Here is a 56465-nt window from a genome sequence, read left to right as displayed (position 1 = left end):
GCGGTCGGATCGCCGACCCCGATCTGGGCCGCGAGCAGGAACGCGCCGAACAGTGTGCATACCGAACCCGCGACATAGGCCAGTACCTGGACGCGGCCCACCGGGATGCCCAGCTTGTGTGCGGCGTGCTCGTTCGAACCCGTGCCCCGCAGGTACAGGCCCGGCATGGTCCGCCGCGACGCGAGTTCAAGGCCGAGCAGGAGTACCACGCCCACGAGCACCGGCCAGGGGACCGGGCCGATCCCTGCCTTCAGCAGCGCGGTAACCGAGTCGGCGATCGAGCCGCCGGGTACGTCGCGCATGACCAGCGACAGCCCCTGCAGCGCCATGTACGTCACCAGCGTCGCCACCACGGGGGCGGCCGCCGCGAACCGGACGAGTATTCCGTTCGCCCCGCCGACGGCGACGGCGAGCAGGGTCATCAGTCCGATCCCCACGATCCACCAGACGACCGCGTAGTCGTCGCTGACGTAGAACGACGCCACCACGACGAGGGCGCCGCTGAGCGGACCGACGGAGAGGTCGATCCCGCCGGTCAACATCACGATCAACTGCCCGGCGGACAGGAAAAGGAGGGGCGCGAGCAGCTCCAGCATGCTGCCGATGTTGAAGCTGGAGAGAAACCGCTCGTTCTGCGTGGCGCCGACGAGCCCGAGGGCGAGCACGGCCGCGAGGAGAAAGACGCTCGGCCCCTGCTCGCCGCTGAGAAACCGGCGCCACCGGCTCCCCCGGGCCCGGCCGCCGGACGTGGCCTGCTCCACGTGTTTCGTGACCGTACCGGTCAGCGACGCCGCCGTGATGGCGTCGTCGGATATGTCGTCACCCACGAGTTCGGCCACGACCCGGCCGGCGCGGAAGACCAGGACCCGGTCGCACAGACCGGCGAGTTCCACGTTGTCCGAGCTGAGCACCACGACGGGTACTCCCTCGTCGGCGGTCTGCCGGAGCCGGTGGTAGATGTCGGAGCGGACGCCTACGTCGATGCCCTGGGTGGGCTCGTCGCAGAGCAGGACCCTGGGGTCGGAGAGCAGCGACCGGCCCAGGACCACCTTCTGCTGGTTACCACCGGAGAGCGTCTCGACCGCCACGTCAGGCGAGGCGAGCCGCACGCCCAGGTCTGCGATCTCCCGTCGGACGATCCGTTCCTCGGACTGCGGGGCGATGACACCGGCGCGGGACGTCCGGTGGGTCGCGGCGACGGCCAGGTTCTCCCGGACGGAGTGGATGGTGGCCACCCCTTCGATGTGGCGTTCCTGGGGCATGAGCACGATGCCCGATGCGCGGGCACGGCGTGGGCTCGACACGTCGACCGGGCGATCGTCGACCGCCACCTGGCCGCTGCTGCGCGTCGCGCCGCCGAGGGCCCTGATGAACTCCCGTTGGCCATTGCCCTCGACGCCGGCCAGGCCCACGATCTCGTGCCGCGCCACGTCCACGCTCACACCGGCGAACCGGTCGGACGTCAGGTCCCGTACCCGGAGTACGGGTTCACCCAGCTGGCCGGCGCGGTCGGGGAACAGCGCCGTGACCTCGCGCCCGGCGACTCGGGTGATGATTTCCTGCTCGCTGACGTCGGACCGGTTGAATGTGCCGCGGATCTGGCCGTCCCGCAGCACGGTGATGCGGTCGGCCAGCGCGAACACGTCGGGCAGCCGGTGGCTGATGTACACGACCGCGACACCACGGGCCGCAAGCCCACGGATGCCGTCGAACAGTCGGTTGGTCTCGGCGGCCATGAACGGTTCGGTGGGTTCGTCGAAGATGACGACCTCCGGATCGCAGGCGAGCGCGCCGCAGATCTCGACCGCCTGTTTCTCGGCGAGAGTCAGGGTGCGGACCGACGAGGTGGGGTCGATCGGCATTCCCATCGCCGCCAGCTTGTCCCTCGCCCACCGGGTGGCCTCGGCGAACCTGGGCCGCTTCGCCTCCGGGACCGACAGCATGAGGTTCTCGGTCACCGTCAGGTCGGCCAGCAGCGCTGGATGCTGGAAGGCGATCGCCAAGCCCTGCCTACGCGCGGCGGTCGGCGAGACTTCGGCTATCGGCCGCCCGCCGATCTCGACGCTGCCGGTGTCCGGCTTCAGCGCCCCGGATGCGATCGCCATCAGGGTGGATTTCCCCGCGCCGTTGCCACCGACGAGCGCGTGGATCTCGCCTGCGTGGACCTCGAAGTCGACCCGGTCGAGGGCAAGGACGCCAGGGAAGCGTTTTGTCACACCACGCATCACGAGGCGGGCGTTGGATCCAGCCATGGTTGGTGTCCCTTCGGATGCTTGGCCGTTGGCCGGCGTGCCGGCCAACGGCCAAGCATGGGTCAGTTGTAGATGCTCTTGAGCTGTTCGGGGCCAAGCTCCGCGGAGAGGATGGCGTTGCTGGGCAGGGCCGGGTCGCACTTGGGCTGCTTGGCCTTGTCGAAGCTGTCCTCGTAGATCGGGATGTTGATGATTTCGGGCTCGTCGTCGGTGATCCCCTGCTTCGCCGCGACCGCCTTGCGCAGGGCGAGTCGGACGATCCAGGTCCGGCTGGAGACAGTCACGATGTTGTAGTCCGGCTGTTGCGCACTACGCTTCTTCCACTCGCAGGCGAAGCCGTTGAGGTCGTTGGCCGTCCAGAGGGGCAGCTTCCGGTTGGCCGCCGCAAAGGCACGGAGGCCGCCGAGGGACCCGTCACCGGAGTCCGAGATGATCGCGTCGATCTTCGGGTATTTGGTCAGGAGGCCGGCGACGACCCGCTGGGTCTGCGCGGGGTTCCAGTTCGTGTCGATCGGCTTGCCCGGCTCGTTCAGCAACTTGGCATTCCGGCAGGCGGGGTTGGCGGCGAACTCCTCCTCCACACCCTTGATCTCGGTGGTGCTCTGGGTGTTGCCAGGCGTACCGCCGAGGAACAGCACGTTTCCGCCGGCGTCGCCCAGGTGCTCGCAGGTCCACCGCGCCCAGGTATGACCGTCGTTGATGGTGTTGTGGCCGACGAAGGTGGTGTAGTCCTTGCCGGGGGTGCCGCCCGGGTTGGCGGTCCACGGGACGACGGCGACACCGGCTTTGAAAGCCTCCCGCAGGGTGGGCAGCAACGCCTCTCCGGCGTCGGGGAAGACGACGATGGCATCGGCGCCCTGGGCGACGAGGGCCTTGATGTCGCTGATCGCCTTCTGCGGGTTGTTCTGGGCGTCGGAGTACGGCATGACGGTGAGGTTCGGACACTTGCGTGCCTCATCCTCGAACTCCGCCCGTGCCGTCTTGCGCCAGGCGTTGTCGCCCGTCCCGTCGGCCAGCGCAACCTTCAACGGCTTGCTGCCGCAGAACTCCTGGATCGACTTCAGCTGGTTGACCTCGCCGACCCGGGTCTGGTCGCTGTAGACGGCCTCGACGTTCGCGGCGTTCGGCGAGTCGTTCTTCTTGGCGGCGCAGCCGGTGACGGCGAGCATCGCCGTGATCACCACCGCTCCGGCCGCCGGTGCGCGGCGTTGTTTGTCGATCACTGTTCCTCCAGTTCGGGGGCTACGAGGGGGGAAGAAACGGGGCTATCTGGGGGTGGAAGGGTTCACCGGGCCCTGGGCACGCCGAGCCGGCGTAGGACCCCGGCCAGTGGAAGTCGGCGCAGGACGACGGCCACCGCGAGTACGACCGCCTGGACGAGCAGTTGGATCGAGGTGGTGGCACCGGCGGCCAGGACGACCTGGTTGAGCTGGGTCAGGAACAGCGCGGCGACGCCGGTGGCGAGGGCGTTGCTCATGCCGCCGGTCAGTACGCTCCCGCCGAGGACCACGGCGGCGATGGACGACAGCTGGTAGGTGTTGCCGAGCAGGATGTCGGGCGTCCGCAGGTATCCCGCGAGAAGCAGCCCGGCCGCGGCGTACAGAGCCCCGGCTACGGCATAGGCGGAGACCTGGTACGCCCCGGTCCGGATGCCCAGCAGTCGCGCGGCTGCGGAGTTGGCGCCCGCCGCCATGAACCGGCGACCCAGCACCGACCGGCGGCGCAGCCACTGGGTGACCGCGACCAGCACCACCGCGATGATCAGGAGGTTTGGCACCCCCCACACCGAGCCGGTCGCGAAGCCGCTGAGACTCGCATCCGCCGAACCGGGGAATCCGCCGGACACCTGCAGGACCACGCCGATGAGGATCGCGTTCATGGCCAGGGTCACCACGAACGCCGCGATCCCGAACCGCACCACGGCGATGCCGGTGACGAGTCCACCGGCCGCGCCCACGAGGAGCCCGAGGGCAGCCGCGATCGGGACCGGGATGCCGGCGAGCTCCGGCACCTTGGTGACGAACACCGCGGCCAGGGCCATCGCGCCGGGCACCGATAGGTCGATGCCGCCCTGACTGACGACGAAGGCCTGCCCGAGCGCGGCGACCGCCAGGACCGCCGCGAAGGGAAACATCGAGTTCAGCGCGGAACCGGAGAGGCTGCCCGGCGCGATCAACGGGCTGGCCGCGAAGAGCAGGGCGGTCATCACCCACACCGGCGTGAACGGTCCCCGGGGCAGCCGTACCCGTGACGCAGGGATCTGCCTGGATTGCTGTTCAGGTTCGCTTACGTCGAGGGACATCCCGCATGTCCTTTCTGTCAGACCAGGCGCGGGTGGTCATACGGCGGTGTAGCCGCCATCGACCGGAATGTCGGCACCGGTGATGAAGCTCGACCCGGAGCCGAGCAGGAACACGATCACTGCGGCGACCTCGGAGACGTCCGCGATCCGGTGCAGCGGATGGGAGTCGACGAGCTGCCGTTCGGCAGCGATCGGATCGGGTTGTGCCGCAAGGTACGTCCGAAGCTGGTCCGTACGGACCGAGCCTGGGCTCACCACGTTGCAGCGGATGTTGTGGCCGGCGTAGTCGGCGGCGATCTGGCGGGTCAGTTGGCCCACCGCCCCCTTTGAGGCGCAGTACGCCGGCTGGTTGGGCAGGCCGACTCTCCCCGAGATCGACGAGAGGTTGACGATCGAGCCGCCCAGCCCTCGACCGACCATGGCTCGGACGACGTGTTTGCAGGTGAGGAAGGTGCCGGTCGCGTTCACGGTGAGCACCCGCGTCCAATCCGCGAGCGTGGTCTCGGTGAGCGGCGTGGAGATCATCGTGGCGGCACAGTTGACCAGGCCGTCGATCCTGCCCCAGGCGTCGAGTGCCGCGCAGACGGTGGCGTGGACCGCGTCCTCGTCGGTGACGTCGGCTACGTGGGCCAACGCCTGCCGCCCCTCGGAGCGCAGCTGCGCCGCCAGCCGTTCGATCGCCTCCGCTCGGTGGTCGACCAGCAGAACGGCGTCGCCCGCGGCGGCGACGGCACGTGCCACGGCGGCACCGATACCACCGCTCGCACCGGTGACCATGACGGCGTTCCCCATGATCAGTTCCTTTGGCTCGTAGGGTCAGCGGGTTGCCGGACGGCCCGGCCGGACGACGGGGCGCCGGACTGCCCTCGGTCCCACCTCGGATGCGTCCACCGTTTGGTGGAGGCGGGATCTCCGACCGTTGTTCGACGGGCTGCACATCGCTTGCCGTTGGCACGCGGGTTTGTGCCGCCGATTATGGAGATGAGCTGCACGAACAGCTCTAAGCTGGGGACGAGGCTGACATGCTGCATGCAGCATGTCAAGGCTTGACGGGCGACTTCCGCGATTGGCATGCTGCATGCAGCGTGCCGGTGACGGCGGTTCGGAGCAGAGGCGGTGAGTGCTGGAAATGCCCAGGACGAAGGAAACGGTCAGGGTCGCGGTCGCCCAACTGCCATCAGCTAAGGGAAACCCGGATGCGAACGTCGAACGGACGGCCGCAACCATCAGACGCGCCGGCGCGGAGGGCGACCACCTGGTGGTGTTCCCGGAGTGCACACTCAGCGGATACATGTTCGATTCGCCGGAGGAGGCCCGGCGTGCCGCCATCGGCATCGGCGATCCCCGGATCGGGCACCTCGTCCAGGCATGCCGGGAAGCATCGACCATCGCCGTGGTCGGCTTCCTCGAAACCGACGGCACCCTGCTGTACAACTCGGCGGTGACGCTGGGCCCGCACGGAGTGCTCGGGATCTACCGCAAGCAGCATCTGCCGTACCTCGGCGCCGACCGGTTCGTGACGCCCGGTCGCGGCGACACCCCGCCCGTGGTGCAGACGGCGGCCGGAAAGATCGGCACGATGATCTGCTTCGACCTGCGCTTCCCCGAGGCGGCTCGGGTGCTCGCCCTGCAAGGCGCGGACATCATCGCGGTGCCGACCAACTGGCCGCGGAACGCGGCCATGCTCTCCGACCACGTCACCCGGGTCAGGGCCCTGGAGAACCTCGTCTACCTCGCCGTCGCCGACCGCGCCGACGAGGAGAACGGCACTCCCTTCCACGGCCGGAGTCAGGTGGTCTCGCCGGCCGGGCAGGTTCTGATCGACGCCGGCACGGACGAAGGACTCTTCGGCGCCGAGGTGGAGCTCGCCCAGGCCCGTAACAAGAAGCTGGTGATCGTCCCCGGCGAGTACGAACTTGAGATCTTCACCGGACGCAGACCGGACCGGTACACCGAGATCACCCGTCCGGTCCGGGCCGAGCGGGACGCGGACCTCGACTGAGGCCGGACGAAGACATGCGACCAGAGAAGGAGGGCGGCCGTGTGCGGGCCTGAGTTCATCACCGAGGCGACCCGGCAGAAGATCGCGGCCTACGCCGCCGAATTCCGGAAGGTGACCAGGAGTCCCTTCGGCGCCGACGACGAGATCGGCATGCTCAACCTGTTGTCGGCCGAATCCGCCCGCGAGGTCATGCGGCGTGCCGACGGCGGCGCCGCGATCGACCTGTCAGTGGACATGTTCGTGGGCATGCCCTCCTGGATCAAAGCCGGCGACCCACCCTTCCAGCAATGGATGACCCACACCCCCGCCGGCACGGTCCTCGACGACCTGACCGGCGTCGGCCAGGTCCAGAACGAACTGATCTCCTATTCCGGCGACGCCGTGTCGATGTACACCCACACCGGGACGCATATCGACACGCTCAACCACTTCGGCTACAACGGCGAGATCTGGAACGGGTTCTCCGCGGCGCAGCACCTGAGTTCCCGGCACTGGACCAGATGCGGAGCCGACAGGATCCCCCCGATCATCGGTCGCGGCGTGCTCTTCGATGTGGCCGCGCTGCATGGTGTCGACATGCTGCCGGACAACTACGGCATTGGCGCCGACGACCTACGTGACGCACTGAGACGACAGCGGACCACCTTCATGCCCGGAGACATCGCACTGGTCCGGACCGGGCGAATGACCCAGTGGCCCGATCCACGACGCTACATCGACAACAGCCCTGGGCTGAACCTCGACGGCGCGCGGTTCCTCGCCCTGGCCGGGGCAGCAGTGATCGGCGGCGACAACTCCGCTCTCGAACAGATGCCAGCCAACGATCCGGAGAACTGGCAGGTGGTCCACACCTACCTGCTCGGTGAGGCCGGTGTGCCCATCATGGAGATCGTCGACTGTGAGCACCTCGCCGCGGAGTCCATCTACGAGTTCGCCTTCGTCGGCGCCTGCCTGAAGATCCGCGGCGCCACCGGCGCGCCGATGCGCCCCCTTGCCCTGCCACTGATCCGCTGAGCAACACGATCAGCCGGATTCCACCGTCATCATTTCAAGTAAGGCGACCTTGTCATGCCCAACGAAGAGTTCACCTCTGCGGTCGACCGCAGCCGGACCGCCTACGGAGACGACGGTTTCAGCCGGTTCCTGCGGCGAGCGTTCCTGGCTTCCCGCGGGTACGACGACATCGACCTCGACCGGCCCGTGGTCGGGATCGCGGTGACCACCTCCGACTACAACACCTGCCACCGGGACATGCCGGCCCTGCTGGCGGCCGTACGGCGGGGAATCCTCGAGGCCGGCGGTCTCCCGATGGACTTCCCCACCATCTCCCTCGGCGAGATCCTCACGTCCCCCACCTCCATGCTGTTCCGGAATCTGATGGCGATGGACACCGAGGAGATGATCCGCGCTCTGCCGATGGACGCCGCCGTTCTGCTCGGCGGCTGCGACAAGACCGTCCCGGCCCAGCTCATGGCCGCCGCGTCGTCGGACAAGCCGGTCATGCTCGAAGTGGTCGGACCGATGATGACGGGCAGCTGGCGCGGGCAGCGGATGGGCGCCTGCACCGACTGCCGCCGGCTGTGGGGAGAGCATCGGGCGGGAAACCTGACGTCCGCGGACGTGACCGAGGCGCGAGGCGAGCTGGTCACGACAGCTGGCACCTGTGCCGTCATGGGCACGGCCTCCTCGATGGCCTGCATGGCGGAAACGCTCGGCATGATGCTGCCCGGTGGAGCCAGCCCGGGGGCGTCGACCGGCGAGCGGCTTCGTCACGGGGTCGCCACCGGACGACGCGCCGTCGAACTGGCCCGCCAGGGGACACCCGCGCCGCGGCAGGTCCTCACCAGGGACGCGTTCGAGAACGCCGTGAAGGTTCTCGCCGCGCTCGGCGGCTCCACCAACGTCCTGGTGCACATGATCGCCGTGGCCCGCCGCGCCGGGGTGGACCTGTCCCTCGCCGACTTCGACACCATCGGCGCCAAGGTGCCGCTGCTGGTCGACTGCAAGCCGTCGGGCGCGAACTACATGGAGGACTTCCACCGCGCCGGCGGGCTTCCCGCCCTGCTCAAAGAGTTGGCACCGCACCTGGAAACGTCGACGGTCGGGGTCAGCGGACATTCCCTGGCCGACCTGCTCACCGAGACCAACCCCCGTGCCGACTGGCAGCACGTCATCCGACCGCTCGACGACCCCCTCGGGCCGCCCGGCGCTCTGGCGGTACTGACCGGATCACTCGCCCCGAACGGCGCAGTGATCAAAACCTCGGCGGCGAGCCCGTCCCTGATGCAGCACACCGGCCCGGCCTTCGTCGTCGACGCCGACCAGGACATCGCCTCGATCCTCGACGACCCCGAACTCGACATCACTCCCGACCACATTCTCGTGCTGCGCTTCGCCGGACCGATCGCCGCTGGAATGCCGGAGGCCGGGGCACTGCCGATCCCGGCCAAACTGGCGCGCAACGGAGTACGCGACATGGTCAGGATCTCCGACGCGAGGATGAGCGGCACCTCGTACGGGACGGTTGTTCTGCACTGCGACCCCGAGGCCGCCGCCGGCGGACCGCTCGCCGCCGTCCGAAACGGCGACCTCATCCGACTCGACATCCCAGCACGACGACTCGACCTGCTGGTGGACGAAGCGGAGGTCCAGCGGCGCCTGACCGGTTTCACTCCCCCTCCGCTGCCGGAACGTGGCTGGCGACGGCTCTACGCGACAACGGTCCTGCCCCCTAGCCAGGGCGCTGACCTTTCATTCTTGTAGGCTCCGGGCGAGAAAGCGGGGAACGATGGGACCGGCGACATACCTGCGGACAACGGGCCGCAAGGCTGTTGCACGCCGTGCCGGCGGAAAGGGTGGGCGGGCGTGAAGCCACTGTCCGAGGATGTCTCACTGACCGAACGGGTCTTCGAGCAGATCCGGGCTGCGATCATCTCCGGGGAACTGGCACCTGGTTCGTTGTACTCCGTGGTGGAGATCGCGAGTCAACTGGGGGTGTCGCGCACACCGGTACGCGAGGCGCTGTTGCAGTTCGCGGCCAACGGCATGGTCAGGTTCGAGCGCAGTCGTGGCGTACGAATCCTCGAACTCTCGGTCAAGGACATCGAGGAGATCTACTCGCTACGGCTGCTGCTCGAGGCACCGTCGGCCTATCGGGCGGCGACCGAGATGAGCGACCGCGATCGCGCCGCCCTCAAGAAGGCGTTCGACGGTATGCGGAAGGCGTGTGACGCGGGCGACGAAGGGCTCTTCCAAAGACACGACCTGGTGTTCCACGAGACGATCGTCCGGGCGGCGGGCAACGAACGGGTCGTCCAGGTCGTGGCGAACACTCGCTCCCAAATGCACGCGCTGGGCCTGTCGACGACGAAGACCCGCACCCTCGCGGACATCCTGGCCGTCCACGAAAAGATCTATACCAATATCATGGCTCGCAATCCGGCTGGCGCCAGCGACGCGGTCCAGGACCATCTGATCGGTACGTTGCAGATGCTGGTGCAGCAGTCGACCGACGACCCGACGGCGGTCGAGAACTACCAGCCACCCGTCAAACCGCTGAGGATGACCCCCTAGTCCGCGATCCCGAACGTGCACCGGGTCTGAGCGGTCAGGCGGTTTGGTACGCGGTGATGATGCTCGTACGGGGCTCGGGCTCCACGGTCACAGTTGCAGGGCGGCGCTGAGCGCGGCCAGGTACGCCCCGGCCATGACCGCGAGCATAGGTCAACCGAGGAGCGGAGCCGCCCGACCGCCGGCCGGGGGCGGCTTCCTTGGGCGTGGGATCGTGGGATCGTCCCGGACCGTGGGTGGGACAGTCGGGTGGTCAGCTCGTCGGGGCCGCCGGGAGGCGGACGACGAAGCGGCACCCTTTGGCGACGTTGTGCGCGTGCACCCGCCCGCCGTGCGCCTCGACCAGACCACGCACGATCGCCAGGCCCAGCCCGCCGCCGGTAGGCCCGCCACGGTCGGCGCCGGCCGGCGCGGGGGTGCGGGCCCGTTCCCCGCGGAACGCCACGTCGAACAGCCGGGGCAGGTCCGCCTCGGGAATCCCGCCGCAGGTGTCGGAGACAGCAAGCCACACATCTTTCTCGTCACGGCCGGCGTCGATCCGCACCGTGCCGTCCGGCGGCGTGTACCGCACGGAGTTGACCAGCAGGTTCGTGACGACGCGGGCGAGTTCAGCCTCGGCCGCCCGGACGGTCGGCCAGCCGGTCTCCGGGGCGAGTACCCGCACCCGCCGGTCGGCGGCCAGCGGCGCGGTGGCGGCGATCGCGTCCGAGACGATGTCGCCGAGCGGCACCGGGGACAGCACGGGCCGCAGCGCACCGGCGTTGATCCGCGACAGCTCGAACAGGTCGTCGACCAGGCGGGTCATCCGATCCGTCTCGACCCGAATCCGGTGGTGGTACTCGGCCACCGTCGCCGGATCGTCGACCACCTTGTCCTCGAGTGCCTCCGCCATCGCCCGCAGGCCCGCGAGCGGGGTGCGCAGGTCGTGGGAGACCCACGCGACCAACTCGCGCCGGCCGGCCTCCAGCTGCCGTTCCCGCTGTCGGGCCTGGTCGGCCCACACCGCCGCCTGCGCCAGCCGCCGCGCGAACGCCACCCCGACGGCCAGGGTGACCGCCGCGGACGCCGCAACCGTGACGAGCACGATCTGCAGGTCGTGTGCGGACAGGAACATGGCCTCTGCGACCGCCGTGACGCCCACGGCCACCGATACGACCGTGACGGCCAGCAGCACCGCCACGTGGGCGAGGATCGACCGGTGGCGCATCAGACGCAGCGCACCGATGCCGAGCGCACCGACGGCCCCTCCGGCGATCGACGCGTAGAGACCGATGAGCAGAAGATCCTTCACCGGTCCGGCCCCTGTCGCTCGTACCGGTAGCCGACACTCCACACGGTGACGATGCGCCGCGGCTCAGCGGGGCGTTGCTCTATCTTCTCCCGCAGCCGCCTGACATGGACGGTCACGGTGGACTGGTCGCCGAACCGCCAGCCCCACACGCGGTCCAGCAGTTCGGCGCGTGACCAGGCCCGCCCGGGGTTCCGCAGCAGGAACGCGAGCAGGTCGAACTCCCGCAGGGTGAGCGCCAGGTGATCGTCGCCGAGCCGGGCGACCCGCCGTTCGGTGTCCGCCGTCAGGTCGCCGTCGCGCAGCACCACCGGGACCCCCGCGTCGCGTGGCGCCGCGCGTCTCAGCACGGAGCGGATGCGCAGCACCAGCTCCCGCGGGGAGAACGGCTTCGTCACGTAGTCGTCCGCGCCGACCTCGAGCCCCGCGACCCGATCGGCCTCGTCACCGAGCGCGGTCAGCATGACGACAGGCAGGTCCGGCATCCGGGCACGCAGCCGCTTGCACACCTCGATGCCGTCGAGACCCGGCATCATCAGGTCGAGGACGACCAGGTCGGGTCGCTCGGCCGCGACCGCGGCGAGCGCGTCGGCCCCGTCGAAGGACAGCCGGACCCGGCAGCCGTCCTGCTCGAGGTAACGCCGCACGACATCGCTCACCGTTCGATCGTCGTCGACGACGAGCACGTGATGCCCCATGGGCGCCACGCTACCCATCGACGGCCCGCTGCGGACGCCCGCGACCGGCCGGCGGGACGGCCGTAAGCAAACGGAAAGACCTTTCCGCGCCGTGTGGGCTTACCGTCATCGACATGGTCAGAAGACGTTGGCTGTTGTCCGTTCTCGCCGTCGTGGTCGTCGCCGGACTCGGGGTCGGTCTGTTTCTGTTCCAGCCGTGGCGGCTGGCGACGGACCGCGAGGTACGCGAGGCGCTGCCCACGGTGGCGGAGTCGCAGCCGACCGGCTCGGCAGAGCCCCAACCCACCGGCCCGACGACGCCGCCGCCCACCGGCTCGGCGGAGCCCGCGGACGTGATCCTCGCCGCCGGCGACTTCATCACCCACAAGCACGACACGACCGGTCGGGCGCAGTTGATCCGCCTCGCCGACGGCCGTCGTCAGCTCCTCCTGCGCGGACTGGACACGTCCGACGGCCCCGACCTGCGGGTCTGGCTCACCGATCGGGAGGTCCGGCCCGGGCGCGCGGGTTCTCACGTGTTCGACGACGGCCGCTGGCTCGAACTGGGCCGGCTCAAGGGCAACATCGGCGACCAGGCGTACGACATCCCGGCGTCGGTCGACCTGGACGGGCTGCGCAGCGTGTCGATCTGGTGCAAACGGTTCGCGGTGTCCTTCGGCGCCGCACCGCTCGCCGCACCGGACGCCTGAGCAGCGCCGACCTGGTCATCGCCCTCCTGCGCGCCTTGATGTGTCGACCATGATCGAGACCACTGCCCGGACGGCCCGCAATCGGCGCAACAACAGCACATTCGTCAGTCCGTCAGATGCCTGCTGCCCACCCGCCGGGGTTCCGGGGTGAGGCGGTGGGCGCTACGGGGTGATCAAGGTCCACGCGCTGATCGCGCCCAGCAGCATCAGGACGGGCACGACCAGCAGCAGCTCGGCCGCCGACCCGGTGCGGAACCGCAGTGGCGCCCACATACCCACCGCCGCCCACCGACAGCCCCGGATCCGGATCGGCCACAACAGCGGCACCCGGCTGAAGGTCAACGCGTCGCCGAGGGAGTGCACCAGGCAGCCCAGCCCCAGCGGCAGGCCAACCCACCACCATCCGCCGCCCGGGCCGGGCAGCGCGGCGGCCATCAACCCGACCACCAGGCCGGTCAGCGCCGCCCCCCACGCCCCGCGGGTGCGCCTGCGCACCGCCCCGCGCATCGCCAGCGCCGCTGCCAGCCCCGCGACGGCCGCCGCGGCGACGTCTCCGCCCACCCAGCACAGCAGCGACACCACCAGGCCGGCGGCCACCGCGAACACCAGCGTGTGCGTGATCGCCCGGTGCCCGCCCCGGCCCGCACAGCAGGCACAGGAAGCCGCCCGCAGCGCCGCCGCTCCCGCCGCCGTGCCGTGGGCGATCAGCCGGGTCACCGGACCCAGCGACCGGGCGATGACCGACCCCGGATGGTCGACGTCCGGCAGCAGCGCCCCACCAGCGGTGACCGCCGCGCCAACCACCACCGTTCCCACCGCCGGCCGCGCCCCCAGGCTCGCCGCCAACGCGCAACCGCCAAGCCACACCACCGCCCCGGACAACGCGTGAGAACGCCCCATCACCGCCGCGCCACCACCCTCCACGTAGGACACAGAACGTGAAGGAATGATCGCAGAGGAGCCCGACATTTGTGTGCGGGCCGCAAAAACCGACGGCGGGACCGGCCGACGTCGCCGGTCCCGCCGTCGGTTCTCGTGTTGGGCGTCAACCCGCCCCCGGGTTCGGCCCGCTCGGACGGCGGGCGCGGCGTTCAGCTCGCCCAGCGGAGGTAGACCGACTTCGACACGGTGTAGAAGTCCAGGGCGGCCGATCCCTGTTCCTTGAACGCCGCGTTGGAGGAGTCCTTCAGGCCGCCGAACGGCACGTTGGGCTGGTTTCCGGTTGTCGCCTCGTTCACCTTGACGGTGCCTGCCCGGACCTCGTCCGTGAAGGTCTGTGCCGCGGCCAGCGAGTCGGTCAGGATGCTGGCGACGAGCCCGTACCGGCTCGCGTTGACGCAGGCGATGGCCTCGGCAAGCGAGGAGACCTCGACGACCGCGACAACGGGGCCGAACACCTCCGTCTCGAAGATCTGCGCGCCGGGCGCGAGGTTGGTGAGGACCGTGGGTTCGAAGAACGGCGGAGGTGCCTCCCGGGGCGTGTGCAGGACCGCGCCTTCCCGCACGGCCGTCTCGACGATCTTCGCCACCCGGGCGTGGGCGGCCGGGTTGACGAGCGGGCCGATGTCCGTCGCCGGGTCCGTGCCGGCTCCGATCCGCACCGCCCGGGCCCGGGCGGCCAGCGACTCGACCAGTGCCGGCGCGATGCCCGGGGTGCAGTAGACCCGGCTGGTGGCGGTGCAGGCCTGCCCGGTCAGCCCGAATGCGCTCCGGGCGATCAGCTCGGCGGCGACGTCCGGCTCGGCGTCGTCCAGGACGACGGTGGCGTTCGATCCGCCCAGCTCCAGTTGGACGCGGGCCATGCGCTGTCCCGCGACCGCGGCGATCTGCCGGCCGATCTCCGTGGACCCGGTGAAGCTGACGGCCTGGATGCCCGGGTGGGCGACGACGGCGGCGCCGACCGTGGCGCCCCCGCCGACCAGGACGTTGAGTACGCCCGGAGGCAGTCCGGCTGATTCGAGGAGCTCGGCGAGGAGCACGCTCGGCCCGGGCGCTTCGAGGGCGGGTTTGAGCACGACGGAGTTGCCCGCCACCAGCGCCGGCCCGAGCTTCCAGGCGGGGATTGCCAGGGGGAAGTTCCACGGGGTGATCAGGCCGACCACCCCGAGCGGCTCCCGCCGCGACGTGATTCGCAGGTTCGGTTCGAGGTTGGCGAACTCGTGGCCGGCGAGTCGCCAGCCCTCGGCCCCGAAGAACGAGAGATAGTCGACGGCGCGATCGACCTCCACGCCCGCCTCCCGGAGGGTCTTGCCCTCCTCACGCGTGATGGCCGCCGCGAATTCGGTGCGGCGCTCGGCGAGGATCGCCGCGGCGCGGGTGAGGATCTCGCCGCGCCGCGGCGGAGGGGTACGTCGCCATGCCTGCTGCGCGTCGACGGCGGCTCGGACCGCCGCGTCGACGTCGGGGACGTCGGAGAGCGAGAGGTGTGCGACCAGGTCCCCGGTCGGGCCGTGCAGTGGTCGACTGGAGCCGCCGACCGGGCGCCCGTTGATGCGGCCGGCGATCACCGACCTGTTCGTGGCGAGGTTCTGGATGCTACTCACCGCCCGGGTCGTTCTCTTCGAGGATGTGTTCGAGGACTTCGTGCACGTGCTTGCGCATCGCGCCCTCGGCGCCCTCGGGGTCCTGGTTGGCGATCGCCTCCGCGATCGTGACGTGCAGGTGCGCGGCGGCCGCCTTGAAGCCCTGCCGCGCGGGCCTGATGTTGCGCAGCGTCTGGGCCAGGTCGAGCGCGTTGCGGGCGTATCGCTGGAGGTGGCCCGAGCGGGCGGCGTCGACGATGGTGAGGTGGAACTGCGCGTCGAGAGTCCTGAACTCCTTGGCCTCTCCGCGGTCGGCCGCTTCGAGGCTGCGGCTCGCGAGCTTGACGATGGTCTCCGCCTGTTCGTCGGATCGTCGCAGCGCCGCCAACCTCGCGGTCATCCCCTCGATGCACTCGCGTACCTCGAAGGCCTCGGCCAACGCCGGCTTCGACGGCGTCGCGATCCGGATGCCCTGGGGATGGATCGAGACCAGGCCCGCCTCGGTCAGATGGATGAGCGCCTCACGGACCGGAGTGGCGCTCACCCCGCAGAGTTTTGCGATGCGCGGGATGGTGAGGTACATGCCGGGGGCGAGCGTGCCGTCGACTATGGCCTCTCTGAGCAGTGCCGCCGTACGAGCGGTCAGATTCTGGTGCCGCGCCAGCGGTGTGATCTTCAGCGAGGAATCGTCGCCGCTCACTGCCCCTCCCCATTCGAGTAGTTCCACCAATATCTCATATATCACTCCGTTGCGGAGAGGACAGCCCGCGGCAACGTGCTCAGGAATCTCGTCTCATTCTCTTCCACCGCGAAGATGTCCGTGCAGCCGACGGCTCCCAGGCCCGGAACCCGAAGTGTCGGCAGGAGGTGGAAGACCATGCCGACCTCGACGGGGCGCGGATCGCCTGCGCGAATGTCGAGGACGTCGCCTTCGCCGAGGCCCGGTGGGTACGCGATGCCCATGCTGTAGCCGCCGCGGTTCGGCCAGTACGCGGCCGGAACCTCGGCCTCCACGAGGGACCGGCCGGCCCTGTCCACGTCCCCGATCGGCACTCCCGGCCGGGCCGCGGCCCGCATCGCCTCACCGGCGGCCACCGACAGCGCGACCAGCTCCGTGAGCTGTGACGTCGGCTTCGCGCGCGTCACGGTCCGGGTCAGGACTCCGTGATACCTGCCCTTCGAGGCGCACACCTCCAGGCGCAGCGGCTCCTGGTCGCCCACCGGCCGCTGGGCGTGCGTCGAGTGGGTCACGAGGGAGCTCACCCCCGGAACGATGTAGGCCGGCGACCCGGTGTACTCGCTTCCGCCGCGCGCGAGGCTGGCGAGTACGGTGGCCGCGACGTCGCTGTCGGTCCTGGCCGTACGAAGACTGTCCAGCCCGGCGAGGATGGATTCTTCGGCGAGCTCGGTGGCCCGCTGGATCAGCGCGATCTCCGCGGTCGACTTGCGGGCACGGTGCCTTTCCACGAGGCCGGATGCGTCGACCAGGTCGATCTCCTCGCGCAACTGGTCGTAGTACAGCGGAGGCAGGAACAGGCTCCGCCGGTCCACGCCGAGCCGTTTCTTCGCGAGCCCTTCCCGCCTGATCGACGACAGCAGGACCGGGATTGGGTCGGAAAGGGCGTCGACCCCGATCGGAACGGGTTCGGCCACCCACGGCAGGTCGGGCACGTTGACGCGTTCGGTGTTGCGGACCACGAACGTGATGTCGCCCTCGGCGGGCAGGATCACGCACTGGAAGATGTGATAGCCGGGCGTCGTATATCCGGTGAGATAGGTGATGTTCTCGGGTCCGGTGACGAGAAGCGCGTCCATGTTCCGCGCGGCCAGGTCCGCGCGCACGGCCGCCAGCCGCGACGCGTACTCGTCGTCGGTGAAGTATCGGTTCATCGAGCTGTTCCTCTCCTAGCTGACAACTGGTTGGTATCGGCGAGTTGCACCAGGGCAGCCGACAATCTGCGCAGGCCCTCCTCCAGCTCGGGCCGCGGCACCGAGAAGGTGAGTCGACCGAACACCGGGGCACCGAATCGGTTGTCGTGTGCGATCGAGACGCCCGCGCGGGAGGCCCACGCCTCGAAGAAGGACGCCTCCTCGCCGTTCGCGATGCCGAGCTCCTCGGGGACGAGCTCGATCAGTTGGTAGATGGCGCCGCACGGCTGCACCGTCCGGATGCCACGCCATCGGTCCACGACGGCGTGCGACAGGTCGCGCAGCTCCTGGTGTCGCCGCGGGTCGTGATGATCGGGTGGCGCGCCGGTGAGCGCGCCCCACGCCGCCCACTGGCTGATCGAGGGAGCGCAGTTGCACAGGCCGGCGTGCACGCGTCGGGCGACGTCGATGACGGCTCTCGGCCCGGCGGCGTAGCCGACGCGCCAACCGGTCATGCCGTAGGCCTTGGAGACGCCGTCGATCGTGACCGTCCGGGCCAGGACCTCGGGCCCCAGGGAACCGAGGCTGGGCGCGGAGCGCCCGTCGTACACGAAGCGGGCGTAGATCTCGTCGCTCACGATGATCGCGGAGCTGTGGTTGACCACGGCGTCGGCGAGACCGGCGAGCTCGTCGGCGCTGTAGACCGCGCCACTGGGGTTGGCCGGCGAGTTGAGCAGTACGACCCTCGTGTCGTCGTCGAGGGCGTCTCGCAGCTGTGCCCTGGTGAGCTTGTAGCCCGTGTCCGGTGTCGTCCTGAGCCCGACGATCCGCCCGCCCAGCCGCTCGATCTGGCCCCGGTAGCCCCCGTAGTGCGGGACCGGCAGCACGACGGTGCTGCCAGGCTCGACCAGTGCGCTGAGTACGCAGAAGACGCTCAGCTTCGCTCCGGCGGTCACCATGATCTGCGAAGGCTCGTAGGACAGGCCGCGCTCCTCGAGGAGGGACCGGCTGACGGCCTCCCTGAGGGGCGCGATGCCCGCCGCGCCGACGTACCTGGTGTCGCCCCGGTTGATCGCTTCGGTGGCCGCCGCGGCGGCCGACGGCGGAGAGCCGATGTCCGGCACGCCGGTGGCGAGGTCGATGGTGTCCATCGGGCTATCCGGCGGAGGGGACGTCGGGCGTCGAGGCTTCGTCCTGCGCCCCGGACGTGTCACGGAGGACCCGGGCGGCGGCGTTGTAGCCGGGGATGCCCGTCACCGTCCCGCCGGGCCAGACGCCCGAGCCGCACAGGTAGAGGCCCCGCACCGGTGTGCGGTACCGGGCGAGACCGGGGGTGGGGCGGTTGCCGAACATGCCCAGCGGCGTCATGTCGCCGTGCAGCTGGTGGCCCTCGACCAGCCCGTACTCCCGCTCGAAGTCGACCGGACTGAAGGTCACCTGGTCGACGATGATGTCCTTGATGTTCACGATGAATTCCTCGATGGTGTCGATGCAGGTGGCCGCGAACTTGGCCTTCGTCTCGGCGTCCCAGGCCCCGGACGCGAGGCGGTACGGCGCGTACCAGACGTTGACGCTCATCAGGTGCCGCCCCGGCGGGGCGACGCTGGGATCGACGACCGAGGGCGTCAGCCCCAGCAGCTTGGGACGTCTCGACGGGTGGCCGTACTTGTAGTCGTCGTGGGCCTCCTCGAGGTACTCGACGGTCGGCGAGTAGCGGTACTGGCAGGCCGCCAACTGTCGCGCCTCGGTGTCGGAGGTGGCCGAGCGATGGATGGGCAGCCCGTCGAGGGCAAGGACGAGTTTGAACGCTCCCCCCGCCATCTTGAGGCTGCGCAGCCGCTCGGCGAGCTCGTCGGGGACGAGCGCCGGGTCGTCCAACAGGTTCAGCAGGGTGGTCTTGGGATTGAGGTTGGACAGCACGGTCTCGGCCGTCACCTCGTCCCCGGACGAGAGCACCACTCCGGTGGCCCGCTCCCCCGCCGTCACGATGCGTTCGACCCGGGTCTCGAGGCAGATCTCGACGCCCCGCGCCTCGGCTGCGGCGCGCATGGCTTCGGCGATCGAACCCATCCCGCCGCGGGGCAGGCCGGTCGAGCCCCGGACCATGTGGCGCCGCGGGTCGTCGGCCGTCGCGTGTCCGCTGACCAGGGACAGCGGGCGGCGCAGGAGGCCGATCGGTGATCCCGGGGTGGAGGGCGCGACGTTCCCGGCGCTCATCGACAGACTCGCCAGCAGCGCCTTGAGGTGCGGGCTGGACAGCCGCCTGTCGAGGAAGTCCTGGATGTTGCCGAAGAACACCTCGGCGAACGCCGCCTCGTCGTCCGGCGTACGCATGGCCGCGGCCAGCTCGGCGAGGCTGGGCGGATCGTCGAACACCGACACGTTCAGCTTGCGCGCGAAGTTGTTGAAGAATTCGATGATCTCGAAGTAGGCCTCGGCGTCGTTCGGCGCCAGCAGTCGCAGGTCGGCCTCGGTCCGCTTCCGGTCCCGCCAGCCCTTGAACGACCGTCCGTCCGCGAGCGGGAACACCATGGTCGGATCGGGCCGGTCGAAGGTGACCCCGAAGTGCTCCAGCTGCATGTCCCCGAAGATCCGCGGTTCGAGGGCGCTCGGCGTGTTCGTGATCGTGCCCCGGTACCCGGGGAAGAACTCCAGCGGCGCGCAGAGCCCTCCGGCCTGCGCCCGCTGCTCGACGACGAGTACCCGGCGACCGGCAGCGGCCAGATAGAAGCTGGCGACAAGGCCGTTGTGGCCGCCGCCGACGATCACGGCGTCGTAGTGGGTGCTTCTCGGCTTCATCGCGATACTCCATATTCGATATATCGCAGGCGGGTGACGTGACCCGACCGCGCGACGATCCTCGGCTAGTTCGAGAAGCCGGTCCTGGACAGGAACGCCTTGAGGCCATCGGTCTGCGGATCGCGGAGCAGCCGGCTCGGCGACCCCGACTCGACGATGCGCCCGTCCTGCATGAACACGATCCGGCTCGCCACCTCCTCGGCGAACCGCAACTCGTGGGTGACCACGATCATGGTCATGCCGTCCGCGGCCAGGTCCCGCATGACGTCGAGCACCTCTCCGACCAGCTCGGGATCGAGCGCCGACGTCGGCTCGTCGAAGAGGATCAGCTTCGGGCGCATGGCCAGCGCCCGGGCGATCGCCACGCGCTGCTGCTGCCCGCCGGAGAGCTGCCGCGGGTAGGAGCTGGCCTTCTCCGCCATGCCGACCCGCTCGAGGAGCTCGACGGCGAGGGCGACGGCGTCGGCGCGCTTGCGTCCGATCACCCGCGTGGGCCCCTCGACGACGTTCTCCAGCACCGTCATGTGTGGGAAGAGGTTGAACTGCTGGAACACGATGCCGATGTGCCGCCGGTTCACGGCGACCCTGCGCTCGGGAAGCTCCACGAGCGCGCCGTTCGACTCGCGGTAGCCGACGTACTCACCGTCGACCTTGATGACGCCCGAGTCGACCGTCTCCAGATGGTTGACGCACCGCAGCAGCGTGGTCTTGCCGGACCCCGACCTTCCGATCAGGCAGACCACCTCGCCCCTGGAGACGTCGAGGTCCACCGACTTGAGCACCTCGCTGCTGCCGTACGACTTCCGCACTCCCCTGATCGTGACGAGCGGTGTCATCCGCGGACCACCTTCCGCACCATGCGCCCCCCGGCCCGGACAGGGCCGATGCGCGTCGCCCCGGGGCGGGCGACGCCCCTACCGAAGATCCGTTCGATGTAGATCTGCGCCACCATGAGGATCGAGGTGCAGACGAGGTACCACGCCGAGGCGACGAGCAGCAGCGGGATCGGCTGGAAGTTCCGGGAGAAGATCTGCTCCGAGACGTACAGCAGGTCGCCCAGGGCCAGCACGCTGACCAGTGACGAGTACTTCAGCATCCCGATGATGTTGTTGAAGGTCGGCGGGATGATGACCCGGATGGCCTGGGGCAGGACGATGCGACGGAACGTGTGCCACGGGGTCATCCCCAGGCCCTTGGCGGCCTCTGTCTGCCCCCGGTCGATCGAGAGCAGACCACCCCGGACGATCTCGGACATGTAGGCGGCCTCGTTGAGGCCGAGCCCCAGGACCCCGGCGACCATCGCCGAGATCACCGCGTTGGTCGGCCAGCTGTGCAGTTCGGGACCGAACGGGACGGCCAGCGTCAGCCGCGGGTACAGCGCGCTGAGGTTGTAGAAGAAGATGAGCTGCACCAGGGTCGGCGTGCCCCGGAAGATCCACGTGTAGAACCAGGCGAAGCGGGAGAGAATCGGGTTCTGGGACATCCGGCAGAGGGCGATGACGATCCCGAGCACGATTCCCAGGCTCATCGCCAGGACGGTGACCTCCAGCGTCAGCAGCAGGCCGCTGAGGATCGCCTCGCTGAACAGGTACTCGGCGAAGACGTCCCACCGGTAGGCGTCGTTGGTGACCATCGAGACCACCATTTGCGCCGCGAACACGAGGGCGACCGCGACCGACACCCAGCGCCACGGGTGCCGCTGCTTCACCACGTGCAACGCCTCCGGCGCCCCCCGGGTGAGTTCGCGCGGCGCGGCTGTGGCGCTATCCATGTTGGCTCCACTCGTCGTCGGCCGGGAGCCACCGGGTCGTCCCGCCCGCCTTCAGGGCGATCTGGGTGAAGCTCTCCTCGTCACTGACGGAGCCGTGCCAGTGATGTGCGTGGGCCGGGATCACCACCCAGTCGCCGGGCCGGAGCTCGTGCACCTCGCCCTCGATGGACACCGCGCCCCGGCCGCTGACGGCGTAGAGCACCTGGTCGACGCTGTGGGTGTGCGGCAGGGTGCGCGCCCCGGGCGCGAAGTAGACGCCGGTGAGGTCGGTGCCGACCTCCTCGCCGTTGCGGTACAGGTCCGTCCGGGAGACGGCGCCGGCGAAGCGGTCCGGCTCGTCGGCCAGCTCAGCCTGAACCGGGTCGAAATGCCTCGGCTTCATCGTCTCTGCCTCCGTTCAGTGGGTGTCGAAGATTTCTTGCAGGGATCGGACGTATTCGTCGGTGGCGTGCCTCTCGGCGTCGGTCGGCTGGCGCGGGTCCTTGGCCACCGGCGCGGCACCGAACCTGAGCAGGCAGGCGAGCAGGAGCATCCGGGCCTTCGTGGCGCTGAGGTTGCTGCCCGCGACGAACGGCGCCGGGGCTCTGCCCACCGGGTCCTCCGGGCGGCCGCGGCCGCACCAGACGACAGGAAATCCCGAGTACGCGGCGACCGACAGCGAGGATTCCACCTCGCGGCTGGCCCAGCCGTTGGGCGCGATTCCCTCCAGCACGAAACCGGCCAGACCGTGGCGCTCGACGTGGTGCGACACGGCGTCGGCGACGCCGAGGTCCGCACAGCCGCAGGTGCCCCCCAGGCCGTACCTGCCGTACACGACGATGGTGACGACCGGAAGCACCTCGGGGGCGAGCCGGCCGCTGCCGTCGGTGACCTGGACCAGCCTGGTGCCGCCGGCGCCGTCCAGGGCCGGAACCTCGCGCGGAAGCGCGGAGATCCGCACGGCGGAGGTTCGGGTGTGCCGCCGCAGCGGCAGGTACTCCAGCCGGATGGGCCACTGGGTGGCGCAGGTGGCGACCGGGCCGCCGCCGGCGTAGCCACCCGGGCGTCCGGCCACCTTGTACGCTCCCCGGGCGGTGCGGACGACGCCGTCGGCCACCAGGACCGGGCCGACGGCGTCTCCCCGGCCGTCCAGATCCCACGCTCTCGACGCGATGTACCGCGCGCCGTCGACGAGGTTCTGGGCGCCGTCCGACCCGACGGAGCGGTGCAGACGCTGGGCGACCTGGCCGACGATGGGCTTGTCGGTGTCTACGAGCAGCGCGAGCCAGTACAGCGTCTCCTCGATCACCGGGCTGCCCTCGAGCCACTGCACCCCGGCGACGCCCTCCTCGGCGGTGATCTCCTGGACGGTGTTGGTGATGGTCACGAGGGTGGCGATGGTCGGCTCGGCGCGGCTATCCCAGGCGCCGTACGGGAAGTAGTCGACTCCGAGGACCTCGGGGGTTTCGCCGGACACGTACCCGGCCGGCGGGGCGGCGCGGAAGTGCCGGTACCGGGCCAGCCGGCCGAGCACCCCGGCGCGTCCCGTCTCGTCGACCCACAGGGCGTCGAGCTCTTCGTACAGGCGCTCCGCGGACGGGAAGAAGCTCTGTGCCGCCGGACCCGCGCCTTCGGGCAACGGAAGCGCCACCAACTGCCCCCGGGCAAGGGCCACCTTCCGCTGGACCGGGGGTGTCGCGTCGTTGTTCAGCTCGTCGATCGGGTGGCCGCTGCGGTCGACGACGTCGATGACGACGTCGTCGGCCACGCGCTGCGGCACCAGCGCGGCGGGATCCGTGCCCATCGGTGGCGTGTTGAGGATGGTCGCCGTCGGGCCCGCGACAACCGCGATCAGTGGACGGGACTCCGCGTTTGGTTGCGTGTCGGGTTGGCTGCTCACGGGTGGGCCCTCAGTTCGTGCCCGCATTGATGAGGGCCTTGTCGGAAGCGATGCCCTGGACGTTCCACTTCTCCAGGATCTTCAGGTACGTACCGTCGTCCATCAGTTCCTGGAGCGCGGCCTTCATCGCGTCGCGCAGCTTCGGCTCGGCCTTCGAGATCGCAATTCCGGTGTAACCGCCGGCCAGGAGCGGGTCCCCGAACAGCTTCAGCGTGCTGCCGGCCTGCTTGACCGCGTAGGCGGCCGGCGCCGTCGAGGCGAATACCGCGTCGACCCGCTGGCTGGTCAGCGCGACGACCGCCTGTGGATTGCTCGGGTAGGTGGCGGACTCGATCGCGGGCTTCCCCGCCGCCACGCACTTCTCCTCGGAGAGGTCGTCGATGATCAGTGCCTCGGCGCTACCTGCCCCGACGCCGACGCGCTTCCCGCACGGGATCGGGTCGCCCTGGTAGTCGCTGCGGGTGATGAAGGACTGGGAGACGCGATAGGCGTCGAGGATGTCGACAGCCTTCTGGCGCTCCTTGGTGTCGAGGAAGCTGATGCCCGCGTCGAAGCGTCCGGCCTCGATGCCGGTGATCACTCCCGTGAACTTGGTGCGGGTGAAATTGATCTTCAAGCCGAGCTTCGCGGCGATCGCGTCGAGCATCTCGGCGTTGTAACCGATCACGTCCTTCTCGTTGGTGTCGAGGAAGTTGTCGGGCGGGAAGTCGGCCGAGCCCGCCACCTCGATCGTGCCGCGTGCGGCGATCTCGGCGGGCACGAGGGCATGCAGGCTGTCGTCGGCCGTCACCCCCGAGGCGACGTCCTTGTCAGGCCCGTCGCCTCCGCAGGCGCCCACGGTCATGAGAAGGACGAGGGCGACGGGGACGGCAACGCGGAAGGGTTTGAGAGCGGAGAGAGTCATTGCGCCTCCAGATATCCCAGATGCGGCGTACGCTATGCGATATATCTCTCCCCGGCAAGAGGCTGATTCGCCCGCGATCCGGCACCTCACCTGGGCCTACGTCCCCCTCCAGCAACGGGATTTGACCCTGGCGCGGCCGCTGGTGCGTGAATGTGGTGAGGCGCTGGGGGTACGCGGGTGGTGTTCCGGGCTGCATCGTGGCCGGGAGCCGAGGAGAGGAGCTCGCGATGACGGCGATCAACCAGAGCAGACCGCCGGGCGGCACCACGGAGCAGGCCCGCCGCGCGGCATCACAGCTGGGTCAGCAGGCGACGCAGGCGGGTGGCCAGGTCGGTCATGCCGCCGCCGAGCAGGGCCGGCAGGTGGCCGCGCAGGCACGGCAGGAGGCGCGGCACCTGACCGGCGAGGCCACCTCGCAACTGCACGACCACGCGCGGACACAGCAGCATCGGGCCGCTGAGGGGTTGCGCGGTCTCGGCCGTGAGCTCGGTTCCATGGCCGATCGTGGCGGAGACAGCGGCCTGGCCGGTGAGGCCGTCCGACGGGTGGCGATGGCCGCGGACCGGACCGCCGGGTGGCTCGACGCGCGTGAGCCCGGCGAGGTGATCGACGACGTGCGCGGGTACGCCCGCCAGCACCCGGGGATGTTTCTCGCCGGTGCGGCGGTGGCCGGAGTGCTGGTCGGCAGGCTCACCCGGAACCTGACGTCCGGGAACGGGCAGCGGCCGAGCGGACAGCTGGGCCAGCCCGCGCAGCCGGGTCGACCGCGGCCGACCGGCCAGCAGGTACCCGAGGGGGCGACCGCGGCCCCGTACACCGGCGGAGGTCCCTACACCGGGGTGACGCGGGCGCAGAACGTGTCGCCGGCCGGCCAGCGGGAGGCGGACATCCCAGGTGGGGTGGCACCGTGAGCGCCCCGGAGAAGGAACGCACCCAGTCGGTCGGTGAACTGCTGGGTGACGTGACCCGTGACCTGTCGACGCTGGTCCGCCAGGAGATCGAGCTGGCCAAGACGGAACTGCGCGAGGAGGCGAGCCAGGCCGGCAAGGCCGGCGGCATGTTCGCCGGTGCCGCGCTGGCCGGTTTCCTGACCGTGCTGTTCGTGTCGTACGCGGCCTGGTGGGGTCTGTCCAACGTGATGGACCAGAGCTGGGCGGCACTCATCGTGGCCGCGGTCTGGGCGATCGCCGCCGCCGTCCTGCTCGCGATCGGGCGGACGAAGCTGCGGCAGCTTCGCGCGGTGCTGCCCCGGACGCAACAGACCGCACGGCAGATACCGGACGCCCTGCGCGGCCGGTGAGTGAGCCGGAAGGGAGCAGACATGTCGACCGATCCGGACCGGATCCGACAGCAGATCGAGCAGACCCGCAGCGAGTTGGTCAGCGACGTCGACGCGCTGACCGACAAGGTCAACCCACGGCGGATCGCCGGCGACCGCGTCGGCCAGGCCCGTGGGGCGCTCGCCCGGGTCAAGGAGAAGGTGATGGGGTCATCCATGGACGGGCACGGTGCTGGCCAGCAGATGTCATCCGCCTCGGGGGCGATGCGCAGCCAGGCGCGGGAACTCGGGCAGCAGGCCCAAGGCAACCCGCTGGCGGCCGGCCTGATCGCCTTCGGCGCCGGGCTGCTGGTCTCCGCGCTGATCCCGCCCAGCCGTCCCGAGCGGCAGTGGGCCGGCCAGGCCAAGGAAAAGGCCCGCCAGCACTCCGGCGAGCTGCGCGAGCAGGCCAGCGAGGTCGGCCACCAGGTGCGGGACCACCTGCGCGAGCCCGCGAAGCACGCAGCCCAGGCGGTGGGATCCACCGCCGTACACGGCGCGTCCGCCGTCCAGGGGCAGGCCAGGTCGGCTGCTCAGCAGGTACGGGGGCAGGCGCAGGGGGCTGCGGGTGAACTTCGGCAGGGCTGAGCCGGACGCGGCGGGGCGGGCCCGCAGAGCCTTGCGAGCCCAGGGGGGGTACGGCGACCAGACGCCGTACCCCCCTTTCCCCCGCCGCGCCCGGCAGTGCCTCACGGTCAGGCGTGCCGCACATCAGCGAACGGCTGCTGCCGGGGCGACGATGCGATCACTCCTGTCCGTGGTCTCGGACGATGGCGCTGCCATGCCGCCGGCGCTGAAGGCATCGCTGCCCGGAGCGGGCAGATCGCCCGTCGTGGCGTCACCTCGGGTGCGGCTGGCCCGCACGACGGCCACCCCGGCCGCCGCCGCTGTCAGGACCATCGCCGCCGCCTGCAGCAACCGCCGTCTCCTGTTTCCCCTACGTCTCATGTCGCCCGCCCTCTCCTGCATCTCGACTGGCCCTTCCCATCGTGCAAGCCCGGAAGAGACGAAGAGCGGCGTTGGGGATGGCTGTACCTCGTTCGTGCCTCTTCGTCCGTCGGGACGGCCCGGTCAGGCGGACGCCGAGAGGCGGATCACCTCGACCTGGCCGTCCAGCAGGAGCGGGCCGGCGGCGTACGGGACCAGCAGCGTGTCCCCCCGCCGGAGCGACAGGTCGTCCTGCTCGCCGATCAGCCTGCCCGATCCGGCCACCACGACCAGCACGCTGCAGCCACGTTCCAGACGGTCGCCGCCGTACAGGCGGCGGGCGGCGAAGAACTCGTCCGCGGCCTCGGGCAGCAGTCGCGCCGGAGTGCCGCGGAGTTCGTCGAGCCGCGCTGGCGTCCAGGCGCTGCGGTCGACGCACTGCAGGGCCAGGTCGTAGCCGAGGCCCAGGTGGCCGTCGGCGAGGCCGAAGCCTTCGTACTCCAGCAGCACCGAGAAGTCGGTCGGCTCCTGGACCTCGACCAGCAGGATGCCGTCGCCGATCGCGTGCGGCAGGCCGGCCGGGCAGAGGATCGCGTCGCCCGCCGCGACCGGGATCCTGTTGGTGGCTGCGAGCATCGCCTCAGTCTGCTGGCCGTCCACCCAGCCGGCGAGTTCGGCGGCCGCCACGTCACGGGCGAAGCCCAGATGGACGTGTGCGTCAGGCCGCGCGGAGACGATCACCCAGGCCTCGGTCTTGCCGTACGGCGAGGCGAGGTGCGCGGTGGCGAAGCGGCGGTCCGGGTGCACGTGCAACGGCAGCCGCTGACCGGCGTCGAGCAACTTCACCAGCACGCCGGTGTCGGCGCGTTCCGGGCCGAGCCACCAGCGCGGGTCCGCGGCGATCGCCTCGGCCAGCACGCGGCCGTCGGCCAGGGTGGACAGCCCGGACGGGGCGAGCCCGAACCGGCTGGTCACCGAGCCCACCCAGTCCTCGGGGCGGTCGGGCAGCGCCGGCACGTTGCGGAACTGGGCGATCCGGCCGGCGCCGCGATAGAACGTCTCGGGCTGGTTGGCGGGCAGTGTTTCGACGGTCATCGCTGTCCCTTCAGGGCCAGCTCGGCGAGGAAGCCGCCGACGAACGTGTCGCCGAGCCCGACGGTGGTGGGGTCCCGGACGTCGAGCGCGAAGCCGGGGACACAGTCGACAGTCTCACCCATGCGTAAGCGCAGCGCCGCCGCGAAGGCAACGGACTCGGGCCGCCGCGGCAGCCGGCGCAGGCGCTCGACGTCCTCGTCGGTGAAGTCGTCGCCGTGGCAGTAGCGGGTGGCCGCCATGACGGTGCCGGTGTCGAGGGCGTCGGCGTATTCGCCCGCGCCGAGCGCCACGGCCCAGTACTTCGTGTGCAGCACCAACGTCGGCACCGGGATGAGCGCGTGCACCGCCGTGAGCGCCTCCGCGACGTCCTCGGCCGAGAGCAGGTCGACCGGGCGCCCGAGGTACGACTGCAGCTCGTCCTCGTTCAGCCCGTACACGCTGATCTCGTCGAGCAGCGCGTCTCGGACCCGGCGGCTGAAGGTGGGCTCGTGATACGCCGCGTCCTCGAAGTAGGTCACCGCCCCGTACGGCAGCTGCCGCATGTGCTGCTTCAGCGCGGCGAGCCGCTCGTCGAGCTCCGCCTCGTCGCGCATGGCGTTGAATCCGGAGATCAGAAAGACGTCCGCCCTGCCCAACCGGTCGCTGAGATCGTCGGCGAGCAGCATGGCGCCGTTCGCCGGGTCGTTGACGTAGATCAGGCGGTTCGGGAACGGCGCGGTGATGTCGATGTCGCCGGCCCGGACCCGCAGGCCCTTGTCGTACTGGACGATCAGGTGTGGATAGCAGGTGTCCCCGACACCGCTGTCGATGTACTCGCTGTCGGTCGGCAGCAGCCGGCGGAAGGTGTCGTTGACGCTGACCAGGTGCAGCGTCGACGGCACGCCGAGCCGGCTCATCAGGATCCCGGCCCGCACCGAGGTGCCGCCCAGGGTCTCCCGGTAGGGGAACCGGTTCGCGAAGGTCGACAGCGCCGGGGCGGAGGCGACGAAGTGCTCGCCGCCCCCGCCCCGGGCCACGTACCCCAGGATCGACACCACAAGATCCCGCTCGCTGGTCACCGCGGCCGGCGACGTCAGTTCCGCGGCGACGATGCCGTACTCGGCGACAAGCTGTTCCAGGACGCCGGCGGTCAGCTTCAACTCGTAGTCGACGCAACCGCCGAGGCCCAGGAGTACCCGGGACGCGTCGGCCATGTCAGTAGAGCGAGCCCTTGCCGGCGGCGCCGAACAGCTCGATCTTCTGCGCGGCGACCACCTTCATGGCCTCGATGCAGGCGGGCTGGATGGCGTTCGGCTCGCGCACCTTCTGGTCGCTGCCCAGCACCTCGCGCATCTTGTCGTGGTAGGCGACCTTGATGTCGGTGGAGATGTTGATCTTGTTGATGCCGATCCGCGCCGCCTCGCGGATCTCGTCGTCCGGGTTGCCGGAGCCGCCGTGCAGCACCAGCGGGATCTGCACCCGGCTCTTGATCTCCTTGAGCAGGTCGAGCTTCAGCTCCGGCTTGAGGTGGGCCGGGTAGAGGCCGTGGAACGTGCCGATCGCGACGGCGAGACTGTCCACGCCGGTCTGCTCGACGAACGTGACCGCGTCGTCGGGGTCGGTGTAGATGATCTCGGCGGCGCCCGCCTCGGCGTAGCTGTCGTTCCCGCCGATCGTGCCGAGCTCGCCCTCCACCGACACGCCGAGAACGTGCGCGGAGTCGGTGACCTTCTTGGTGATCGCCATGTTCTCCTCGAACGGCTTCAGCGAGCCGTCGATCATGACGGACGTGAAGCCGTACTGGATCGCCTGCAGGATCTGCTCGTAGGTGGCGCCGTGGTCCCAGTGGATCGCGATCGGGACCCTCGAGTTGTGCGACCGCTCGGCGATGGCGGTGATCATCTCGCGGCCGATGTGCCGGACCTCGTCGGGGTGGATCCCGACGATCAGGGGGGCGTTCGTCTCCTCGCTGATCTCCACGATCCCCTTGAACATCGCCCAGTCGCTGATGTTGAAGGCGGGCACGGCGAAGCTGTGTTCGTTGGCGACGTCCAGGATCGCCTTGCCGGTCGTCAGCATTTGTGTGTTTCTCCTTTTGCGTTGCTGGGTGGGTCAGGCCTTGACGGCGCCGGCGGTGAGCCCGCCGATGAACCGTCGCTGGAACAGGAGGAAGAGGACGAGGACCGGAGCGGACCCGAGGATGCTCATCGCCATCATCTGGTTCCACTCGTACGAGTGCTGGCCCATGAGCAGCTGGATGCCGATCGGCACGGTGCGCATGTCGTCGGTGCGGGTCAGCGTGAGCGCGAACAGGTACTCGTTCCACGAGATCATGAACGTGTAGACCCCGACCGCGATCAGACCGGGCACCGAGATCGGCACCAGGATCCGCCACAGCGTGGTCCAGCTGGTGCCGCCGTCGACCTTGACGGACTCGTCCAGCTCTCGCGGCAGCGTGTTCAGGTACGCGGTGATCATGATGATCGCGTACGGAAGGGTGAACACCATGTGCGTGAGGATCAGGCCGGGATAGGTGTCGTACAGGCCGAGCGCGACGACGAGCCCGAAGTACGGGATGACGAGCGTGATCGGTGGCACCGCCTGGACGCTGACGATCACGGCGTTGATGGTCTTCTGGAACGGGAACGTGAAGCGGCTGAACGCGAACCCGGCCAGGACGGCCACCAGCAGCGTCAGGACGGTCACCGCGAAGGCGACGACATAGCTGTTGAGGAAGAACCGCAGCTGGGCACCGTTGCCCAGGATCTCCCGGTAGGCGTCGAACGAGAAGCCCTTGGTGATCAGTTCGGGCGGGTTCTGGAAGACCTCCCCGTTGCTCTTGAACGAGGTGGACAGCATCCACAGCACCGGCAGGCCGGCGAACAGCCCGCCGATGACGAGCCCGGTGACGACGCCGGCCTTGGCGAGGGAGTGCCGGGTCTTGACGGTGGTGGCCATGCGTTTCACCGCTCCCTCTGCTGACGTACGTAGAAGAAGGCCAGGACCATCGTCAGCAGCAGCACGATCACGGCGGCGGCGGACGCGGTCGCGAACTCGTACTCGCTGAAGGCTTGCTTGTAGGTGTAGGTGCTGAGCATCTCGGTGGCGTTCAGCGGCCCGCCGCCGGTCGTCATCCAGATCAGCGCGAACTGCTGGGACGTCCAGATCAGGTCGAGCACCGCCATGCTGATGATCACCGGCCGCAGCTGGGGCAGCGTCACGTGCAGGAACCGCTGGAACCAGTTCGTCCCGTCCACGGCGGCCGCTTCGTACAGATCGTTGGGAATGCCCTGCAGCGCGGCGAGCAGGCTGATCATGAAGAACGGGTAGCCGGACCAGACGTTGACGAAGGTGACCGCCCAGAGCGCCTTGCCCGGGTCACCGAGCCAGTTCACGCCCTCCTCGATGAGACCCAGCGTGTGCAGCACGTAGTTGACCACGCCGGACGGGTCGAGCAGCAGCCGCCAGATGACGGCGATCACCGCGATCGTGAACAGCCAGGGCAGGATGTAGACGATCCGAAAGATGGCCTTGGTGACCCCGCTCAGCAACTGGGTGTTGAGCATCAGCGCGAAGGCCAGGCCGAGGACCAGGTGGGCCACGGCGCTGACCGTGATGAAGATGGCAGTGTTCTTCAGCGCGGCCAGGAAGTCCGGGTCGCTGAGCACCTTGGTGTAGTTGGCGAACCCGGCGAACACCGAGTTCTCCTGGACGATCACGTTGTCCCGGAACGAGTAGCTGATCACCATGACGATGGGGACCACCATCAGGACCGCGATCAGGAGCACCGTGGGGGACAGATAACCGTACGGGATCAGGCGCCTGGCCAGGGCGGAGCGGGCCGGGCCGGGTGCGACCTGTTCCTCGGTGGGCGCCGCGGCTTTCGGCGCCGTCATGGATGTCATCGCTGTCTCCTTGATCGGGCGCCGCGCCAGCGGACCGGCACGGCGCCCGGACGGGCTACTCGATCACCGAGGACCAGGACTCCTGCGACTTGGCGAGGGCGTCGTCGACACTCGTCTTGCCGGTCAGCACGAGCTGCAGCTGCTCGTCGAAGCTGCGCATCAGGTCCTCGGACTTGGGCAGGCCGACGAACTCGTTGGCCGGGTAGCCCTGCTGGTAGATGTCGAAGGCGGTCTTGAACAGCGGGTCACTGTTGCTGAAGTCGGGCTGGGCGTTCTTGTTGCCCGGGAAGCCGTTCGCGATGGTGCTCAGCTTCGCGTTGGTCTCCTGACCGAGCAGGTAGGACACGAACTTGAACGCCTCGGCCTTGTGCTTGGTGGAGTTGGAGATGCCGATGCCCCACGACGCGTACGGGATGCCGCGCTTGCCGGTGTAGCCGTCCTCGGCCGGCAGGGCCGCCACCTCGAACTTCAGGTCGGGCTTGTTCTTCTTGATCAGGTTGATGTGCGCGAGCGAGTCGATCATCATGCCGACCTGGCCGTTGGTGAACTTCTCGACCTTGTCCTGTTCTTTCATGGTGAGCGAGCCGGGGGCGATGACGCCCGCGTCGTTCAGGCTCTTCACGTACTCGACCGTGCTCTTGACCTGCGCGCTGGTCAGGTTGGGCTTGCCGTCGGCCAGCATGCTGCCGCCGGACGCCCACAGCCACGACATGACGTCGTTCTGGATGCCGTTGGGGACGGCGGTGTCGAGCGGGAGGGCCCAGCCCTTGACGTCACTGCCGCTCGCGCTGATCTTCTTGGCCGCGTCGAGGAACTGGGTGCGCGTGGTGGGCACCTCGGCGACGCCGGCCTTGGTGAGCAGGTCCTTGTTGACGAAGAGCGGGTAGACGAAGTTGACCACCGGGATCATGTAGGTCTTGCCCTTGACCTGCACCTGGCTGGCGAGCTGGCTGGCGTCGTAGTTCGCGTCGGCCATCAGGCTGGACAGGTCGGTGATCGCGCCCTGCTTGGCGAAGTCGTTGACCCAGGCGCCGTCGAGGCCCACCACGTCGGGCAGGGTCTTCGACGCGGCGCCGGTGATCAGCTGCTGCTTGGTCGACGCGTACGGCGCGCTCAGCACCTTGATCTTGATGTTCGGGTTCTGCGCCGTGAAGTCATTAATGATCTTGTCGAACTCCCCGGCCGGGAGCTCGGCTCCCCACCACTGGGCGAACTCCAGCGTCACGCTGCCGTCCGAGGCCGTGTCGCCGGAGCCGCCCGAGCCGCACGCCGCCACGAAGGCGACCATCGCGGCCGCTGTCACCGCCCCCACCACTCGCTTCAGCCGAGTTGCACGAACCGCCATGACGAGCTCCTTCTATATCGAGATCTTTCCGCCCTCTGCCATGTTGGCGCCACGTTAGCAGCGTGTTAAAGGCGTAGACAAGGGAAGAACAGCAAAAAGCTGCGGAGTACGGCATACTGTCGTGCCATGAAGCAGGCTCCGGCACCTCGCCGTCGTCCTCCGAGCTGCAGGTGGCCCGGCCGCCACCGGTCCCGGGGCGGCCGCGCCGGCCCTTGCGACTCTTCGCGGCCCCATGCGGCAACGCACTCAGTGGACACGGATTTGTGGCATACTGCCGCACTGACAAGGGGGAAACAGTGAGCATTGGCAGGGACGAGCGGCAGCGCCACCTGCCCGCCGGACGCAAGGCTCAGCTGGCCGCGTACGTCACCGACACCGGCCAGGTCACGGTGGGTGAGTTGGCCGAGCGCTTCGGCGTATCCATCGACACCGTGCGACGCGACCTCGATCAGCTGGCCGCCGACGGCATTCTCGTGCGCACGTACGGCGGGGCGGTCAGCCTGTCCACGGTCTTCCGCACCGACCGCGCCGTCGACCAGCGGCTCACCGTGCAGGAGCAGGAGAAGGAGAAGATCGCCGCGCTGGCCGCGGCGCTGGTCCAGGACGGCTCGACCATCATGATCAACGGCGGGACGACGACCCTCGCGCTCGCCCGCAACCTCGGCCAGCACCGCGACCTCACGGTGGCGACGAACAACCTACTGGTGCCGGGCGCCCTCCCGCCCACGGCCATCCGCGACATCTACATCTTCGGGGGCGCGGTGCGCGCGCTCACCCTCGCCACGATCGGCCCGGTCAGCTTCCGCGCCAACACCGGCGCCGAGCTGGACATCAGCTGCGATCTGGCGCTGATCGGCGTCGGCGCGGTCGCCGCCGACGCCGGCTACACGACGAGCAACCTCGCCGAGGCCGCGATGATGCAGGAGATGATCTCCCGCGCGGCCCGCGTGGCGATCCTCGCCGACTCCTCCAAGTTCGGCCGCCGCCTGTTCGCCCAGGTGTCGGAGCTCGGCGCCGCCGACTACCTGATCACCGACACCGCGCCGCCAGCCGACCTGCGGGACGCCCTCAAGGCGAGCGGCGTGGAGGTGCTCACCCCCGCGGCCAGGGCCCTAGCTCCACGGCAGGCGTGACCGCTCCTGCCAGTAACGGGTGGCGGGCATCGCCAGTCCCTTCCACCGGGCCGGGTCGACGGTGAGCCCCTCCGCCCGCAGGTTCGAGGCCAGCTGATCGCCGGTCGCGGCCCCGGACAACACGATGGACGCCCAGGGCTGATGCAGCACCGCCGCGAGCGCGGCGGCATCGCCGGGTGCGTGCTCGCCCACGGCGAGACGGCCGTTGGCGAGCGCCTCCTTCACGATGACCAGGCACCCCGCGTCGTGCGCCTCGGCGAGCGCCGGGCCGACGCTGGGCTCCAGGAGATTCCAGGTGGCCTGCACGCTGCGGAACAAGGGCCGTCCATCGACCTGCACGTCGAGCGCGGCCCGGATCGCCTCGGCCTGCGCGGGGCCGCTGGTCGACATCCCGATCACCGAGCCCTGCGCGGCGAGGCCGGCGAGCCGGCGGTGCAGGGCCGCGTCGCGCAGCGCGGGGCTGTCCGGGGTGAGCGAGTGGATCTGGTAGAGGTCGAGGCGGCCGCCGAGCAGGGCCCGGGTCTCGCCGAGCTGCCGGTCGAAGGTGGCGACGCCGTGGTCCTTGACCTCGTGCACCTCGGCATCGGTCCGCCACCCGGCCGTGTAGGTATAGCCCCACTTGCTGCCGACGACCACGTCGCCGACGTCCGGCCGGGCGTGCAGCCACTGGGCCAGGAACTCCTCGGCCCGGCCGTAGGAGCGGGCGACGTCGAAATACCTGATGCCGGCCGCGTACGCCCGATCGAGGAGATCGCGAGCGCGGGCGCGCATCGTCTCGACGGTCCGTTCGGCCGGCAGGTCCGCGGCGCGCCCGAGGTTGATGTAGGCCGGGCGGCCGACGGCCGCCAGCCCCAGCCCGATCCGGGAGGCACCCGCCAGGCGGTCGACGATTTCCATGATCCCATCCAACGCCCCGGCCGGAACTCGCCCCTCGGCACCATATTCGTTACCTGTATATCAGGGGGTCCCCCGCCGGGCCCGCGCCGAGGTCCGCTACGTCCCTACGCAGGCGGGCGTCGGGGCAGGGTCCTCGGCCCGCTGCCGCACCGCCGGGTGGGGGCTACGGTTCTCGTGCAGCGCGAGCAGCACCACCGAGGCCAGGACCAGCACCAGGCCGGCCGGCGGTCGACACCGGTGACCCGGACCACGAGCGGGTCGCCCCGCCCAGGCTGTCGAGCCCGAGCGCGAGCAGGTGGGAGACGGTGTCCACGTCCCGCCGCAGCCCAGGCGCGGCCACCGGGAGGTCGTGGTAGCCGTCGGCGAGGAACCGGCACCGGGAGCCGGGGCCGAGGAAGGGCCGGAACTCGCCGGGAACGGTGAGCGTCACCATGGTGGTCCCGGTGCCGTCGGCGTCCGAGACGATGGCCCGTGAGTGGGAGCCGGCCGCCGCCAGTGCCGCGTCGAAGTCCGCGGGCCGCGCTCCGGCGAGGTCGGCCATGGCGACAGCCAGCCGCGCGTCAGGAAGCGCCTCCCTGGCGACGGTGAGCGCGTCGAGGACCTCCCGGTTCAGGTCCGGCCCGCGGGTGGTGCCGGCGACCACGGCGCCGCAGGACAACGCCGCGCCGACCACCTCCGGGTCGGTCGCGGCGACGACGACGGCACGCACCCGACGGGCCCGAGTCAGCCCGCCGACGACGTCGAGCAGCATCGCCCGGGCCAGCGCCCTCCGTTCGGAGACGTCGAGGCCCGTGCACCTGGTCTTGGCAGCCGCGAAGGGCTTCGCCGGTACGACCACCACCCACGAGCCGTCCGTCATGCGTCGGGTTCCATCCCGGTCAGCCGCCCGTACAGCTCGGGTCGCCGGTCGCGGAGGAACGGGCGTCGGCGGCGGGAGAGGTCGACCAGGCTCAGGTCCACCTCGGCCACCGCCACGTCGTCGCGGTCGTCGGCGGCCTGGGCGAGCACGTCGCCGTTGGGGCCGTAGATCGCGCTGAGCCCGAAGTAGTCTTTCACCCCCTCCGTGCCGACCCGGTTGGCGCAGATCACGAAGAGCCCGTTGAACACGGCGTGGGCGCGCAGCTCCAGCTGGAACACCTCACGCATCGGGGCGCTCGCCGAGGCGACGGGAACGCAGAGCACCGATCCGCCGCGCAGGGCGACGATACGGCTCAGCTCGGGGAAGTGCCGCTCGTAGCAGATGATGGTGCCGACTCCGGTCTCACCGGTCTGGACCACCTCCGGCTCCGTGCCACCCGGACGGAAGTAGAACTTCTCGGGGAAGCCGTTGGAGAACGGCAGGTGCGACTTGCGGTACACCGACCTGAGTTCACCGTCGACGTAGGTGCAGGCGGTGTTGTGGTACACCCCCGGCAGCTGCCCCGCCTCGAAGATCGACGAGACGACGGTCATCCGGTACCGCTTCGACCGCTCGGCTGCCATCCGGTTGGACGGGCCGTCAAGTCCCTCGGCGTACCGGAAGTAGTCGAGGTCGGGCTCCGGCTGGACGAAGGGCACCGCGAACAGCTCCGGCAGCAGCAGGATCCGGGCGCCCTGGGCGGCGGCGTCGTCGATCAGGGCGGCGGCACGTCCGATCGTCTCGTCCCGGTCGTCGGTGGCACGAAGTTGCAGGGCGGCGAGTTTCACGCGGGGACCTTTCCGACAGCCGGGGCCAGGCCGGTGAGAGCCACCCCGGAACGTGTTCTGTACCGCTTGTTCACGCTGATCAGGACCGCGGTCAGGGGTTCCAGTTGTCGGGCCAGCCGCAGCCGGCCGGCGTCGAGGGCGCGACCGCCCGTCACGTCGGCAGCGAGGGCCATCACCCGCTCCTTGGCGGCGGTGACGTCACCGCAGACCAGGACGTCCTCGTGGCTCAGGTCCGCCTCCGGATCGAGCAGGAGGGGGGCGGCCAGGTGGTGGAATGCCCCGACCACGGTGGCCGAGGGGACGATGTCGGCGGCCTCCTCGGCAGCGCTTCCGGCCGAGACGGTGCGACCGTACGGCCCGAACCGGTCGAAGCTCAGCGGATTGACGCAGCTGATGACGAGTTTGCCGGCCAACGCCTGCGCCAGGCTGGTCACCAGTTGGGCGTGTCCGTCGTACGGCACGGCGAGCAGCACGATGCCGGCGCTCTCCGCAGCCGCCAGGTTCGTCGCGCCGGTGATCCGGGCACCGCCGGCCTGCGCGGACAGCTCCTCGGCAGCGGTGGTGGCCCGCTGGGCGTCACGTGACCCGAGTACGACCTCGTGTCCGGCGCGCGCCAGGCGGTAGCCCAGCCCCCGGCCCTGCGGGCCGGTGCCACCGACCACGGCGATGCGGGTGGATAGGTCGTCCGTCATCGGGTCACCCCTTCGCGGCCTGGGCGAGCCGGGTGAGGGTCTGCTCCTTGTCACCGAGGGTGGAGATGATCGGGCAGCGCAGCCCGGCCTCGTGGTACGACTGCAGCTTCTGGAAGGCGTCGTCGGTGGAGCCGCAGGCGGTGACGTTCTGCACCAGGCTGTTGGGGACCAGCCGCATCGCCCGCTTGATGTCCTCCGGCGTGGCGGGCCAGCCGGCGATCTCCTGCAACCGGTCGACGAGTTCGCGCTCCACCCCGCAGTGCTCGGCGATGTGCGGCTGCTGACAGAGGTAGAGGGTGAGGAATGCCTTGCACGCGTCGATGGCCTCCTGCGGGTCGTCGTCGTTGACGCTGCACGCCACGATCTGGGTCAGGTCGATGCCGTCGCGGCCGTCGGTCCGCCTGGCCACCCCCCGGTCGATCGCCGCACGGGCGCCGGTCAGGTACGACGGGGGAAGCAGGAAGTCCATGTGCACGCCGTCGCTGATCTCGCCAGCGAGTTCGAGCATGCGGGGGCCGACCGCGCCGATGTAGATCGGGATGTCGACCGGCTTGTTCTCGCGGTACATGCTGTCGAAGCGCACGTCCTTCATCTGCACGAACTCGCCGTCGAAGGAGACGACCTCGTTGCGGAAGAACGCCTGCAGGACGGTGATGTACTCGCGCATCGACTTGATCGGCTTGGCCAGCGGCTGGCCGACCTTCGTCGCCAGGGGCTCCCACCAGGCGCCAATGCCCAGAATCGCCCGGCCCGGCGCCACCTCGTCCAGGGTCTTGAAGGTGACCGCCATCAGGGCCGCGTTGCGGCTCTTGTTGTTGACGACACCGGTGCCGATCTTCACGTTCCTCGTCCTGCTCGCGATGATCGCCGCCGGGACGATGCCGTCGCGGGCGAGTCGCCCCTCGGCGACCCACACGGACTCGAACCCGTTCTGGTCGGCGAACTCGGCCTGCCAGTAGGTCTGTTCCAGGCTGAGTCGCTCTCCGACGTGGATGCCCAGGGGAAGTTTCATCTCGGCGTCAGCTCCGCTCGGTACGTGGTGGAGGGATGGGAGTCGGTAGGTCAGGAGAGGCGCGGCGCGGCGCGGGTCAGGAAGGTTCCCCGGCCGGGGGCAGCGTGCCGGAGGCCGGCCGCGTCGACCAGGTGCTCACCCCGGGAGAACACGTGTACCGGCTTGCCGGTCACCCGCATGCCCTCGTAGATGTTGTAGTCGGTGCGCATGTGCGAACCCGCCGCCGTGATCACGTGGTCGGCCGCCGGGTCCCAGACCACCAGGTCGGCGTCCGCCCCGACGGCGACGATGCCCTTGTGTGGGAAGAGGCCGAACAGTTTGGCCGGCCGGGTGGCGACCAGGTCCACGAAGCGGCACGGATCGATCAGCCCGCCGACCACCCCGGCCTGCCAGAGGACCATCAGCCGGTCCTCGATGCCCGGGACACCGTTGGGCACCTTGGGGAAGTAGCCGGGGCTGCGCATCTTCTGCGGCGGCAGGTCGTCGGGCTGGTGCAGGCAGAAACCGGCGTGGTCGGTGGCGACGGTGGACAGGGCGCCGGTGGCGAGCATCCGCCACAGGCCGTCCTGGTTGCTGCGTTCCCGGATCGGCGGGGAGCAGACGTACGCGGCGGCCCGTTCCCCGAGGCCCGCGTAGTCCTCGTAGGCCACGACCAGGTACTGGGGGCAGGTCTCGCCCCACACCCGCGACCCGGCCGCCCGGGCCCGGCTGATCTCGTCGGCCGCCGCCGCACTGGAGACGTGCACCACGTACAGCGGTGTGCCGATGGTGTCGGCGAGCACAACGGCCCGATGCACCGCCTCGGCCTCGGACTCGTGCCCGTGTGCCCGCAGGTGGAAGCTCTCGGCGGTCCGGCCGCTGTCCACCAGGCGCCGGACCTCCCGGGCGACCATGTGTCCGTTCTCGGCGTGCACCATCGGCAGTACGCCGAGTTCGCGCGCCAGCTCGAAGCCGTCGAGCAACTCGTTGTCCTCGACCATCTGGCCCGGGTAGGCCATGAAGAACTTCCAGCTGGTGGCGCCCTCGGCGACCAGCCGGCGCAGGTCGTCGAGGACGTCCGGCTGGGCTGCGCGGGGTGGCACGATGGCGTGCAGGCCCACGTCGATCACGGCCTTGGTCGCCGCCGCGTCCCGCCGCCGCAGATAGGTGTCGTACAGCGACCGGTCCGGCTCCTTCTTGACGAAGTCGAGGACGGTGGTCGTGCCGCCGTACGCGGCCGCGACGGTTCCGGTGTGGAAGTCGTCGGCGGTGTGGGTGCTGAACCCGTCGACCGGGTACTCCAGGTGTGTGTGCGCGTCGATGCCACCGGGCATGACCAGCTTCCCGGTCGCGTCGACGACGTGGTCGGCGGTCCAGTCCGGCCCGGCGCCGAGGGCGACGATCCGGCCGTCCCGCACCAGCACGTCGGCGCGGATCGCGGCGTCGGCGTTGACGACCGTGCCGTTGGCGATCAAGGTCGTTGGCATCCGTACCTCTCCTCCCTGGCGGGTTCCCGCCCGTCCTGCCGTTGGTCAGCCCTGGTAGTGCTCGTCGGCGAGGGACAGGACCTCGTCGAGGACGCCGAGCGCGAGATCGATCTCCTCGGCGTCGATGACCAGTGGCGGGGTCAGCCGCAGCACGTTGAAGTTGGCGGTCAGGTAGACGCCCTGCTGCATCGCGGCCTTGAGCAGCCGGCTGACCGGGGCCGCCGCCGGACCCTTGGCGTTGAACGGGACGAGCGGCTCCCGGGTGTCGCGGTTGCGCACCAACTCCACGCCGTAGAACAGCCCCCGGCCACGGATGTCGCCGATGCTCGGGTGGCTCTCGGCCAGCTTCGCCAGGCCGGCCCCGAGCCGCTCCCCCATGGCCCGCGCGTTGTCCACCACGCCCTCGTCCTGCATGATCCGCAGGGAGGCCACGCCGGAGGCGCAGGCGAGGGGGTGCCCGGCGTAGGTCAGACCGCCCCAGAACATGTGATCCCGCAGCCAGTCGGAGATCCGGGCAGAGACCGTCATGGCCCCGAGGGGGACGTAGCCGGAGTTCAGCCCCTTGGCGGTGGTGAGGATGTCGGGCACGACGTCCCAGTGGTCGCAGGCGAACCACTCACCGGTACGGCCGAAGCCCGCCATCACCTCGTCGAAGATGAGCAGGATGCCGTGCCTGTCGCAGACCTCCCGCAGCGATCGCAGGTATCCGGCCGGCGGGTAGAGCAGACCGTTCGTGCCGGTGACCGGCTCGACGATCACCGCGGCGACCGTCTCCGGGTTCTCGTACTGGAGGATCTCCTCCAGGTGCGGGCCGCCGGAGCAGACCGGGCACGGGTCGGGGTGCCCCGCCGGGCACCGGTAGGTGTAGGGGTCGAGCATGCGCACCACGCCGGTCATCCCCGGTTCCGCCGCCCACCGGCGCGGGTCGCCGGTCAGCGACATCGCGCCCGCCGTGGCGCCGTGGTACGAGCGGTAGCGGGCGATGATCTTCTGCCGGCCGGTGACGTGCCGGGCCAGCCGGACGGCGTTCTCGTTGGCCGCCGCCCCCCCGGTGGTGAAGAAGCTCATCTTCAGGTCACCGGGGGTGACCCCGGCCATCAGCTCGGCCAGCTCCGCTCGGGAACGCTCGGCGAAGCCGGGCCCGATGTAGCAGAGTTGCTCGGCCTGGGCGCGGATCGCCTCGACCAGTCGGGGGTGCTGGTGACCCAGGTTCAGGTTGACCAGTTGCGACTGGAAGTCGAGGTACCGGCGGCCGTCGTAGTCCCAGAACCACGAACCGGATCCGCCGGCCACCGGGATGGGGTCGAGCGCGCCCTGCACCGACCAGGAGTGGATCACGTACTCCTTGTCGATTTCCCTGAGCCGCTGGCTGGTCCAGGTGTCGGTGTCGGTGATCGTCATCGGCTGGTCTCCGTCCCGTCCGGCCGGGTCAGTTGTTCTTCAGCTCGGCGCCGAAGGCGGCGAGCCGGGCCAGCGGGCGTCCGGCGTTCGACGCGGCGCAGACCACGAAGATCTCCCGGGGTCGGGGCACGTCGGCCACCTGGAGGGTCACCGTCTGGTGGTGCGAGCGGGTCTTGGCGTCCAGCTTGTGCTTGAGCGGGATGTCGATGGGACTGCCGGGCAGGCCGACCTTCTCGGCGGCGGGCAGCAGTTCGGTGCCGCCGGCCGGGTTGCGGAAGGCGTTGCCGAAGCGAAGGTTGTGGATCAGCGCCGAGCCGTGCTCGACCTCGCCGTCGATACCGACGAGCGCCGCCTTGCCGAACGCCTCGACCTCCTCGCCGAGCAGTTCCACGCAGGCGGGGCCGACCAGGTTGCCGACTTCCTCGCCGATCTCGTCGGCCAGGGTGACCAGGTCCTGGACGTATTCGCTGGGGTAGGGATTCTCGATGACCACGCCGGCGAAGGCGACCCGGTGCACCGGCTGCACCGGCCTGCCGTTCTCCAGCCGCGTCTCTTCGAGGTGACGGATCAGCTTGCGAACCCGGATGCTCACGATCACTCCTTATCGGTTCATTGAATGAACCATCGGTTCATATCTTGGCTTTGCGGAAAGAGCGAGTCAATAGCCTTCGAGGACAGATCCCGGTACTCGGGGTGCGGCGCGTCGCCCGAGCACCGCAGGTCACGTAGGACGCAGGCCCGCCACCCGGACGGGTAGCGGCTCAGCCCGCGGCCGGCCCGTCCAGCACGTAGAGGTCGGTCCGCCGGTCGGCCAGCGGCTGGTTGAACGGGTTGCGCAGCCGTTCGGCACGCGAGCCGATCAGGTCCACCTCCGCCAGCACGAGTTCCTCGCGGTCCGGGCTCGCCGGGCCGGCGAGCGGCCAACCGTCGGGTCCGACGAGGACGGACCGGCCGACGAAAGCCTGCCCACGCTCGACTCCGACTCGGCTGACCCCGGCGACGTAGCACTGGTTGGAGTGCGCCCCGGTCATGCACATGAGGTTCGCCATCGCCGGGGCGGCCTCGGGCTGCCCGGGCACCGGCACCCAGTTCGACGGCAACACCACCAGGTCGGCGCCCTGCAACGCCGCGCTGCGGAACGTCTCGGGGAACCACGCGTCGTAGCAGATCCCGATCCCGATCCGCCCCAACGGCGTGTCGAAGACCGGGAAACCGTCCCCGTTACGGTCGTAGATCTCCTTCTCGTCATTCCACAGGTGCGCCTTGCGGAAGGTTCCGACATGACCGGTGGGGCCGAGCAGCACCGCCGCGTTGAAGACCCGATCCCCGTCCCGCTCGGTCACCCCACCCACGATCCACACGTCCAGCTCGGCGGCGAGCCGTGCCCACGCGGCGACCGTAGGACCGTCCGGCACCGGCTGGGCATGGTGCGCGGCCTCCGCCCGGTCGGCGAAGACGTATCCCGCCGAGGCCGCCTCGGGCAGCACCACGAGTCGGGCGCCGCGGCCCGCCGCCTCCCGGATCCAGTACGACGTCCTGGTGACGTTCGCCGGGATGTCGCCGAAGACCGGCTGCAGTTGGACTCCGGCGAGCAGGAACCTGGTCACCATGACGCCCGCAGCGCCGCGTACTTGATGTTCAGGTACTCGTCGATGCCGACCGTCCCGCCCTCGCGCCCGAGACCGGACTGCTTGACACCGCCGAACGGCGCCGCCGGGTTGGAGATGATGCCCTGGTTGAGCCCCACCATCCCGCTCTCCAGCCGCTCGGTCACCCGCAGGCCACGGCCGAGGTTCTCGGTGAAGACATAGGCGGCGAGGCCGTACTCCGAGGCGTTGGCCCTGCCGACCGCCTCGTCCTCGTCGTCGAAGGCCACGACCGGGGCGACCGGGCCGAAGATCTCCTCCCGGACGCACCGGGCGCCGTCCGGCACGGCGGACAGGACGGTCGGCGCGAAGAAGTGACCCTGCCCGGCGATCGGCCCGCCGCCGGTGACGACCCCCGCCCCCAGCTGCGTCGCATCCGCGACCAACTCGGCGACCGACGCCACCGCGGCCCGGTCGATGAGCGGCCCCACGTCGGTCGACGGGTCCAGCCCGTGCCCGACGCGCAGCCCACCCAGCCGCTCGGCCAGCGCCTCGACGAAGCGCTGCGCGACCGAACGCTGCACGTAGAACCGGTTCGCGGCGGTGCACGCCTCACCGACGTTGCGCATCTTCGCCTGTACGGCCCCCTCGACCGCCAGGTCGAGGTCGGCGTCGTCGAACACGATGAACGGCGCGTTCCCGCCCAGCTCCATCGACGTGCGCAGCACCCGCTCGGCGGACTGGGCGAGCAGCGTCCGGCCGACCGGGGTCGAGCCGGTGAACGACAGCTTGCGCAACCGGTCGTCGGCGAGCAGTGCCGAGGTGACCCGGCCGGACTGCGAGGTGGTGAGCACGTTGACCACGCCACGCGGCAGACCGGCCTGCTCCAGGATCTCGACCAGCGCCAGCATCGACAGCGGGGTCTGCCTTGCCGGCTTGACCACGACGGTGCAGCCGGCCGCCAGGGCGGGACCGATCTTGCGGGTGCCCATCGCCATCGGGAAGTTCCACGGGGTCACCAGCAGACACGGCCCGACCGGCTGCCGCAGGACGACGACCCGCGAGTTCCCGGCCGGTGCCGTGAGGTAGCCGCCGTCGATCCGGACCGCCTCCTCGCCGAACCAGCGAAGAAACTCCGCGGCGTAGGTGACCTCGGCCTGGGACTCGGCGAACGCCTTGCCCATCTCCAGGGTCATCATCCGGGCCAGGTCGTCCCGGCGCTCGATGATCAGGTCGAACGCCCGGCGCAGCACCTCCCCGCGCTCCCGGGGCGGGGTGGCGGCCCAGCCGGACTGGGCACGGGCGGCGGCGGCCAGTGCGTCCAGCCCGTCGGTGACCGAGGCGTCAGCCACCTCGGCGATCGTCGCTCCCGTCGCCGGGTCCTCCACGGCCAGGACGGCACCGTCCCGGCCCGCGCGCCACTCGCCGTCGACGTACAGGCCCTTGGGGGTCTTGTCGACCACGGTCAACGCCGCCGCCAACGCCTCGGCTGGTACGGCCATTGTGTCCTCCTTCACCGCGGGCGTCGCCCTGGGCGAGCCGGTGCGGTCGGCGGGTGCCCTAGCGTCTGGCAAAGGCACTCGGAATATCGATGTCAGCGTTACTGAGCAGGTCGGTGAGCTGCCGTGCGGCCTTGATCACCGACTCCGCCACGGTGTCGATGCGGTCCCGGGTGATCCGGTAGGTGGGCCCGCCGATCCAGACCGCGTAGGGCGTGGTTCCACGCAGGCGCACCGGTGCGGCGACCGACGCCGCACCGACCTCCAACTCGTCGTACGCGAATGCGAACCCCTGGTTCCGCACCGCCTCCAGTGAGCCCATGAAGGACTCCAGGTCCCCCACCTCCGGCGGGGCGTGCTCGGCGAACTCCTCGGTGAAGTCGGCCCGTACGGCGTCCGGGCTCAGCGCCGCCAGCAGCACCTTCCCGGTAGAGGTCGCCCACACCGGCTGGGTACGGGGCACCGGCTTGAGCGTCTGCCCGATCAGCGACGGCCCCGGCACCTGCGCGACGACCATCACCTTCGGCGGCAGCAGCACGTCGAAGCCCGCGGTCTCCCTGGTCTCCTCGGCCAGGTTCCGCAGCACCTCCCGCATGTGGCCGTAGGCGCCACCGCCGTCGAGCAGGCCACCCACGATGGAGAGCAGCCCGAGCGACACCCGGTAGCGACGGGTCACCGGATCGAGGGTGAGCCAGCTCTCCCGTTCCAGCACGGTGAGCACCCGGTAGCAGGTGGCCTTGGGGATACCCGCCTCCCGGGCCACCTCGCTGAGCCCGACGCCCTCGGGGTGAGCCGCCACGGCCCGCAGGAGCCAGATCGTACGTCGCACCAGCCCCGCCTCACTGGGCGCCATCGCTACCTCCATCAATCACCATCGGCCGTGGGATACGGCCCACATCTTGGCAGACATCATTGGCTGCGGGCGGGTGCCGAACGGTGGGCACCGTCCGGCACCCGCCGCTCGCCTACTTCCCGCCTTCCGTGATCGTCACGGTCTGCGGCGTGTAGGACTTCCCGCTGGTGTCGAAGCCGTCGGCCTTGAGTTCGTCGTTCGCGCGCTGTGACAGATCGGTGCGGAACGCGTCCTTGTCCGGCACCTTCTTCAGGACGCCACCACCCATCGCGATCTTGATCGTCTGGTCCCAGGCCGCCTGGTCCATCATTCCCACGCCGTTGGGCGAGGGCCAGATCAGCTTGTTGATCTCGTTGAGCATCCAGGTCTGGTGCCCCTGCCCCAGCGCGCTGCCGTTGTCGAGCACGATGTCGACGCAGCCGGCCAGGTCGTCCCGGCAGTAGCCCCAGCCGCGGTAGGTCGCCTTGAGGAACTTCACCGCCGTGTCCTGGTTGGCCTGCTCCCCCAGCCAGTCACCGCGGGCGTAGATGCCGTCCTCAAGGCTGGTGTAGCCGGCGTCCTGGAGACTGATCACCGAGAAGTCCGACGGCTGGTAGAGCTTGCCGGTCTTCGGATTCTTGGTCTCCAGCAACTGGGCGTACTCGTTGTAGGTCTTGGCCTGGGCGGCGTCGATCTCCCGCCGGAGCAGCAGCGACATGTCGAACGGTTGCTGGATGATCTTCGTGTCACCCTTCGGGTCGACACCGGCGTCCTTCATCGCCGCGAACAGCACAAGCTCGTTGCCGTAACCCCAGCTCCCGACCTTCTTGCCCTTCAGATCGGTCAACGCCTTGATGCCGGAGTCGGCCCAGGCGACCTGGAGGTAGGCGCCACGCTGGAACACCTGGCCGATGTTCACCAGATCCGCGCCCTGTTCCCGGGTCACCATCGTCTTGGTGACATGGCTGACCGCGAACTCAGCGTTGCCGGCGGAGAGCACCTGCTGGGGAACGATGTTGACGCCGCCCTCCTGGATTGTGACGTCGAGGCACTCCGCGGCGTAGTAACCCTTCTCCTTGGCTGCGTAGTAGCCGGCGAACTGGGCCTGGGCAACCCACTGGAGCACCACCCGGACCTTGGTGGTCGACTCGCAGTTCTTGGCGGCCTCGGCCGCGGACTTGCTCGGATTGTCGGACATGCCGCCGCAGGCCGAGGCGGCGAGCAGGACGGCGGTGAGGGCGGTGGCGATTGTGGCGGTGCGCCCGTTCCGCGGGGTCCGCCATAGTTGCAGGGCCATTCTGACTCCAACAGATCGTGGTGGCCCGTGGCTCACGAGTCGCCGTCGTGCAGGGACTCGTGCCAGGGCATCAGGAGGCGTTCCAACAGAGACGTGGCACCGAACAGCAGCAGGCCGAGCGCGCTGGCCACGGCGATCCCCGCCCAGGCGAGCTCGAAGCGGGGCAGGGCCGCCTGGTAGGCGATGTACACCCCGAGAGCGTTGCTCGGTCCACCGAAGTACTCGGTCACGATGACGCCGATCACGGCGAGCGTGCTGCCGAGCTTGAGCGCGTTGAACAGGTACGGCAACGCGTTGGGCAACCGCAGCATGAGCGCCACCTGTCGGGGCTGCGCCGCGAGCGACTGCATGATCTCCAGGTGGAGGGGTGAGACCTGGAGAAGTCCCCTGGTCGTGTTGACCAGGACCGGGAAGAAGACCATCACCGCGGCCACGCCGGCCTTGGACATCGGATTGGTGACCCCGAACCAGTTGTTGAAGATCGGCGCGAGGGCCACGATCGGGGCACAGTTGATGACGACGGCCGCGGTCAGCACCGGGCCGGACACACCCGGGAACCGGCTGAGCCCCAACGCCACCGCGACCCCCGCCACCGCGCCGAGGATCAGGCCCAGGAGCACCTCCTGCACGGTGACCACCGACGCCGACATGATCGTGCCGAACTCGGCCCGGAACGCCGACGAGATGTCGGCCGGCGCCGGGACGATGAACGACGGGACGTCGAAGACGGTCACCACCAACTGCCACGAGCCGAGGATCACCAGCGCGGTGAGGACGACCGGGAGGAACCGCGCCGCCCGGGCTCCGACGCCGGGCGAGGTGCCCCGCGCGAGCGGGGTCGTGCTCATCGGGTCGCCTGCTCGGCCGGGGCGCCGTGCAGCGCCGTACGCACCTCGGTGACCTTGGCGAAGAACGCGTCGGTGGTCCGGGTCGCCGCCGTCCGCGGGTACGGCAGGTCCACGTCGATGCTGGCGGCGATGCGTCCGGGACGCGCGGACATCACGACGATTCGCGACGACAGGAACACCGCCTCGGAGATGCTGTGCGTGACGAACACGACGGTGGTCCGGGTGTCCGACCAGATCCGCAGCAACTCGCCCTGCAACCGCTCCCGGTTCATCTCGTCGAGCGCGCCCAGCGGCTCGTCCATGAACAGGATCTCCGGGTCCGCTGACAGCGCGCGGGCGATCGCCACCCGCTGCTGCATGCCGCCGGAGAGCTGCCAGGGAAAGTGCCGGGAGAAGTCGGAGAGCCGGACCAGATCCAGCATCTCGTGGGCCTTGGCCCGCCGGCGCTGCTTGTCCACCCCGGCCACCTGCAACGGCAGCTCGATGTTGCGTTGCACGGTACGCCACTCGAAGAGGCCGGCCTGCTGGAAGACCATTCCGTAGTCCCGGTCCGTCCGGGCCGCGGCCGGCGTCTTGCCATTCAGCGACACCGTGCCGCTGGTCGGCTCGGTCAGGTCCGCCAGGATCCGCAGCAGGGTGCTCTTGCCGCAGCCGCTCGGGCCCAACAGGGACACGAACTCGCCTCGGCTGATCGACAGGTCGATGTCCTCAAGTGCCGTCACCGTACGGTTTCCGCCGGTGAACTGCTTGGTGACTCCTCGCACGGAAATGATCTCGGCCTCAGACATCAGCATCTCTCCAGGTGTTGTTGAGGCGGAAGGGATGTTCACGGGGTGTGCCGGTGCCGGAGCGCCAGGCGCTCGATGAGTGCCAGGGACTGCACGAACACGATGCCGGCCGCCGCCGCGACGAGGACGGCCGCGTACAACTTCTCCGGCCCGTTCGAGTAGTAGTAGGCGAAGGTGAGGATCGCCCGGCCGATGCCCCGGCCGGTGCCTGCGGAAAGCTCGCCCACGATCGCACCCACCACGCTCGCGGTGGCCGCCAGCCGAAGCCCGGCGAACACGAAGGGCAGCGCCGCCGGGATCCGCAGCCACCCCAGCACCTGCCAACGGCCTGCGCCCACGCTGCGCATGAACTCCAGCTGGACCTTCGGCGGTGACTTCAGGCCCCGCAGGGTGTTGATGGTGACCGGGAAGAACGCGAGGTAGGCGGCGATGCCGGTCACCGCCATCCAGGGCGGTGCGCCAGCCTTCCCGCCCCAGATCACGATCATCGGCGCGATCGCCACCAGGGGAACCGTCTGCGACGCCACCAGCCAGGGCATCAGCCCCTTGCTGAGCGGCACCACGTGCAGGAAGAGGACCGCCAGCAGCAGGCCGAGCGACGAGCCCGCCACCAGACCGTAGAACGCCTCGCGGAGCGTCACACTGGTCTCGCCGAGGAGATAGCTGCCCAGGGACATCGGGTCGCTCCGCCGGGCCGGCTCGACCAGGGCGCCGAGGATCGACCAGACGTGCGGCATCGAAAGATCGTCGGTGGCGACCGGGAAGGCGATCCGGGTGCCGGGCACGACGTCACCGACGGCGCGTCCCAGCGCCTTGTACCCCTCCCAGAGGCCGGCGAGCACCGCCACGACCAGTACGGCCCCGACGACGTTCAGCACGCGTTTCCTCACGGCGGACAGGCGCCCGGATCGGCGCGGTGTCACTCGTTCGACCTGCCCGGCCGACCCGGCCGCGGGGGCCGAGGTGGTGGCGGTTCTTGTCGCGGTCATGCAGGCACTCTCCGAATCCCTCGGAAGCGTCGTCTGGCGTCGGATCCGCCGGTCACCCCCGCCGCGTCGGATCGCTCAGTGAACTGGTGGTTCACAATAGGAGCGTGACCGAGGCCACGTCAACGGTTTGGCGGGACATCGGCTCACCAGGTGGAGGCGGTCGCCGACCCGCGCCACCTGCGGATACCGCAATCCGGGCCAAGCTGCCGCCTCGGCAGGCAACAGGAGGCACCGCCACGACCCGGGCACAGCCTCCACCCGGGACCGAGGCGGCCGCGGCCGATGTCGTGCTCGTGGAGGGGGTCGCGGCTGGCGTCGCGCAGCCCGCGGGCGGCGGGTCAGCCGAACGGGGCGACCGCACGCCAGGCCGAGACAACCCCGACGACGAGAATCATCCGGAGCGCGCGGCGAGCCAGGTCATCGGACAGCTCGGCGCCCGGCCGCACCCGTCGATACCCGGCTCGGAGTGCTCACGAAACCGATCCGAACGCGTGGTGGGCCCAGTCGGCGAAGCTGGTCCAACCCACGTCGGGGTGGGCGGCATGCAGCGCGGCGATGTCGACCTGGTAACCCGGCCCGTTCAAGAACGCCCACATCGCGTGCATGTCCGGATTGCCGATCTCGGCCAGCGGCACCCCCTCATGGCGCACTTCCCGCCCCAGCGCCGCGCTCAACGCGGCCGCCATCTGGTCGGGGGTGGGGGCATCGCTGGCCAGCTCGATACGCCGCCCGACGTAGGGAGCGGGATCGAGAAGCACCTGCGCGGCGAAGGCGCCAAGGTCGGCGCGGGCAAGCTGCTGCAGCGGCCGATCCGCCGGCAGCGGCAGATCGAGCACCCCACCGCGAATACGGTCCGCCCCACCGAGGGCGTTGTCGAAGAAGTACGTCGGCCCCAAGATCGTGTACGGGACGTCACCAGCAACCAGCTCGGTTTCGATGCGCGCCTTGCTGTCGAAGTGCGGCACACCGCTTCCCTGATCGGCGCCGGCCACCGAACTGAACACCAGATGCGGCACCCGGGCTTCACCGGCGGCTGCCAAGATCGCCCGCCCCTGGGCCACCTCGGCATCCACGCCCGCCTCGAACGGAGTCGTGAGCGCGAAGGCAGCCCCCGCGCCCGCCATCGCCGCGGCCAGCGAGCTTCGATCATCCAGCGATCCCGCGACCACCTCGACACCCCGGTCGGCCAACCGGCGAGCCGACCCCCGCTTCGGGTCGCGCACCAGCGCCCGCACCCGAGCCCCGCGGCCCAACAACGCCTCGGTGACGGCGCTGCCCTGACCGCCGGTCGCCCCGAGCACCAAGACCGGCGCATCGGCCATCACAGACACCTCTTCCCGGCGAGCGAACGCGGCGACCGATCGTCGCCGCGCACCACACTATCCGCCCGCCTCTGCTGTCAACCGTTACCTATCAGTGCGCTCTGGTGAGCATGTGATTGGTAGTCCCGCCTTGCGGTGGGACGGTCCCGGTCTGACCCGCTGTGGCGGTGCCGGGTTGACGTTTCACGGCCACCTGCCCCGCGAGCGGGGTCTCACGGTCGGCTCCACGTCCGTTTAACGGCTCCCGGCCACTCCGGGCGTCGACAGCCTCACCCGCGAGCGCGGCGAGGTTGCGTGCGGCGTTCAGATCCCGGTCCAGAACCAGGCCGCAGGTGGCGCAGGTGTAGGTACGCTCGGCCAGGGCCAGCTTGGTTCTCACCGTGCCACAGCCCGAGCAGGTCTTCGAGGACGGATACCAGCGGTCGGCCACGATCAGCCGACCCCCGTTCCATCCGGCCTTGTAAGTGAGTTGTCGGCGCAGTTCGGCGAACCCGGCGTCGGCGATGTGCCGGGCCAGACGCCGGTTGGTCAGCATCCCGGACACATTCAGGTCCTCGACCACGATCGTGCCGTGCTCACGGGCCAGCCGGGTGGTGAGCTTGTGCAGCCCGTCGCGGCGCAGGTTCGCCACCCGGGCGTGCGCGCGGCCGAGTCGGGCCCGCGCTCGTTGCCACCGCTTCGACGGCCGTGCTCCGGCGCGCCGGTCCGGGCCTGCCGTGCGGGACAGGCCACGACCCAGCCTGCGCAGGACCCGCTGCGCACGGTGCAGGTGGCGCGGGTTCGGCACACACTCACCGGTGGACAACACCGCGAGATGCGTGATCCCGACGTCAACGCCAACCACTGACCCGGGCTGGGCGGGTCGCCGATCGGTCCGGTCGATCTGCACGGTGAACGCCACGTGCCACCGTCCGCCGTCGCGCCGGACGGTCGCGGACATGATCCGGGCGGTGCCGGCCTCCACGCGGCGGGCGAGTTTGCGAGCCGACTCGTGCAGCTTCAGACGACCGAGCCGCGGCAACACGACGTGTCTACGGTCCGGTGCGATGCGGATGGCGCCGGTGGTGAACCGCACGGACGGTGTCGTCCGGCGACGAGCCTTGAACCGCGGGAAACCGACCGATCGTCCGGCCCGCTTCCCGGTTCGGGAACCGGCCCAGTTGTTCAACCCGCGGGCGAGGGCGTCCAGACCGGTGTTGAACGCTTCCTTCGAGCATTCCGTCCACCACGGCGCCACGTCGGCTTTCGCCGTGTTCCACGCCCGGCGCAGCGCCGGAAGCGACCACGACACCGTCGGGGTCAGCTGGTCATCGGGCACACCGTAGGTGCGCTCGGCGGCCCGCTGGTCCATGACCGCCTTCACCCGGGCAAGCGCCCAGTTGTAGGCGACACGAGCCGCTCCCGCATGCGCGAGAACCATCCGCTCCTGCCCGGCAGTTAAGGTCCAACGCGAACCGGTACGCCTGAACCGTCCTCACGACACGTCACCCGCAGCGGCGGCCTCGACCGCCCGGCGGACACCAGCAGATCCTGCCCCGTCACCCACCCAATGACGCAGGCGACCCGACGGCGCAGATCGGCGCGCTGACCCCCCACCAGACACCGACAAAGACGACAAACTACCCAACCCTCACGGCCGAACCCAGCAACTCACCGACCATGTTGGACCACCCGACCCGACAAGCCGGCCGCATACCGACGCCGAACGGCGACACACGAAACGCCCTCCGACGCCGCCCATTCCCTCACGCCAACAGACAACCACAGCATGCCCAAGAGAGCTAAAGCTGCCTCCCCCGACGGCCGGATCATGCGGGCCGTGGTTTCTTGCGCGTGTCGATGGTGTTGTAGGGGACGGCGGCGGTCTCGGTCATGAACTGCAGCAGTGTCTGGGCGGGGAGCGGCAGGCGGCGTTGCCGTGGCCACCACACCCGGACGTCACGAACGGCGTCGGGATGGTCGATGTCGCGGACATGCAGGTTGTCGGTGCGGGACACGTCCATGGCCAGCTGGGTGGTGACCCCGACACCGAGGCCGGCGCCGACCAGCGCGACGAGTGACTGGGGGTTGCTCACCTGGTACGCCAGCGGGGGCGGTTGCTGGAGCGAGAACCAGAGCGGGTGGGTCTGCAGGCTGTCCGTGTCGTATCGGCCGGTCATGATGAGCGGATGCTTGAGCAGGTGGGCGGGGGCTAGCGGCTCGTCGGATCTGGCCAGTGGGTGGTGCGCGGGCGTGACCACCTTGAACCTCTCCCGCCACATGGGATGGCTGCGAAAGACCGTCTCCGACAGTGGCGGCGTGGTCTGGCGGAGGAACAGCTGGACATCGCCGTGGATCGCCGCGTCGTGCAGGTGGGCGCCGCCCAGCTCGACGAGCCGCACCCGGATCAGCGGATACACCGCCCGGAAGGCCTTCAATAGCTCGGGGACGTAGCCGGCCGTCGCACTCGGGTAGGTGCCCAGGCGTACCTCCCCCCGTCTGCGCCCGACCGACTCGCTGACGTTGCCTCGTGCCGACTCGATCTCCCCGAGGATCGCGTGGGCGTGGACCAGCAGAGCGCGACCACGGTCGGTGAGGCCGATGGGGCGACGATCACGGTCGAACAGGGCCACGCCGAACTCCTTCTCGAGGGCGGCGATCTGGGCGCTCACGGTGGGCTGGGACACGCCCAGCTCGGCGGCGGCCGCGGCGAAACCGCGCCGGTCCGCCACGGCCACGAACGTCTCCAGCCAGCGAGTCTCCACCCGCGTCCCTTCCGTGCGGTTGTTGCATCAGGATTTCCTATAGAGGAAATCAATGTTACTGGCGATTGCTATTCAGCCTGGCCAGGGCCCCCTTACGTTGGCCCCGATCGACGAGCGCGCCAAGGCGCTCGCGGAGCCGACGAGGACCAATCTGCATGCCTGTCATCACCCGGATCGAGGTCGCCACCGCCGTTGTGCCCCTACCACGGGTCACGGGCATCGCGCGACGGACGATCACCAATCGTGAGTACACGCTCGTCCGGATCACCGCCGACGACGACGTGACCGGAATCGGCTTCTGCTACCCGGGACACAGCGGGGCCAACATCGCCACGCTGGCGGTGCGCGACCTGCTGGCCCCCGTCCTGCTCGGCCGGGACGCCGATCTCATCGAGGGCGCCTGGCAGGCGATGTACCAGGAGGCGCTGCTCCACGGCCGGGTGGGCTCGGTCGTCCGCGGCCTGTCCGCCCTCGACATCGCGCTCTGGGACCGCAGCGCCCGCGCTGCCGCCATGCCGCTGCACAAGTACCTGGGTGGCCACTCCGACGAGGTCCCGGCGTACGCCTCCGGCGGCTACTACCTCGATGGGAAGGGTGTCGACGGGCTCGCGGCCGAGCTGCAGGGCTACCAGGACCTCGGCTTCTCCGCCTTCAAGATCAAGGTCGGGCGGGTCGGTGTCGAGGAGGACCGGGCTCGTATCGCCGCGGCACGAGAGGTGATCGGCACCGAGGGGGTGCTGATGCTCGACGCCAACAACGCGTGGAGCGACCTGCCGAGTGCCGTTCGCGCGCTGCGTCGCTGGGAGGAGTTCGACCCCTACTTCATCGAGGAGCCGTTCGGGCCCGACGACATCGAGAACCACGCGCGGCTGGCGAAGGCGACGCCGATCACGGTCGCCACCGGCGAGATCGAGGCCGGACGCTGGCGGGCGAAGAGCCTGCTGGACGCCGAGGCCGCGGTGATCCTCCAGTGCGACGCCGCCGTCTGTGGCGGCCTGAGCGAGCTTCGGAAGATCGCCGACCTGGCCAGCGCCTACGGGGCGTCGCTCGCCCCGCACTGGTTCCACGACCTGCACGCGCCGATGGTGGGCGCGTTTCCGGCCGCGATCTTCGTCGAGTACTTCGTCGGCAACGACATCCACAACATCAACGCGCTCCTCGACCGTCAGCTCGACGTCGCCGGGGGTGTCATCCGGCTGCACCAGACGCCGGGGCTGGGGTTCGGCTTCTCCGAGGAGGCCCTCGACCGCTACCTGATCGGCCCGTGGGAGGTCGTGGAGAAATGAGCGACACCCGCACCCTGACCCTGCGCAACCTCGTGAACGGGACGTACGTCGACGGCGCGGCCGGCACGGACGTGTCGACGAACCCGGCGGATTCCTCCGACGTCGTCGCGGTCGTGCCCCGGATGTCCGCCGCCGAGGCCCGCTCGGCCGTCGACGCCGCCGCGGCGGCCTTGCCGGCCTGGCGGGACACGCCGAGCGTGCTGCGCGGCAAGTACCTGTTCGCCGTTGCCGCGCTCATCCGGGAGAGAGCCGACCAGTTCCGGGACACGATCTGCCGGGAGATGGGCAAGACCACCGCCGAAGCGACGATCGAGGTCGAGCGCAGTGCCGAACTGGTGGAGTTCTTCGCCGGCGTCGGTCGTCTCCCGCACGGCGACGTCGTGCCGGACCGCCGCCCCGGTGTCGTGACCACGACACGACACGAGCCCATTGGTGTCGTCCTCGCCATCACCCCGTGGAACGACCCGCTGATGGTGCCGGTCCGCAAGGCCGCACCCGCGCTGATCCAGGGCAACACCGTGGTCCTGAAGCCCAGCCCGGACACGCCCGCCGTGGCGTTGCTCCTCGCCCGGGTGATGAACGACGCCGGGCTGCCAGCGGGGACCTTCAACACGGTCACCGGCGACGTCACGGAGGTCGGCGACACGCTGGTCCGCGACCCGCGGATCGCGGGGATCACCTTCACCGGCTCCACCGCGACCGGCCGCCACCTCGGCCGGGCGATCGCTGGCACCGGCACCCGTCTGCAGACGGAGATGGGCGGCAAGAACGCGGCGGTGATCATGGCCGACGCCGATGTCACCCGGGCGCTTGAGGTACTGCTGCCGTCGATCTTCGGCCAGACCGGTCAGCGGTGCACCGCGGTGAGCCGTCTCCTCGTCCATCGGGACCGCTACGACGAGGTCGTGGAGCAGATCGTCGCGCGTGCCGGCGCGATCGCCGTCGGACCGGCCGCCGACGCGGCGACGACCATGGGCCCGGTGGTGAACCAGCGCCAACTCGACAAGGTGCTCGCCCTGATCGGCACTGCCCGCGAGCAGGGCGCGGTCATCGCTGCCGGCGGAGCGCGACTCAGCGACGGCGCCGCGGCCCGCGGCTGCTTCGTCAGGCCGACCGTCGTCACCGGTGTCACCCCCGACATGCGGATCTGGACCGACGAGGTGTTCGGCCCGGTCGTCGCGGTCATGCCGTTCAGCGACCTGCCCGAGGCGATCGGCATCGCCAACGAGACGACCTACGGACTGGCGTCGGGCATCTTCACCAACGACCTGGCCGCGGCGGAGGCGTTCGTCCGCGGCATGGAGACCGGCCAGGTCGTCGTCAATCTCGCGCCCAGCGGCTGGGACGTGCACCAGGCGTTCGGCGGGTTCAAGGAGTCCGGTTCCGCGTTCAAGGAGCACGGCCTGGACGGACTCGCCTTCTACACCCGGGTCAAGACCGTCGCAGTGGCGGCCACCCTCTGAGAATCGGAGTCACCCGATGAGCACGTTGTACATGCTTGCCTTCGACCACCGCGCCTCGCTGACGAAGATGTTCGGCGAGCACGGGGGCACCTACCAGGGGCGGCCGGTCGACTACTCCGCGCTCAAGCGCGTCATCTGGGAGTCGTTGCCGCTCGCGATCGCCGCACGCGGGCTGCAGCGGTCGACCCTCGGCGTCCTCGTCGACGAGGAGTACGGCGCCGACATCGCCCGGGAGGTCACCGGACAGGGGCTCGTACTGGCCATGCCGGCCGAGCGCAGCCTGCAACGGGTCTTCGAGCTCGAGTACGGCGACCAGTTCGACGTACACATCGAGGCGTTCGACCCCGACCACGTGAAGGTGCTCGCCATCGCCGACGAGACGCTGCCGGCCGACCTCCTGGCCGTCTCGA

The 56465-nt window shown here is 69.9% G+C and carries 53 protein-coding genes and 1 pseudogene (2 of these 54 running past the window's edge); 12 read left to right on the top strand and 42 right to left on the bottom strand.

What is annotated here, in order from left to right:
* The 4 genes from ACGFIZ_RS11555 to ACGFIZ_RS11540 form a co-directional block, all read right to left on the bottom strand.
* Positions 1 to 2252: the 5' portion of an ATP-binding cassette domain-containing protein gene (locus ACGFIZ_RS11555; RefSeq protein WP_393418247.1), read on the bottom strand. The gene continues 238 nt to the left of window position 1, outside the view; the window shows 2252 of its 2490 coding nt (coding positions 1-2252); the start codon lies at positions 2250 to 2252; the stop codon falls past the left edge of the window.
* A gap of 62 nt (positions 2253 to 2314) precedes the next feature.
* On the bottom strand, positions 2315 to 3475 hold the full coding sequence (locus ACGFIZ_RS11550) for a substrate-binding domain-containing protein (RefSeq protein WP_393418245.1): 1161 nt from the start codon (positions 3473 to 3475) through the stop codon (positions 2315 to 2317).
* 62 nt (positions 3476 to 3537) lie between these two features.
* Positions 3538 to 4458: an ABC transporter permease gene (locus ACGFIZ_RS11545; protein ID WP_393418243.1), complete on the bottom strand. Its 921-nt coding sequence runs from the start codon at positions 4456 to 4458 to the stop codon at positions 3538 to 3540.
* 132 nt (positions 4459 to 4590) lie between these two features.
* Complete coding sequence (locus ACGFIZ_RS11540) at positions 4591 to 5346, bottom strand: SDR family NAD(P)-dependent oxidoreductase (protein WP_393418241.1); 756 nt, start codon at positions 5344 to 5346, stop codon at positions 4591 to 4593.
* Between the two features lie 337 nt (positions 5347 to 5683).
* Between ACGFIZ_RS11540 and ACGFIZ_RS11535 the strand changes: the two genes are divergently transcribed.
* The 4 genes from ACGFIZ_RS11535 (at position 5684) to ACGFIZ_RS11520 (ending at position 10129) form a co-directional block, all read left to right on the top strand.
* Entirely contained in the window at positions 5684 to 6556 is an 873-nt protein-coding gene (locus ACGFIZ_RS11535; RefSeq protein WP_393418239.1) for a carbon-nitrogen hydrolase family protein, read from the top strand.
* 150 nt (positions 6557 to 6706) lie between these two features.
* Positions 6707 to 7570, top strand: a complete 864-nt coding sequence (locus ACGFIZ_RS11530) for a cyclase family protein (RefSeq protein ID WP_393418237.1) — start codon at positions 6707 to 6709, stop codon at positions 7568 to 7570.
* Positions 7571 to 7624: 54 nt separating this feature from the next.
* Positions 7625 to 9319, top strand: a complete 1695-nt coding sequence (locus tag ACGFIZ_RS11525; protein ID WP_393418235.1) for a dihydroxy-acid dehydratase — start codon at positions 7625 to 7627, stop codon at positions 9317 to 9319.
* A 102-nt stretch (positions 9320 to 9421) separates the two neighbouring features.
* Positions 9422 to 10129 carry a GntR family transcriptional regulator gene (locus ACGFIZ_RS11520; RefSeq protein WP_393418233.1) on the top strand — a complete coding sequence of 236 codons (708 nt, stop codon included), beginning with the start codon at positions 9422 to 9424 and terminating at the stop codon, positions 10127 to 10129.
* 250 nt (positions 10130 to 10379) lie between these two features.
* Here ACGFIZ_RS11520 and ACGFIZ_RS11515 read toward each other — a convergent pair whose 3' ends face one another.
* Positions 10380 to 11417 carry a sensor histidine kinase gene (locus tag ACGFIZ_RS11515; protein ID WP_393418232.1) on the bottom strand — a complete coding sequence of 346 codons (1038 nt, stop codon included), beginning with the start codon at positions 11415 to 11417 and terminating at the stop codon, positions 10380 to 10382.
* A complete protein-coding gene (locus tag ACGFIZ_RS11510; protein WP_393418230.1) occupies positions 11414 to 12112 on the bottom strand; it encodes a response regulator transcription factor in 699 nt (232 codons plus the stop codon). The genes ACGFIZ_RS11515 and ACGFIZ_RS11510 overlap by 4 nt, the downstream gene beginning before the upstream one ends.
* Positions 12113 to 12225: 113 nt before the next feature.
* Between ACGFIZ_RS11510 and ACGFIZ_RS11505 the strand changes: the two genes are divergently transcribed.
* Positions 12226 to 12801 (top strand): DM13 domain-containing protein, encoded by a 576-nt coding sequence (locus ACGFIZ_RS11505; RefSeq protein ID WP_393418228.1) that lies wholly within the window; start codon positions 12226 to 12228, stop codon positions 12799 to 12801.
* 162 nt (positions 12802 to 12963) lie between these two features.
* On the opposite strand, the gene ACGFIZ_RS11500 is transcribed toward ACGFIZ_RS11505, so the two are convergent.
* From ACGFIZ_RS11500 to ACGFIZ_RS11450, 11 genes are all read right to left on the bottom strand, one after another.
* Positions 12964 to 13701 carry a metal-dependent hydrolase gene (locus ACGFIZ_RS11500; RefSeq protein WP_393418274.1) on the bottom strand — a complete coding sequence of 246 codons (738 nt, stop codon included), beginning with the start codon at positions 13699 to 13701 and terminating at the stop codon, positions 12964 to 12966.
* Positions 13702 to 13892: 191 nt separating this feature from the next.
* Positions 13893 to 15344 (bottom strand): aldehyde dehydrogenase family protein, encoded by a 1452-nt coding sequence (locus ACGFIZ_RS11495; protein ID WP_393418226.1) that lies wholly within the window; start codon positions 15342 to 15344, stop codon positions 13893 to 13895.
* Positions 15337 to 16023 carry a GntR family transcriptional regulator gene (locus ACGFIZ_RS11490; protein ID WP_393418224.1) on the bottom strand — a complete coding sequence of 229 codons (687 nt, stop codon included), beginning with the start codon at positions 16021 to 16023 and terminating at the stop codon, positions 15337 to 15339. The genes ACGFIZ_RS11495 and ACGFIZ_RS11490 overlap by 8 nt, the downstream gene beginning before the upstream one ends.
* A 41-nt stretch (positions 16024 to 16064) precedes the next feature.
* Positions 16065 to 17213, bottom strand: coding sequence for a M24 family metallopeptidase (locus tag ACGFIZ_RS11485; protein ID WP_393418222.1), 1149 nt, complete (start codon positions 17211 to 17213; stop codon positions 16065 to 16067).
* Positions 17210 to 18343, bottom strand: a complete 1134-nt coding sequence (locus ACGFIZ_RS11480) for an aminotransferase class I/II-fold pyridoxal phosphate-dependent enzyme (RefSeq protein WP_393418220.1) — start codon at positions 18341 to 18343, stop codon at positions 17210 to 17212. The genes ACGFIZ_RS11485 and ACGFIZ_RS11480 overlap by 4 nt, the downstream gene beginning before the upstream one ends.
* A 4-nt stretch (positions 18344 to 18347) precedes the next feature.
* Positions 18348 to 19991, bottom strand: coding sequence for a phytoene desaturase family protein (locus tag ACGFIZ_RS11475; RefSeq protein WP_393418218.1), 1644 nt, complete (start codon positions 19989 to 19991; stop codon positions 18348 to 18350).
* 65 nt (positions 19992 to 20056) lie between these two features.
* On the bottom strand, positions 20057 to 20827 hold the full coding sequence (locus tag ACGFIZ_RS11470) for an amino acid ABC transporter ATP-binding protein (RefSeq protein WP_393418216.1): 771 nt from the start codon (positions 20825 to 20827) through the stop codon (positions 20057 to 20059).
* Positions 20824 to 21762, bottom strand: coding sequence for an amino acid ABC transporter permease (locus tag ACGFIZ_RS11465; RefSeq protein WP_393418214.1), 939 nt, complete (start codon positions 21760 to 21762; stop codon positions 20824 to 20826). The genes ACGFIZ_RS11470 and ACGFIZ_RS11465 overlap by 4 nt, the downstream gene beginning before the upstream one ends.
* The gene (locus ACGFIZ_RS11460) at positions 21755 to 22144 is read right to left on the bottom strand and encodes a cupin domain-containing protein (RefSeq protein WP_145776959.1); all 390 of its coding nucleotides are present in this window, start codon (positions 22142 to 22144) and stop codon (positions 21755 to 21757) included. The genes ACGFIZ_RS11465 and ACGFIZ_RS11460 overlap by 8 nt, the downstream gene beginning before the upstream one ends.
* 15 nt (positions 22145 to 22159) lie before the next feature.
* Entirely contained in the window at positions 22160 to 23545 is a 1386-nt protein-coding gene (locus tag ACGFIZ_RS11455) for an asparaginase domain-containing protein (protein ID WP_393418212.1), read from the bottom strand.
* A gap of 106 nt (positions 23546 to 23651) precedes the next feature.
* The gene (locus tag ACGFIZ_RS11450) at positions 23652 to 24485 is read right to left on the bottom strand and encodes an ABC transporter substrate-binding protein (protein WP_393418210.1); all 834 of its coding nucleotides are present in this window, start codon (positions 24483 to 24485) and stop codon (positions 23652 to 23654) included.
* Positions 24486 to 24772: 287 nt separating this feature from the next.
* Between ACGFIZ_RS11450 and ACGFIZ_RS11445 the strand changes: the two genes are divergently transcribed.
* From ACGFIZ_RS11445 to ACGFIZ_RS11435, 3 genes are read left to right on the top strand one after another with little or no spacing between them, the layout of a single operon-like run.
* Positions 24773 to 25456, top strand: coding sequence for a hypothetical protein (locus tag ACGFIZ_RS11445; RefSeq protein WP_393418208.1), 684 nt, complete (start codon positions 24773 to 24775; stop codon positions 25454 to 25456).
* Positions 25453 to 25845, top strand: a complete 393-nt coding sequence (locus tag ACGFIZ_RS11440) for a phage holin family protein (protein WP_393418206.1) — start codon at positions 25453 to 25455, stop codon at positions 25843 to 25845. The genes ACGFIZ_RS11445 and ACGFIZ_RS11440 overlap by 4 nt, the downstream gene beginning before the upstream one ends.
* Before the next feature lie 21 nt (positions 25846 to 25866).
* A complete protein-coding gene (locus tag ACGFIZ_RS11435; protein WP_393418204.1) occupies positions 25867 to 26451 on the top strand; it encodes a DUF3618 domain-containing protein in 585 nt (194 codons plus the stop codon).
* A gap of 123 nt (positions 26452 to 26574) precedes the next feature.
* Here ACGFIZ_RS11435 and ACGFIZ_RS11430 read toward each other — a convergent pair whose 3' ends face one another.
* The 7 genes from ACGFIZ_RS11430 to ACGFIZ_RS11400 all read right to left on the bottom strand — a co-directional run bounded on the left by ACGFIZ_RS11430 (position 26575) and on the right by ACGFIZ_RS11400 (position 33114).
* Entirely contained in the window at positions 26575 to 26781 is a 207-nt protein-coding gene (locus tag ACGFIZ_RS11430; RefSeq protein ID WP_393418202.1) for a hypothetical protein, read from the bottom strand.
* Positions 26782 to 26934: 153 nt separating this feature from the next.
* Positions 26935 to 27885, bottom strand: a complete 951-nt coding sequence (locus ACGFIZ_RS11425; RefSeq protein WP_393418200.1) for a class I mannose-6-phosphate isomerase — start codon at positions 27883 to 27885, stop codon at positions 26935 to 26937.
* Positions 27882 to 29078 (bottom strand): ADP-dependent glucokinase/phosphofructokinase, encoded by a 1197-nt coding sequence (locus ACGFIZ_RS11420; protein ID WP_393418198.1) that lies wholly within the window; start codon positions 29076 to 29078, stop codon positions 27882 to 27884. The genes ACGFIZ_RS11425 and ACGFIZ_RS11420 overlap by 4 nt, the downstream gene beginning before the upstream one ends.
* A gap of 1 nt (position 29079) precedes the next feature.
* Positions 29080 to 29943, bottom strand: a complete 864-nt coding sequence (locus ACGFIZ_RS11415; RefSeq protein ID WP_393418196.1) for a ketose-bisphosphate aldolase — start codon at positions 29941 to 29943, stop codon at positions 29080 to 29082.
* A gap of 33 nt (positions 29944 to 29976) precedes the next feature.
* On the bottom strand, positions 29977 to 30822 hold the full coding sequence (locus ACGFIZ_RS11410) for a carbohydrate ABC transporter permease (RefSeq protein ID WP_393418194.1): 846 nt from the start codon (positions 30820 to 30822) through the stop codon (positions 29977 to 29979).
* Positions 30823 to 30827: 5 nt separating this feature from the next.
* Entirely contained in the window at positions 30828 to 31769 is a 942-nt protein-coding gene (locus ACGFIZ_RS11405) for a carbohydrate ABC transporter permease (RefSeq protein ID WP_393418192.1), read from the bottom strand.
* Positions 31770 to 31824: 55 nt separating this feature from the next.
* Complete coding sequence (locus tag ACGFIZ_RS11400; RefSeq protein WP_393418190.1) at positions 31825 to 33114, bottom strand: ABC transporter substrate-binding protein; 1290 nt, start codon at positions 33112 to 33114, stop codon at positions 31825 to 31827.
* Positions 33115 to 33410: 296 nt separating this feature from the next.
* Between ACGFIZ_RS11400 and ACGFIZ_RS11395 the strand changes: the two genes are divergently transcribed.
* Positions 33411 to 34247: a DeoR/GlpR family DNA-binding transcription regulator gene (locus tag ACGFIZ_RS11395; RefSeq protein ID WP_393418187.1), complete on the top strand. Its 837-nt coding sequence runs from the start codon at positions 33411 to 33413 to the stop codon at positions 34245 to 34247.
* Here the strand turns inward: ACGFIZ_RS11395 and ACGFIZ_RS11390 are convergent.
* The 18 genes from ACGFIZ_RS11390 to ACGFIZ_RS11305 form a co-directional block, all read right to left on the bottom strand.
* Positions 34227 to 35144 carry an aldo/keto reductase gene (locus ACGFIZ_RS11390; RefSeq protein WP_393418185.1) on the bottom strand — a complete coding sequence of 306 codons (918 nt, stop codon included), beginning with the start codon at positions 35142 to 35144 and terminating at the stop codon, positions 34227 to 34229. The two genes, ACGFIZ_RS11395 and ACGFIZ_RS11390, sit on opposite strands and share 21 nt — an antisense overlap.
* Before the next feature lie 163 nt (positions 35145 to 35307).
* On the bottom strand, positions 35308 to 36003 hold the full coding sequence (gene cofC / locus ACGFIZ_RS11385; protein ID WP_393418183.1) for a 2-phospho-L-lactate guanylyltransferase: 696 nt from the start codon (positions 36001 to 36003) through the stop codon (positions 35308 to 35310).
* A complete protein-coding gene (locus tag ACGFIZ_RS11380; protein ID WP_393418181.1) occupies positions 36000 to 36830 on the bottom strand; it encodes a nitrilase-related carbon-nitrogen hydrolase in 831 nt (276 codons plus the stop codon). Before ACGFIZ_RS11380 ends, cofC begins: the two co-directional genes overlap by 4 nt.
* Positions 36827 to 37522, bottom strand: a complete 696-nt coding sequence (gene npdG / locus ACGFIZ_RS11375; protein ID WP_393418179.1) for an NADPH-dependent F420 reductase — start codon at positions 37520 to 37522, stop codon at positions 36827 to 36829. The genes ACGFIZ_RS11380 and npdG overlap by 4 nt, the downstream gene beginning before the upstream one ends.
* Before the next feature lie 4 nt (positions 37523 to 37526).
* The gene (locus tag ACGFIZ_RS11370) at positions 37527 to 38534 is read right to left on the bottom strand and encodes an LLM class flavin-dependent oxidoreductase (RefSeq protein WP_393418177.1); all 1008 of its coding nucleotides are present in this window, start codon (positions 38532 to 38534) and stop codon (positions 37527 to 37529) included.
* A gap of 50 nt (positions 38535 to 38584) precedes the next feature.
* Positions 38585 to 40000: a dihydropyrimidinase gene (hydA, locus tag ACGFIZ_RS11365; RefSeq protein WP_393418175.1), complete on the bottom strand. Its 1416-nt coding sequence runs from the start codon at positions 39998 to 40000 to the stop codon at positions 38585 to 38587.
* 45 nt (positions 40001 to 40045) lie between these two features.
* The gene (locus ACGFIZ_RS11360) at positions 40046 to 41401 is read right to left on the bottom strand and encodes an aminotransferase class III-fold pyridoxal phosphate-dependent enzyme (protein ID WP_393418173.1); all 1356 of its coding nucleotides are present in this window, start codon (positions 41399 to 41401) and stop codon (positions 40046 to 40048) included.
* Positions 41402 to 41429: 28 nt separating this feature from the next.
* A complete protein-coding gene (locus ACGFIZ_RS11355) occupies positions 41430 to 41993 on the bottom strand; it encodes an amino acid synthesis family protein (RefSeq protein WP_393418171.1) in 564 nt (187 codons plus the stop codon).
* Between the two features lie 169 nt (positions 41994 to 42162).
* Positions 42163 to 43011, bottom strand: a complete 849-nt coding sequence (locus tag ACGFIZ_RS11350) for a nitrilase family protein (RefSeq protein ID WP_393418169.1) — start codon at positions 43009 to 43011, stop codon at positions 42163 to 42165.
* The gene (locus tag ACGFIZ_RS11345) at positions 43005 to 44489 is read right to left on the bottom strand and encodes an NAD-dependent succinate-semialdehyde dehydrogenase (protein ID WP_393418167.1); all 1485 of its coding nucleotides are present in this window, start codon (positions 44487 to 44489) and stop codon (positions 43005 to 43007) included. Before ACGFIZ_RS11345 ends, ACGFIZ_RS11350 begins: the two co-directional genes overlap by 7 nt.
* Positions 44490 to 44547: 58 nt before the next feature.
* The gene (locus ACGFIZ_RS11340) at positions 44548 to 45339 is read right to left on the bottom strand and encodes an IclR family transcriptional regulator (protein WP_393418165.1); all 792 of its coding nucleotides are present in this window, start codon (positions 45337 to 45339) and stop codon (positions 44548 to 44550) included.
* A 112-nt stretch (positions 45340 to 45451) separates the two neighbouring features.
* Positions 45452 to 46615, bottom strand: a complete 1164-nt coding sequence (locus ACGFIZ_RS11335) for an ABC transporter substrate-binding protein (RefSeq protein ID WP_393418163.1) — start codon at positions 46613 to 46615, stop codon at positions 45452 to 45454.
* Between the two features lie 32 nt (positions 46616 to 46647).
* A complete protein-coding gene (locus ACGFIZ_RS11330; RefSeq protein WP_393418161.1) occupies positions 46648 to 47463 on the bottom strand; it encodes an ABC transporter permease in 816 nt (271 codons plus the stop codon).
* Positions 47460 to 48251, bottom strand: coding sequence for an ABC transporter ATP-binding protein (locus tag ACGFIZ_RS11325; RefSeq protein ID WP_393418159.1), 792 nt, complete (start codon positions 48249 to 48251; stop codon positions 47460 to 47462). Before ACGFIZ_RS11325 ends, ACGFIZ_RS11330 begins: the two co-directional genes overlap by 4 nt.
* A 38-nt stretch (positions 48252 to 48289) precedes the next feature.
* Positions 48290 to 49129: an ABC transporter permease gene (locus ACGFIZ_RS11320; protein ID WP_393418157.1), complete on the bottom strand. Its 840-nt coding sequence runs from the start codon at positions 49127 to 49129 to the stop codon at positions 48290 to 48292.
* A gap of 581 nt (positions 49130 to 49710) precedes the next feature.
* Complete coding sequence (locus ACGFIZ_RS11315; protein ID WP_393418155.1) at positions 49711 to 50562, bottom strand: NmrA/HSCARG family protein; 852 nt, start codon at positions 50560 to 50562, stop codon at positions 49711 to 49713.
* A gap of 91 nt (positions 50563 to 50653) precedes the next feature.
* A complete protein-coding gene (gene tnpB / locus ACGFIZ_RS11310; RefSeq protein WP_393418153.1) occupies positions 50654 to 51982 on the bottom strand; it encodes an IS607 family element RNA-guided endonuclease TnpB in 1329 nt (442 codons plus the stop codon).
* A gap of 388 nt (positions 51983 to 52370) precedes the next feature.
* Positions 52371 to 53306, bottom strand: coding sequence for a LysR family transcriptional regulator (locus ACGFIZ_RS11305; protein WP_393418151.1), 936 nt, complete (start codon positions 53304 to 53306; stop codon positions 52371 to 52373).
* A gap of 155 nt (positions 53307 to 53461) precedes the next feature.
* Here ACGFIZ_RS11305 and ACGFIZ_RS11300 point away from each other — a divergent pair, with 155 nt between their 5' ends.
* From ACGFIZ_RS11300 to ACGFIZ_RS11290, 3 genes and pseudogenes are all read left to right on the top strand, one after another.
* The gene (locus ACGFIZ_RS11300) at positions 53462 to 54592 is read left to right on the top strand and encodes a mandelate racemase/muconate lactonizing enzyme family protein (protein ID WP_393418149.1); all 1131 of its coding nucleotides are present in this window, start codon (positions 53462 to 53464) and stop codon (positions 54590 to 54592) included.
* A complete protein-coding gene (locus ACGFIZ_RS11295; RefSeq protein ID WP_393418147.1) occupies positions 54589 to 56055 on the top strand; it encodes an aldehyde dehydrogenase family protein in 1467 nt (488 codons plus the stop codon). The genes ACGFIZ_RS11300 and ACGFIZ_RS11295 overlap by 4 nt, the downstream gene beginning before the upstream one ends.
* A 13-nt stretch (positions 56056 to 56068) precedes the next feature.
* Positions 56069 to 56465, top strand: a pseudogene (locus tag ACGFIZ_RS11290) (2-deoxy-5-keto-D-gluconate 6-phosphate aldolase domain-containing protein); its annotated part runs 512 nt beyond the window's last position; the annotation flags it as partial.

It is taken from the genome of Micromonospora sp. NPDC048830 (assembly GCF_043198215.1).
In the GTDB taxonomy this organism is placed as follows: domain Bacteria; phylum Actinomycetota; class Actinomycetes; order Mycobacteriales; family Micromonosporaceae; genus Micromonospora.
Note: the sequence above shows the minus strand (reverse complement) of the source record. Positions and strands in the feature narration are given on the sequence as shown.

Coding starts and splice junctions, on each gene's coding strand:
- ACGFIZ_RS11545 (WP_393418243.1), bottom strand. CDS start 4,458: ATGACCGCCCTGCTCTTCGCGGCCAGCCCGTTGATCGCGCCGGGCAGC.
- ACGFIZ_RS11540 (WP_393418241.1), bottom strand. CDS start 5,346: ATGGGGAACGCCGTCATGGTCACCGGTGCGAGCGGTGGTATCGGTGCC.
- ACGFIZ_RS11535 (WP_393418239.1), top strand. CDS start 5,684: ATGCCCAGGACGAAGGAAACGGTCAGGGTCGCGGTCGCCCAACTGCCA.
- ACGFIZ_RS11530 (WP_393418237.1), top strand. CDS start 6,707: ATGCTCAACCTGTTGTCGGCCGAATCCGCCCGCGAGGTCATGCGGCGT.
- ACGFIZ_RS11525 (WP_393418235.1), top strand. CDS start 7,625: ATGCCCAACGAAGAGTTCACCTCTGCGGTCGACCGCAGCCGGACCGCC.
- ACGFIZ_RS11510 (WP_393418230.1), bottom strand. CDS start 12,112: ATGGGGCATCACGTGCTCGTCGTCGACGACGATCGAACGGTGAGCGAT.
- ACGFIZ_RS11505 (WP_393418228.1), top strand. CDS start 12,226: ATGGTCAGAAGACGTTGGCTGTTGTCCGTTCTCGCCGTCGTGGTCGTC.
- ACGFIZ_RS11500 (WP_393418274.1), bottom strand. CDS start 13,701: ATGGGGCGTTCTCACGCGTTGTCCGGGGCGGTGGTGTGGCTTGGCGGT.
- ACGFIZ_RS11485 (WP_393418222.1), bottom strand. CDS start 17,213: ATGAACCGATACTTCACCGACGACGAGTACGCGTCGCGGCTGGCGGCC.
- ACGFIZ_RS11480 (WP_393418220.1), bottom strand. CDS start 18,343: ATGGACACCATCGACCTCGCCACCGGCGTGCCGGACATCGGCTCTCCG.
- ACGFIZ_RS11475 (WP_393418218.1), bottom strand. CDS start 19,991: ATGAAGCCGAGAAGCACCCACTACGACGCCGTGATCGTCGGCGGCGGC.
- ACGFIZ_RS11470 (WP_393418216.1), bottom strand. CDS start 20,827: ATGACACCGCTCGTCACGATCAGGGGAGTGCGGAAGTCGTACGGCAGC.
- ACGFIZ_RS11465 (WP_393418214.1), bottom strand. CDS start 21,762: ATGGATAGCGCCACAGCCGCGCCGCGCGAACTCACCCGGGGGGCGCCG.
- ACGFIZ_RS11460 (WP_145776959.1), bottom strand. CDS start 22,144: ATGAAGCCGAGGCATTTCGACCCGGTTCAGGCTGAGCTGGCCGACGAG.
- ACGFIZ_RS11455 (WP_393418212.1), bottom strand. CDS start 23,545: ATGGGCACGGATCCCGCCGCGCTGGTGCCGCAGCGCGTGGCCGACGAC.
- ACGFIZ_RS11450 (WP_393418210.1), bottom strand. CDS start 24,485: ATGACCGTGGGCGCCTGCGGAGGCGACGGGCCTGACAAGGACGTCGCC.
- ACGFIZ_RS11445 (WP_393418208.1), top strand. CDS start 24,773: ATGACGGCGATCAACCAGAGCAGACCGCCGGGCGGCACCACGGAGCAG.
- ACGFIZ_RS11435 (WP_393418204.1), top strand. CDS start 25,867: ATGTCGACCGATCCGGACCGGATCCGACAGCAGATCGAGCAGACCCGC.
- ACGFIZ_RS11425 (WP_393418200.1), bottom strand. CDS start 27,885: ATGACCGTCGAAACACTGCCCGCCAACCAGCCCGAGACGTTCTATCGC.
- ACGFIZ_RS11420 (WP_393418198.1), bottom strand. CDS start 29,078: ATGGCCGACGCGTCCCGGGTACTCCTGGGCCTCGGCGGTTGCGTCGAC.
- ACGFIZ_RS11415 (WP_393418196.1), bottom strand. CDS start 29,943: ATGCTGACGACCGGCAAGGCGATCCTGGACGTCGCCAACGAACACAGC.
- ACGFIZ_RS11410 (WP_393418194.1), bottom strand. CDS start 30,822: ATGGCCACCACCGTCAAGACCCGGCACTCCCTCGCCAAGGCCGGCGTC.
- ACGFIZ_RS11405 (WP_393418192.1), bottom strand. CDS start 31,769: ATGACATCCATGACGGCGCCGAAAGCCGCGGCGCCCACCGAGGAACAG.
- ACGFIZ_RS11400 (WP_393418190.1), bottom strand. CDS start 33,114: ATGGCGGTTCGTGCAACTCGGCTGAAGCGAGTGGTGGGGGCGGTGACA.
- ACGFIZ_RS11390 (WP_393418185.1), bottom strand. CDS start 35,144: ATGGAAATCGTCGACCGCCTGGCGGGTGCCTCCCGGATCGGGCTGGGG.
- cofC (WP_393418183.1), bottom strand. CDS start 36,003: ATGACGGACGGCTCGTGGGTGGTGGTCGTACCGGCGAAGCCCTTCGCG.
- npdG (WP_393418179.1), bottom strand. CDS start 37,522: ATGACGGACGACCTATCCACCCGCATCGCCGTGGTCGGTGGCACCGGC.
- ACGFIZ_RS11370 (WP_393418177.1), bottom strand. CDS start 38,534: ATGAAACTTCCCCTGGGCATCCACGTCGGAGAGCGACTCAGCCTGGAA.
- hydA (WP_393418175.1), bottom strand. CDS start 40,000: ATGCCAACGACCTTGATCGCCAACGGCACGGTCGTCAACGCCGACGCC.
- ACGFIZ_RS11360 (WP_393418173.1), bottom strand. CDS start 41,401: ATGACGATCACCGACACCGACACCTGGACCAGCCAGCGGCTCAGGGAA.
- ACGFIZ_RS11350 (WP_393418169.1), bottom strand. CDS start 43,011: ATGGTGACCAGGTTCCTGCTCGCCGGAGTCCAACTGCAGCCGGTCTTC.
- ACGFIZ_RS11345 (WP_393418167.1), bottom strand. CDS start 44,489: ATGGCCGTACCAGCCGAGGCGTTGGCGGCGGCGTTGACCGTGGTCGAC.
- ACGFIZ_RS11340 (WP_393418165.1), bottom strand. CDS start 45,339: ATGGCGCCCAGTGAGGCGGGGCTGGTGCGACGTACGATCTGGCTCCTG.
- ACGFIZ_RS11335 (WP_393418163.1), bottom strand. CDS start 46,615: ATGGCCCTGCAACTATGGCGGACCCCGCGGAACGGGCGCACCGCCACA.
- ACGFIZ_RS11330 (WP_393418161.1), bottom strand. CDS start 47,463: ATGAGCACGACCCCGCTCGCGCGGGGCACCTCGCCCGGCGTCGGAGCC.
- ACGFIZ_RS11325 (WP_393418159.1), bottom strand. CDS start 48,251: ATGTCTGAGGCCGAGATCATTTCCGTGCGAGGAGTCACCAAGCAGTTC.
- ACGFIZ_RS11315 (WP_393418155.1), bottom strand. CDS start 50,562: ATGGCCGATGCGCCGGTCTTGGTGCTCGGGGCGACCGGCGGTCAGGGC.
- tnpB (WP_393418153.1), bottom strand. CDS start 51,982: ATGGTTCTCGCGCATGCGGGAGCGGCTCGTGTCGCCTACAACTGGGCG.
- ACGFIZ_RS11300 (WP_393418149.1), top strand. CDS start 53,462: ATGCCTGTCATCACCCGGATCGAGGTCGCCACCGCCGTTGTGCCCCTA.
- ACGFIZ_RS11295 (WP_393418147.1), top strand. CDS start 54,589: ATGAGCGACACCCGCACCCTGACCCTGCGCAACCTCGTGAACGGGACG.